This window comes from Pseudaquabacterium rugosum, from assembly GCF_038066575.1.
GTDB lineage: Bacteria > Pseudomonadota > Gammaproteobacteria > Burkholderiales > Burkholderiaceae_C > Pseudaquabacterium > Pseudaquabacterium rugosum.
Genome location: NZ_JBBUTF010000019.1, coordinates 56,654 through 102,945 on the forward strand (window position 1 = coordinate 56,654; position 46,292 = coordinate 102,945).

Below are 46,292 nucleotides of genomic sequence, written 5' to 3' on the forward strand. Positions count from 1 at the left end.
CGCCTGACGGCTGTCGATGCCCATCAGCTCGCAGACCTCGAGCAGCACGCGCCGCTTCTCGGCCCCGTCGACGATGTCGCCCCAGGGCCGGTCCTGCACCGTGCCGGTCAGCCGGCCGTTGTAGACGCCCAGCGTGTTGGCGCGGGCGAAGTCCAGGCCCAGGCGCTGGCGCACCCGCTCGGAGAAGTAGGTGAAGCCGCCGGAGACCAGCAGCGTCTTCAGCCCCGCCGCCTGGCAGGCCTGCACGAAGGCCTCGACGCCCGGATTCAGGCGCAACCGCTCGGTGTAGACCGCCTCCAGCGCCGATTCCGGTACGCCGGCCAGCAGGGCCACGCGCCGGCGCAGGCTGTCCTTGAAATCGGTGATCTCGCCGCGCATCGCGGCCTCGGTGATCGCCGCCACCTCGTCACGCCGCCCGGCCGCCGCCGCGATCTCGTCGATGCACTCGATGTTGATCAGCGTGGAGTCCATGTCGAAGGCCACCAGACGGTAGTCCGACAGGCGCAGCGGGGCACCCAGACCGCGGACGAACAGGCCCGGCGCATGCTCGCGGGCGGCGACGGACGGGGCCGTCGGCAGGGAGGAGGCGGAAATCGACATCCGGGGATGTTACCTGCGGGCTCCGGGCCGGCGGGCCGGACGAGGACCCGGGGGGCAGGGCGGCGCGTGCGGCAGGTTCGCGGCGCTCAGAGCCAGCCGACGCAGCCCGGTTTCCCGCAGCGGCACTTCAGCGTGCCCTCGTGGTGGGTCTCGCCGTAGTCGACGGTGATCTCCTCACCGGTGTCGATCGCCCGCAGCGCATAGAACTCGATGCGGCCGTCGCGGATCTGCAGCCGCGCGTTCGGCTGGCAGCTGTGGTTGGTGTAGCGCATCGGGTCGGTCGAGGCGGTGGCGTCGATGGCCGTGCGGTCGGAGATCTCGACCATCATGATGCGCTGGCGGCCGGCGATGCGGCGGCGCGCCTCGGCCAGGCTGATGGCCTCGCCGCGGATCTCGCCGATCTTGCGCTGGCCGGGGATCGGCTCGCCGGCGAAGGCGCCGAAGCCGTCGATCGCGCTCTTGTGCACGTCGACCGCGTACTTCTGGTAGGCGGGCCGGGCCGGGGCGGCATCCTGTACGGCGGCCTCGGCGGCCAGGTCGGCCGGGTCCTGGCCGCGGCGCGGGCGGCTGCTGAGTCTCATCTGCGGGCTCCTGGGGCTGGCGGGAGGCGGGTGGCGTCTCGGGCGTCTGTCTCGGGCGTCTCGGGCGCCGTGTGTCGATGGCGCGCCGTCGCCAGGGCGCGCAGTCTGCCTCAAAGTGCCTCGAACTGCCGGTAACCACCTCAGGGGTGCGCAGGCAAGAGGCGCACAGGCAAAAAGGTACGCGGGCAAAGGTACGCAGACCCGCCGCGGGCCGGGATCCGGGAGCCGCCGGGGCCCCTGGACCGTCAGGGCCGCGGCGTGAGCGGCCGGAGCGTCGCGGCCGCGGCGGGTGCAGGGCTCGCGGACGGCCGCCCGGCCGCATCGGCCGCGGGCTCACCGCGCCAGCGTCGCAGCGCCTGCAGCGCGGCGTGGACATGGCGGTGCGGATTCAGGCTGTCGAGCCGGAACACGATCGTGCCCTGGGCCGCGCCGGGCGCACGTGGCGCGATGACGAAGCTGCTGCGGCTGGCATAGCCGGGGCGCAGGTCCATCTCGACGTCATAGGCGCGGGTGGCCTTCAGCGCGGTGTCCGACAGCACCGGAAAGCGGCCCTGGCACTCGGCGGCGGAAAAGCGCTGCAGCGTGGCCGCGTCGTCGGTCGAGATGCCGACGACGGACGCGCCCAGGGCCTTGAACTCGGGCATGGCCTCGGCGAACTGGCGCGCCTCGGTCGAGCAGCCGACGGAGAAGGCGGCCGGAAAGAAGAACAGCACCACCGGCCCTTGGCGCAGGGCCTCGGCCAGGGTCCAGGGCCGCAACTGGCCGTCGTGGGCGGCCTCGAGCGCGATGTCGGGCGCGGGCCCGCCGACCGGCCGCGCCGCGTGGGCGGGCCCGGCGCCCCCCGGTCCGGCAAGACCACTGCCCATCACCACCGCGACCGCCGCGCACAGCATCAGCCGGCGGCGGGCGGGCCCCCGCGGCCGGTCCGGCGCATCGTCGACGGCCGGCGGACGGTCGCGCGGCACGCGGCGGGACAGTGGGCAGGGCAGCGAACGGAACCGGAGCGGCATCAGGGTCATGGCACGGGTATCGGGACGGAAACGACGCTGGGGAAGCGGGACGGCGCGGCAGCACGGCCGCTGCAGCGCGGCCGCGGCGCACGCCGCGATATGCACCGCGATATGCACCGCGATATGCACCGCGATATGCACCGCGATATGCACCGCAATGTGCACCCGCGGTATGCGATCTCGCGCCACGGCGCCGGTTCCCCTGGCGGGCCGGTCGCACCCGACCTCATGCAGACAGCATGCAGCCCGCAGTCAAGCCGCAGTCAGGCCGCAGGTCACCGCCCGGATCAGGCCGCGCGGGCCAGCGCGGTCGCGGCCGCCGCCGCGGCGGCCTGGCGCCGCTCCAGCCGGTGACAGCACAAGCCGACCAGCACCCCCAGCGCGGCCGCCGAGGCCGTCACCAGACGCGCGGCGCTCCAGTGGCCGGCGGACGCGACCACCGCCGCGATCAGCGGCGTGCCGATGAACTGGCCGAACTGCGAGCCCTGCAGGATCAGCCCCTGCACCGCCGCCACCTGGGCCGGCGTGCGGGCCAGCACCGCCGACGACGAGAACACCGCGGCCGGCACCAGCCCGCCGATCATCGACATGGCCAGACAGGCCGCGTAGCGCAGCCCGTCGGGCAGGCCGTCGGCGGCCGCCAGCAGGCCGAGCAGGCCGGTGAGCGTGTGGGTGACGGCGATCAGCGGGCCGCGGGGCACGCCGCGCGACATCAGCACACCGCCCAGCAGGCCCCCGGGGATGTTGACCAGCAGCATCAGGCTGGTCAGCGCGGCGACGCTGGCACTGTCCAGGCCGCGCTGCTCGCGCATGAAGGCCGGCATCCAGACGATGAGCGCGAAATGCTGCAGCGCCCAGGCGCCGAAGGCCGCCGGCAGCAGCCAGGGCAGGGGCTGGCGCAGCACCTGCAGCGTCTGGCGCAGGCTGTCGGCACTCGGCCCGGCGGCCGGCCGCAGCGCGGCGTAATGGCGGCGCTGCAGCAACAGGCCGAGGGCCGCGGCCAGCAGCCCCACGGCCGACAGCAGCCACAGCGCCCGCCAGCCGGCGCGCGCGATCAGGGCCGCACCGCCGATCAGGCCGACCGACACGCCCAGCGGCATGTAGGTGCTCCACAGCGACAGCGCCAGCCGGCGCTGGGCCGGTGCGGTGGCGGCGGTGATCAGCGACGGCGTGGCCACCGCCACCATCAGGAAGGCCGCGCCCTCGACCAGCCGGCTGGCCAGCAGGCCGCCGATGCCGTGCACGGGCAGGGCGGCCAAGGCCCCCACGGCGCCCAGCACCAGGCCGGCCAGCACCATGCGCAGCGCCCCGATGCGCCCGGCCAGCAGGCCCACCGGCAGCGCGAACAGCACGGCCAGCGTCGTCAGCACCGACGAGACCCAGCCGAACTGCACCAGGCTCAGCCCGAGCTCGGCACGCAAGGCCCCGAGCGCCAGCGGCACCTTGCCCACCAGCACCGAGATCGCGATGCCGCAGGCCAGGGCGGCGAGCACCGCCGGCCAGTGGGTCGTCGGCAAGGACGGCGGCAGGGAGGACGGCGCGATCGAGGCGGTCGGCGGCGGGCTGGCCGCGGGCGGGGCGGCGGAAGGCACCGCGCGGGCTCAGCCCAGCAGGCCGCGCTCGACCGGCAGGCTCGGCAGATCGACCACCGGCGCCGGCTTCCAGCCCTTCTTGCGGTGCTCGACGACGACGTTGGTGTAGATGCCGCCGCGCACGTACCACTTGGCCGTGATGCGGATGTAGCGCGGCTGGGTGACCTTGACGATGTCCGACAGGATGGTGTTGGTCACCTTCTCGTGGAAGGCGCCCTCGTCGCGGTAGCTCCAGAAGTACATCTTCAGGCTCTTCAGCTCGACGCACAGCCGGTCACAGATCATGTCGATCGTGAAGTGGGCGAAATCGGGCTGGCCGGTCAGCGGACAGTGGCAGGTGAACTCGGGCACCTGGAACTGGATCAGGTAGTCCCGCTCGGGCGCCGGGTTGTCGAAGGTGTGCAGCTGCTTGCTGGGGGCCGACGGCGGGTTCGGCGGCATCGGCCGCTCGACGGCCTTCGGTGCGGCGGCCTGGCGCGGTTGGCGCGGTTTGCGGACCGGCGAGGCGGGCGCCGCGGCAACGGCGGGCGCAGGGGAGGCGGCGGCAGCGCGGGCGCTCTTGCGCGGCGCCTGGGAGGTCTTGGTGGCCATGACGGGGCTCGGAAGGCGCCGGCCGATGCGCGGCGCCGACCCCGTGCACACGGTGCACGACCGGCCGCGGCCTGCGGTCGACCGACGGAAATTGTAAAAACGCGATGGTATCATCCGGCCCGCTGACGCCGTCCGCCGGCAGACAATAAATTCTTCCAAATCAAGCACTTGCCTGCGTTTCTGCACACATGTTGCAGCGCAGCGCCAGCAGTGCCGGCCGCCCTCACCGCGCATGCGACTGAACCAGATCAAGCTCTCGGGCTTCAAGTCCTTCGCCGAACCCACGACCTTCCAGCTGCCGGGCCAGCGCGTGGGCGTCGTCGGCCCCAACGGCTGCGGCAAGTCCAACATCATGGACGCGGTGCGCTGGGTGCTGGGCGAGAGCAAGGCCAGCGAGCTGCGCGGCGAGTCCATGCAGGACGTGATCTTCAACGGCAGCGGCCAGCGCAAGCCGGCCAGCCGCGCCAGCGTCGAGCTCGTCTTCAGCAACGAGGACGCGCGCGCCGGCGGCCAGTGGAACCAGTACGCCGAGATCGCCGTGCGGCGCGTGCTCACGCGCGACGGCACCTCCAGCTACTTCATCAACAACCAGGCGGTGCGTCGGCGCGACGTGCACGACGTGTTCCTGGGCACCGGCCTCGGCCCGCGCGCCTACGCCATCATCGGCCAGGGCACGATCAGCCGCATCATCGAGTCCAAGCCCGAGGAGCTGCGGCTGTTCCTGGAAGAGGCGGCCGGCGTCTCCAAGTACAAGGAACGCCGCCGCGAGACCGAGCTGCGCCTGCGCGACACGCGCGAGAACCTGACCCGCGTCGACGACATCCTGCGCGAGCTCGGCAGCAACCTGGAGCGGCTGGAGAAGCAGGCCGAGGTCGCCACCCGCTACCACGCGCTCAACGAGGCCGGCACCACCAAGCTGCACCAGCTGTGGTTCCTCAAGCACCGGGACGCGGCCACCGAGGAGCAGCGCGTCGCGCTGGCCGTCGCCGAGGCGACGACGGCGCTGGAAGGCCGCATCGCCGAGCTGCGCGCCGTCGAGGCCGATCTGGAGCGCGTGCGCCAGGAGCACTACGAGGCCAGCGACACCCTGCACGCCGCCCAGGGCGATCTGGCCCAGGCCGCGCTCGAGGTCAGCCGGCTGGAGGAGCGCATCCGCTACGTGGTCGACGGCCGCCAGCGCGTGCAGGCCCGCCTGGCCGAGCTGCAGGCCCAGACCGCCCAGTGGGCGCAGCGCGGCGATGACGCCCGCGCCGAGCTGGAGACCATCGCCGAGCAGATCGCCGCCGCCGAGGAGCAGTCCGAGCTGCTGGCCGCCCAGGCCGAGGAGCAGGCCATGCGCCTGCCCGACGTCGAGGACGCGGTGCGCGCGGCCCAGGGCAAGACCAACGACCAGCGGCAGAAGGTGGCCCAGGTGCAGCAGCAGATCCAGCTGCTGGCCGCCGACAGCCGCCACGTCGACGAGCAGGCCCGCGGCCTGCGCACCCGGCGCGAGAAGCTGCACGGCGAGCGCCGCGGCCTGGCCACGCCCGACACCGCCCGCCTGGACGCGCTGCGCGACGAACACGCCGCCGCCGACGAGGCCCGCGAGCTCGCCGACGCCCGCCTGCACGAGCTGCAGGAACAGGCACCGGCGCTCGAGGAGCAACGCCGCACCCAGCAGCAGCAGACCAATGACGAGTCCAGGCGCCAGGCCGACATCGCCGCCCGCCTGACCGCCCTGCGCGCGCTGCAGGACAAGGTGCAGACCGAGGGCAAGCTCAAGCCCTGGCTGGTCAAGCACGGCCTGGACGGCCTGGGCGGGCTGTGGAAGCGCCTGCACATCGAGCCGGGCTGGGAGACGGCGCTGGAAGCGGCGCTGCGCGAGCGCCTGCATGCGCTGGAGATCAGCCGCATCGACACCGTGCGCGCCTTCGCCGCGGATGCCCCGCCGGCGCGCCTGGCCTTCTACGGCGTGCCCGCCGATGCCGCGCCGCACGAGCCCGGCCCCGGTCCCGGCCTGCCGCGGTTGGCCGATGCGCTGCGTCTGTCGGCCCAGGATCACGGCCTGCGCGCGCTGCTGGCCGACTGGCTGGAAGGCGTCTACACCGCCGACCACCTGGACGAGGCGCTGGCCCGCCGCGCGCAACTGGCCCACGGCGAGCTGGTGATCACGCGCGACGGCCATGCCGTCACCCGGCACGCGGTCAGCTTCTACGCGCCCGACAGCGAGCAGGCCGGCCTGCTGGCCCGGGCCCAGGAAATCGAGCAGCTCGATGCCCGACTGCACGATCAGAACGAGCGCGCCGACGCCGCCCGCACGGCGCTCGTGCGCATCGAGGCCGCCTGTACCGAGGCCACGACCCGCCTGGCCGCCGCCCGCCGCGAGGCCGGCGAGACCCAGGCCCGGGCCCACCAGCTGCAGGTCGAGCTGATGCGCCTGCAGCAGCAGGCCGATGCCGCCAGCAGCCGCCGCGCCCAGCTCGACGAGGAACTGGCCGAGCTCGACGCCCAGCACGAGGCCCTCGAGGAACGCCGTGCCACCGGCGAGGCCCGCTTCGAGGAGCTCGACCTCCAGCTGGCCGACACCCAGGAACGCCACGCCGAGCTGGAGGAGGGCGTGATCGGCGCCGAACGCCGGCTGTCCGAGGCCCGCGAGCAGTTGCGCACGCTGGAGCGCAAGGCGCAGGAGTCGCAGTTCCAGGCCCGCGCGCTGGCCGCCCGCCGCGGCGAGCTGCAGCGCGCGATCGAGACCGCCGAGCAGCAGGCCGCCGCCAATGCCGGCTCGGCCGAACAGCTGCGCGGCGAGCTGGCCGACTTCGACGACGCCGCTGCCCAGGCCGGGCTGCAGGACGCGCTGGCCATCAAGCTCGACCGCGAGCAGGCGCTGGCCGCCGTGCGCAGCCGCTACGACGGCCTGTCGGCCCAGCTGCGCCAGTGCGACGAGCAGCGCATGGGCCTGGAGCGCAGCCTGCAGCCGCTGCGCGACGAGATCACCCGCCTGCAGCTGGAGGCCCAGGCCGCCCAGCTCGGTGGCCAGCAGTACCTGGAGCAGCTGGTCGGCGCCGCGGTCGACCTGGAGGCCGTGGGCGCGCGCATCGCCGTCGACGGCGTCAAGCTCTACGGCCTGCAGGGCGAGATCGACCGCATCCACAAGGAGATCGCCGCCCTCGGCGCGGTCAACCTGGCCGCGCTCGAGGAGCTCGCCACCGCCCGCGAGCGCAAGACCTTCCTCGACGCCCAGAACGCCGACCTCACCGACGCCATCCAGACCCTGGAGGACGCGATCCACAAGATCGACCTCGAGACCCGCGAGCTGCTGGGCCAGACCTTCAACCAGGTCAACGAACAGTTCGGCCGCATGTTCCCCAGCCTGTTCGGCGGCGGCAACGCCAAGCTGGTGATGACCGGCGACGAGATCCTGGACGCCGGCGTGCAGGTGATGGCCCAGCCGCCGGGCAAGAAGAACTCGACCATCCACCTGCTCTCGGGGGGCGAGAAGGCGCTGACCGCCATCGCGCTGGTGTTCGCCATCTTCATGCTGAACCCGGCACCGTTCTGCCTGCTCGACGAGGTGGATGCGCCGCTGGACGATGCCAACACCGAGCGCTATGCGCGCCTGGTCGACGACATGAGCCGCAAGGGCACCCAGTTCCTCTTCATCAGCCACAACAAGATCGCGATGGAGATGGCCGAACAGCTGATCGGCGTGACGATGCAGGAGCAGGGCGTCTCCCGCATCGTGGCGGTCGACATGGAAGCCGCCGTCGGCATGATGGAAGCCGGCTGAGGCCGTCCCCACCGGACACCCGGCGCACCGGTCTGGCGACCGGACGCCACCACGCAGTGACAACCACACCATGCAATGGACCTTGACTGAAGGACTGGGCGCACTCGGCGGCGCGATCCTGCTCGCGCTCGTCGGCCACGGCTGGTGGCAGGCCCGCAAGGCCGGCCCGCGCCAGGCGCGCCCCACCGACGCGGGCGGCCGGCACGAGCCGCGGCTCGGCGGCGACAGCCACCCGGCCAGCCTGCCGGCCGAGGACGATCCGCTGATCGACGCCGTCTCCGGGCTGCCCGAATCCGCCACCGATGAGCCGGGCAGCGCCGGTGCCCCGCTGCCGGCCGAGAGCCGCCGGCCGCTGGGCCCGCGCAAGACGGCCCGGCTCGATCCGCTGATCGACGCCATCGCCCCGATGAGCCTGGAGTCACCGGTCAGCGGCGATCTGGCCCTGGCCCATCTGCCGGCCAGCCGCCGCGCCGGCAGCAAGCCCTTCCTGATCGAAGGCCTGAATGCCCGCACCCAGCAGTGGGAGCTGCCCGTGCCCGGTCAGCGCTACGGCGCCTTCCAGGGCGGCGTGCAGATGGCCAACCGGGCTGGCGCGCTCAACGAGATCGAGTACTCGGAATTCGTGCAGAAGCTGCAGGGCTTCGCCGACGCCATCGGCGCGATGGCCGATCTGCCCGACATGCTGGAGGTGGTGCGGCGCGCACGTGAGCTCGACGCCTTCGCCGGGGCCCACGATGCCCAGCTGTCGATCGGCCTGCGGGCCAATGCCGCGGCCTGGACCCTCGGCTTCCTGCAGCAGACCACCGGCCGCCACGGCTTTCTGCCCGGTGCGATGCCGGGTCGTCTGGTGCTGCCGGCGGCCGAGGAGGGCGCTCCGCCGGTGCTGGTGCTGAGCTTCGACGCCCAGGCGGCGCTGGCCGAGGATCCGAGCCAGGCCTCCGTGCGCGAGGTGCAACTGACGCTCGACGTGCCGCAGACGCCCGAAGTGGCCGAGCCCTATCCGGCCTGGCAGGACATCGCGCGCCGGCTGGCGGCCGATCTGGACGCGGCACTGATCGACGGCAGCGGCCGGCCGATCCTGCTGCAGAGCTTCGTCAGCATCGGCGAGGATCTGGCCCGCCTGTACACGGTGCTGGCCGAACGGGAGCTGCCGGCGGGCAGCCCGGCCGCACGCCGCCTGTTCTCCTGAGACGTCGCAGAGACCGGGCCGGCGCTCAGGCCGGCCCGACGCAGCGGTCGATGCCTGCCAGCAGCGCGTCGACCTCGATCGGCTTCGTCCAGCACTCCAGACAGCCGGCCTGCAGCGCCCGCGCATGCAGGCCGGGATCGGTGTCGGCCGACAGCAGCACCACACGCAGAGGCACCGGGCTGGCCGCCCGCAGGCGGGTCAGCAGGCTCAGGCCATCCAGATCCGGCAGCTGATGGTCCAGCAGCCACAGATCGGCCAGCTGTCCGGCGGACTGGGCCTGCAAGGCCTCGGTGGCGGTCATGTGCACCGTCAGCCGCCAGCCCGGGCGGCGCACCATCCAGGCCCGCATCAACAGGGCGTGCACGGCATCGTCCTCGACATAGGCCAGCTGCAGCGCGGGCTGCGGCGACACGGGCCGGACGGACGGCGCACGAGCGGCCGCGGACGGGGGAAGGGACATCGGATGGAGGGGTTACGGTGGCGGCGCGACGGCTGCAGGTGACGGGATCGGCCCGCCATCATTGCATGACAGTCGGACACAAAGGGACATCATTGTCCGCAGGGGAGCCCTGCGCGGCCCGGTCCTGGAAAGACGCGATCATCCCACGACTGTGACGCGTTAGAACGCGTGCAGCGAGGATGACAGCGGCGACGCGCCGCGGGGACACCGTGTCAGCGAAACGCTGACACGCGGCTTGTCCGGCGGCCGACTTCAGATCCGCCGGGCCCGCTCCTACAGTGGCTTCCACACCGACACGCCCAGGAGCCCGCCATGACCCCGATGCCGCAGACCTTTGTCCACCCGTTCGCGATGATGCTGGACCCGCAGGCCGTGATGGCCCGCGTCGAGTCGTCCGAGCGACTGGATCGCCTGCAGCGCCGCGTCTGCCGGCCGCTGGACCGGCCGCTGCTGGCACGCCGCGACGGCAGCCCGCTGGCCCGTCAGACCGTGATCGACGACAGCAGCGACGACGATCTGGACGTCGCGGCGGACCAGGACGGGCAGGGCGCCTGAGTCCTGCACCCCGACCGTCGGCCTGTCGCCAGCGAGACGGGCCGATCTGGCCGGGTCCACCGCCTCCACGATGCCCATCGCCCCCGCCCTCCGTCTGGCCGCCGGCCTGGCCTGTGCCGGCCTGCTGACGCTCGGCTGCACGCCGGCGCCCCGGGTGCGCACACTGGCCATCGACGAGCCCGGCGCCCAGGCCTGGGAACTCGATGGCCCGGACCTGCCGGGCTTGCGGCGGTTGGCCGAAACGCTCTGTCCCCACGGCCCCCAGACCCTGCGCGCCGGCGAGAACAGCCCCCACGGCAGCATGCTGGCCCGTGGCGGCCTGTGGGGGGAACGCCACGCGCAACTGATGCTGCGCTGTCCGCCACCGCCGTCCGGTCCGGTGGCGATGGCGGCCCAGGGCCTGCCGCCGGCCGCGATGGCGGCGGCGAATCCCGCCAGCGCGGCGGCATCGGCGCCCAGGATGCCGACCACGGCAACCACCATGGCGGCCACGAGCGCCACAACGGCCACAGCGGCCGCAGCCGCTGCGACCGCCGCCTCGGCGGCGACGCTGCCGAAGCCGAGCGCGACGACACCGGTGGCCGCACCCGCCAAACCGGCGCCCAAGGCCGTGGCGACGGCCGGTCGCAAGACCCCGGCCCGGGCCAGCCCCCCGGTCGCCAGCCGCGGCGAGACGCCGCCGCGCCCGCTGGCAGCCGCGGCCAGTCTGCCGGAGGCCCGCGCCGCATCGGCCACATCCGCAGCATCCGCCACGGCGGCCGGCACCCCGGCGATGCCGAGCGCCGCATCGGCCTCGTCAGCGGCGACAGCCGACGGGGCGCGATCAGCACGCGGCACGGCCACGTCGCCCCGCGTCGAGCCGGTGACACCGGGGATCCCGCCAGCGCCTCCGGTGGTGCGTCGCGCCTGGTTCTCCAAGGATGATCTGCCTGAGGTGCCGTTCGGCTGGTGATCGGCTGATCAGGCGATCAGGCGATCAGGCGCCCCGGGAGCGGGCGGCACCGTCCACCGCGGGCCGTCATGCGGGGTGCCCGTTGCGGGCATTTCGCGCTCCTGAAACCGTGACGATGTTCGTTATGTAAAACATCAGGGTGGGCTATACTTGCAGCCCCGGTCAGAAGACGCATGCACCCATGCGGCGGTGCCGCCGCCCCGGACGGCGCCGTGCTGTCCATCCTGACCTCGTGCACTTCCATACCCATGGCCAAAGCCGATACCAAGACCACGATCGATGCCGACGGGCTGCGTTACCGCAGCAAGACCCCGGGTTCGCCGTTCACCGCGGCGGGCGCTTTCGGGGCTGCCACGATGTCCTGTTTCCTGTGCGGCAAGCACCGCCCCCGCAGCCAGCTGAAGTCGCGCCGTCTGCTCGGCAAGGCCCAGTTCGTCTGCGCGCCCAGCTGCAAGGAAGCCGAGGCCGCGGCCACCGCGCCGAAGGCCTGATCCACCCGTCGCCCGCCGGATGCATGCCGGTCAGCCGTCGCCATCGCACGGCTGACCGCATCGCCTGACAACCGGCACCCGGCACACGGCCATGACGAAAAGCCCGCTCTCGGCGGGCTTTGTCATTTCCGACTCCGGCATCCGGCACACGGCTCGGACGCCGGGCCGGAGAGTCGCACTCAGCGCGGCTCGAACAGCATCAGGCCAGCCGCCGTGTTGCTGATCGGGATGTGGTAGTTGCGGTGCAGCTCGGCCACCCGCTCACCCAGCATGCCGCGCGCCGTCAGCCACATCAGCAGCTCGATGCCCTGGGTGCCGGCCTGCTCGACCAGCTGGTGGGTGTCGAACTGCGTGGCCCAGGTCGGGTTCTCGGCCAGGCTGTCCATGAACTGCAGGTCGAAGGGCTTGTTGATGAAGCCCGCCCGTTCGCCGTCGAGCTGGTGGCTGAGGCCGCCGGTGCCCAGCACCAGCACCCGTTCGTCGCTGTCCCAGCTCTCGATGCCGCGGCGCAGCGACTGGCCCAGCTTCCAGCAGCGCCTGGCGCTCAGGATCGGCGCCTGGACGGTGTTCAGGCACACCGGCACCACCTTGACCGGCCATTTCTGGTCCGGCCACAGCAGGGCCATCGGCAGCGTGAACGCGTGGTCGACCACCATCTCCTGGCAGGTCACCGGATCGAACTCGTCGTCGACCAGCTGCTGGACCAGGTGCCAGGACAGCGGCGTCTGGCCGCGGAAGGCCGGCACCTGTGGGATGCCCCAGCCCTCGTCGGCATTGCGGTACTCGCTCGCGCAGCCGATGGCGAAGGTCGGCATCTGGTCGAGGAAGAAGTTCAGGCCGTGGTCGTTGTAGACGACGACGACGGTGTCCGGGCGGGTCTCGGCGATCCACTGGCGCACCGGCACGAAGCCGTCGAAGAACGGCTTCCAGTACGGGTCCTGCTGCAGGGACTTGGCGATCGCCCCGCCGATCGCGGGCACGTGGGAGGTGGTGATGCCACCGATGATGCGGGCCATGGTGTGGGTCTCCGGTTCGGGTGTCGGTGGGCGGATCAGGTCTGGTCGCGCGCGGCCAGCAGCTTGGCCTTGAAGGCCTCCTTGCTCATGCCGGTCTGCTGGGCGCCGATGTCCTGCATGTCCAGGCCGAAGATGCCGGCGAACTTGGCCAGGTAGTAGGCGTTGCCGCCGGCGTCGATCAGCTGCAGCACGTTGCGGGCGCGGATGGCCTCGCGCTGCTGCGGGTTCAGTCCGTACTTCGCACAGTACGCGTCCTCGTCGTCGACGAAGGCCTGGCGGTTGGCCGCGTCGTTGAACGACCAGCACATCTTGTTCAGGGCGTAGCCCTTCATGGCCTCCTCGGGGCCGAAGATGACGGTGCCGGGAATCTCGGGGTGCGGGGTCTTGGCGCTCATCGCGGTCTCCTGCTTGTCCTGGGTCAAGGCGGCGCTCGATCGCTTCATCGGCGCCGGCCTCGGGGTGTGGACCGCAGTGTCGGGCGCGGCATCATGCTGAAAAAGCGCCCCACCCCGATGCGACACATGAACGGAATCGATGGATCGAGCCTCGACGGCGCGCTGCTGCAGCTGCTGGTGGCGGTGATCGAGGAAGGCGCGGTCACGCGGGCGGCCGATCGTCTGGGGCTGACGCAGTCGGCGGTCAGCCATGGGCTGGACCGGCTGCGGGCGATCACCGGTGATCCGCTGTTCGTGCGCTCGGGCCGCGGCATCGTGCCGACCTCGCGCGCGCTGGCGCTGCTGCCCCGCGCCCGCGCCCTGCTCGACGGCCTGCGCCAGTTCGCCACCGCCGACGGCTTCGAGCCGTCCCAGTTCAGCGGCACGCTGACGGTGGCCGCCAACGATCTGCAGCGCGATCTGCTGCTGCCGCCGCTGCTCGACCGGCTGCGCGCGGTGGCGCCGGGCCTGAGCCTGCGCGTGATCCCGTCCGGCGTGCCGACGGCCGAGATGCTGCGCGACGGCCATTGCCAGGCCGTGGTCTCGCCGCGGCCGCCGCCGGCCGGCGATCTGCTGCACGTGCGGCTGTTCGAGGAGCGCTGGGCGGTGTTCCACGATCCGGCGCAGCGCGCGGCGCCCGCCGATCTGGCCGACTGGCTGGCGGCCGACCATGTGACGGTGGTCTACGAGCCGCGCCGGGTGCTGGATCTGGACCAGCAGCTGGAGGACCGCGGACTGCGGCGGCGCTTCGTCGCCACGGTGCCGGGCTTCGCCGGCCTGCCCGCCTTCATCCGCGGCAGCCGCCGGCTGTGCACGGCGCCCGCGCTGCTGGCACGCGGCCTGCTGGCCGGGCTGGCCGCCAGCGAGCCGCCGCTGCCCTGCCCGCCGCTGCCGATGTACCTGATCTGGCACGCGCGGCACCAGGACGATCCGCTGCACCGCTGGCTGCGCCAGGGGCTGCAGGACTGCGCGCGCGCCCTGCCCTGATCCGGCGGCTCCGGCTCCGGCTCCGGCTCCGGCTCAGGCCCAGGTCTCGGTATCGACCTCGGCCGCGTTGGCCGCGTTGTAGCGCGCCCCCCGGATGGCCGCCGGCTGGAACAGCTGGTCCAGCCGCGCCAGCAGATCCGGGCCGAGGGTGACGGCCGCCGCCCCGAGGTTCTCGCCCAGGTGATCGACCGAGGTCGTGCCCGGGATCGGGATCACGTGATCGCCCTGGGCCAGCAGCCAGGCCAGCGAGAGCTGGGCTGGCGTGCAACCGGCCTCGCGGGCCAGATCCACGAAGCCGCCCGCACGGTCGAGCAGCTGCAGGTTGTCCGCGTAGTGCGCGGGCTCGAAGCGCGGCATCGCGCGGCGGATGTCCTTGTCGGGCAGCGTGCCGACGTCGCGCAAGGTGCCGGGCAGGAAGCCGCGGGCCACCGGGCTGAAGGCGACGAAGGCCACGCCCAGCTCGCGGCAGGCCTGCAGCACCGCGATCTCGGCATTGCGGCTCCACAGCGAGTATTCGGTCTGCAGCGCGGCCACCGGATGCACGGCGTGGGCCCGGCGCAGGATCGGCGCCGAGACCTCGGACAGGCCGATCGCGCGGATCTTGCCCGCCTCCTTCAGCCGCACCAGCGCGCCCATCGACTCCTCGATCGGCACCGCCTTGTCCCAGCGGTGCAGGTAGTAGAGGTCGATCACGTCGGTGCCCAGGCGCTGCAGGCTGGCCTCGCAGTCGCGGATCAGGCTCTCGGGCCGGCCGTCGATCACGCGCTGCAGCGTGCCGCCGGCGCCGGTGGGCTGACCCGTCATGCCGCCCTTGCTGCACAGCGTGATGCGCGCGCGGTGCGCCTTGAGCACCGGCCCGACCAGGCGCTCGTTGGCACCGAAGCCGTAGAGCGCGGCCGTGTCGAACAGCGTGACGCCCTGGTCGAGCGCGGCCTGCAGCACGGCGCGGCCCTGCTCGGGCAGGGGCGGCACGCCGTAGGCGTGGCTGAGGTTCATGCAGCCCAGGCCGATGGCGCTGACGGGAAACGGACCGATGTGTCGCTGGAGCATGGGAGGAGGACGTGAGGGACCTGGATGGATCGGGAGGGCCCCGGAAAGGCCTTCCGGATGGACGACGGCGCCCGCCATCTTCCACGATGACGGGCGCCGAGGGGTGGGCCGCGATCAGGCTCAGCCCGCCAGCTGCTGCTCCAGATCGTGCAGCACCTGGTAGCACGGCAGCACGCTGGCCACGCTGGCGTTGGGCTGGCGGCCCTCGCGGATGGCGGCGAAGAACTCGCGGTCCTGCAGCTCGATGCCGTTCATCGACACGTCCACCTGGGACACGTCGATCTTCTCCTCCTTGCCGTTGACCAGATCGTCGTAGCGGGCGATGTAGGTGCCGGTGTCGCCGATGTAGCGGAAGAAGGTGCCCAGCGGGCCGTCGTTGTTGAAGCTCAAGCTCAGCGTGCAGATCGCGCCGTTGGCGGCCTTGAGCTGGATGCTCATGTCCATCGCGATGCCGAGTGCCGGATGGATCGGGCCCTGCACGGCGTTGGCCTTCACGATCGGGCTGCCGGCCTGGTAGGCGAACAGGTCGACGGTGTGCGCGGCGTGGTGCCACAGCAGGTGGTCGGTCCAGCTGCGCGGCTGGCCCAGCGCGTTCATGTTGGTGCGGCGGAAGAAGTAGGTCTGCACATCCATCTGCTGGATGTTGAACTCGCCGGCGGCGATCTTCTTGTGCACGAACTGGTGGCTGGGATTGAAGCGGCGGGTGTGGCCGCACATGGCCACCTTGCCCGTCTTCTCGGCCAGTTCGACCACCTCCCGGCCTTCGGCCAGCACGTCGCACAGCGGGATCTCGACCTGCACGTGCTTGCCGGCCTTCAGGCAGGCCAGGGTCTGGCTGGCGTGCATCTGCGTGGGCGTGCACAGGATGACGGCATCGACCTGCGGCAGCGCCAGGCTGTCGGCCAGATCGGTGGTGACGTGCTTGACGCCGTACTTGTCGGCGACCTCGCGCGTCTTCTCCAGGTCACGGCTGATCAGCGAGACGACCTCGACGTCGCCGATGTTCTTGATGCCGTCCAGGTGCTTGATGCCGAAGGCACCGGCGCCGGCCAGCGCGACCTTGATCTTGCTGCTCATGTCAGTTGTTCTCCAGGATGAGGTGACCCACGGCCGTGTTCGATGCCGGCACATGGTAGAAGCGGTGCTTGACGGTGGGCGTGGGCCCGCCCTTGACGTCGGCCATCGCGCCACGCGCGATCAGCCACATCACCAGCTCGATGCCCTCGCTGCCCGCCTCGCGGACGTAGTCGATGTGCGGGGTCGTGGCGCAGCCGGCCGGATCGGTGATCAGCTTGTCGAGCCAGGCGTTGTCCCAGTCGCGGTTGATCAGGCCGGCACGCGGGCCCTGCAGCTGGTGGGTCATGCCGCCGGTGCCCCAGATCTGCACGTTCAGGTCCTCGTCGAAGCTCTCGACGGCCTTGCGGATGGCCTTGCCCAGCTCGAAGCAGCGGCGGCCCGAAGGCACCGGGTACTGCACGACGTTGACGGCGAACGGGATCACCTTGAACGGCCAGGCCTCGGGCTGACCGCACATCAGCGACAGCGGCACGGTCAGGCCGTGGTCGACGTCCATCTTGTTGACGATGGTGAGGTCGAAGTCGTCCTGGATCACCGACTGGCTGATGTGGGCCGCCAGCTCCGGATGGCCGATGACCTTGGGCACCGGGCGCGGGCCCCAGCCCTCGTCGGCCGGCTGGAACTCGGCCGCGCAGCCGATGGCGAAGGTCGGGATCAGCTCCAGGCTGAAGGCCGTGGCATGGTCGTTGTAGACCAGGAAGACGACGTCGGGCTTGTTGTCCTTCATCCACTGCTTGCTCGGCTCGTAGCCGGCGAACAGCGGTTGCCAGTACGGCTCGGTGGACTTGCCCAGATCGACGGCCGCGCCGATGGCCGGCACGTGCGAGGTGTAGACGGATGCGGTGATGCGCGCCATGCGGAGCCTCAGTTCTTCTGCGCTGCCGAGGCCCGCGCGGCCTGGCCGCCGGCGCCCTGCGGCTGGTTGTGCGGCTGGGCGTCGCCGTTCTCGCCCAGGTAGCGGTTGCCCTCGACGCTGCGGCCACCGGCCAGCATCATGGCCATGTACTCGTCCTGGGTCATGCCGGTCATGGTGGCGGCCATGTACTGGAAGCTCTTGCCGTCGGTCGCGCCGATCTTGGCCAGGAAGTAGATGTTGCCGCCCAGGCTGATGCAGCGGTTCAGGTCACGGGCCAGCACGGCCAGCTTCTGGTCCTCGGTCATCGGCCATTCGTCGAGGTAGGCCCGCTCGTCGGCCTTGAAGCGCTCGCGGTTGGGCGCCTTCATCAGGCTCATGCAGAACTGGTTGAGGTGGTAACCCTTGCGGCTCTGCTCCGCATCGAAGATGGTGGTGCCCGGGATGTCGGTGTAGGGCTTGTCGAGTGCCATCGTGAAGGCTCCTGGCGTTAGTTCGCTTCTTCAGGCCAGTAGAGGCGCATCGGGTTGTCGACCAGCAGCTGGCGCTGCAGCTCGGCCGTCGGTGCGATCTGCGGGATGAAGTCGACCAGCAGGCCGTCGTCGGGCATGTGGTCCTTGAGGTTGGGGTGCGGCCAGTCGGTGCCCCACAGCACGCGGTCGGGGAACTCCTCGACCACCTTGCGGGCGAAGGGCACCACGTCCTGGTAGTAGCCGGCGGCGCCCTGCCCGCCTGCCGCGTCCAGCGCACCCGGCAGCGCCTTCGGGCCGGTGGCCGACAGGCGCTCGGGGCAGCTGACCTTGCTCCAGACGTTCTTGTGCTCGCGCATGAACTTCAGGAACAGCGCGAACTCGGGCCCGTCGACCGGCTTGCCCACGTCCGGCCGGCCCATGTGGTCGACGACGACGGTGGTCGGCAGCGCGGTGAAGAAGTCCCACAGCTCGGGCAGGTCCACCGCCTCGAAGTAGATGACGACGTGCCAGCCCAGCTTGGCGATGCGCCCGGCGATCTCCAGCAGCTCGTCCTTGGGCGTGAAGTCGACCAGGCGCTTGACGAAGTTGAAGCGCACGCCGCGCACGCCGGCGGCGTGCAGGGCCTGCAGCTCCTCGTCGGTGACCGAGCGCTTGACGGTGGCCACGCCGCGCGCCTTGCCGCCGCTGGCCAGGCAGGCGTCGACCATGGCGCGGTTGTCGGCGCCGTGGCAGGTGGCCTGCACGATCACGTTGCGGGCGAAGCCCAGGTGGTCGCGCAGCGCGTACAGCTCGTGCTTGGACGCGTCACACGGCGTGTACTTGCGCTCGGGCGCATAGGGGAACTCGGCGCCCGGGCCGAAGACATGGCAGTGGGCGTCGACGGCGCCGGCCGGCAGCTGGAAACGCGGCGTGCTGGGGCCGGCGTACCAGTCCAGCCAGCCGGCGGTCTTGCTGAAGTCACCCGAGGTGGGCTTGCTCATCGCGAGGGTCCTTGTCACTCGAAGAATGGGAGAGGGCCGCCGTGCGTCCGGTGCACGGCGACCGATGCGGTGGCCGACCTCGGGCTGCCGCCATCGTCACGGCCCCGCCGAGGCGCTCGGGCGGGGGCCGGCGCGGCGATCAGTCCAGCGAGGCCTTGGCCCGCTTGATCACGTCGGCATAGACGGCCGACTGCTGGGCGATGGTCTGCGCGAACTGCGCGCGCGTGACCGGGAAGGTCTCGTAGCCGAAGGTGGCGTAGCGCTCCTTCAGGTCGGGCTCGGCCAGCACCGCCTCGATGTCCTTCTGGATCTTGTCGGCGATGGCCGGCGGCAGGCCCTTGGGCGCGGCGATGGTGGTCCAGCCGGTGACCTCGTAGCCGGCCGGGCCGCCCGATTCGGCGACCGTGGGCAGGTCCGGGAAGGCCGGATGGCGCTTCGGGCCGGTGACGGCGATGAACTTGATCTTGCCGCTCTTCTGCAGCGGGCCGGCCGTGGCCAGCGAGCCCAGCGACCAGTTCAGCTCACCGTTGGCCACGCCGGTGTAGAGCATCGACGTCTCCTTGTAGATGACGTGCTGCATCTCGGTGCCGGTCATCGCCTCCAGCAGGGCCGAGCCCAGGTGCACCGGGTTGCCCACGCTCCAGGAGCCGTAGTTCAGCTGGCCCGGCCGCGCCTTGGCATCGGCCACGATGTCGCCGACGGTCTTGTACTTGCTGCCCGCGCCCACGCCGACGAAGAAGTAGGTGCGGAACAGCGGCGCGATCGGATCGAAGTCCTTGACCGGGTCGTAGGGCAGCTTCTTGAACAGGTGCGGATAGGCCACCAGGTGGACGTTGTCCAGCTGGATCAGGTCATGGCCGTCGGCGGCCGCACGCTTGAAGCTGTCGATGGCGATGAAGCCGTTGGCGCCCGGCTTGTTCTCGACGATGACGGGCTTGCCCCACTTCTTCTGCAGCTTCTCGGCCACGATGCGCAGCACGGCCTCGGGGCCGGCGCCGGCCGGGAACGGCGTGACGATGCGCACGGCCTTGGTCGGGAACTCCTGGGCCAGGGCCGTGGTGGGGCCGACGGCGGCCAGGGCCGCGAAGGCGGCGGCGGCGAGCGCGAAGGTGCGGCGGGGCGAGGTCATCATCTGTCTCCGGTCAGGGGGTGGCCGTGCGCGGACGGGATGCCCGCGACGCGGCAAGGTATCGGCACGGGCCGTCCCGGCTGCAGCCGGGAAGACCCGCACGGGTCAGGTCGCCGGCCCGCTCTCTGCGGCGGGCTTGCCGGCGGCCGGGGTTCAGTCGATGTAGCGCAGGCCGGCCTTGGCCAGCGGTTCGCGCATCTTGTACATGTCCAGGCCCAGCACGCCGGCGGCCAGTTGCTCGCGCTTGGCGCCTTCATTGGCCTCGCGGGCCTGGGCGGCGGCCAGGGTCTCGGCCGCGCGGGCCTTGGGCACGCAGACCACGCCGTCGTCGTCGGCGACGATGACGTCGCCCGGGGTCACCGACATGCCGGCGCACACCACCGGGATGTTGACCGAGCCGATGGTGGCCTTGATCGTGCCCTTGCTGCTGATGCACTTGCTCCAGACCGGGAAGCCCATGCGGGTCAGCTCCTTGACATCGCGCACGCCGGCGTCGATGACCAGGGCACGCGCGCCGCGGGCCATGAAGCTGGTGGCCAGCAGGTCGCCGAAGTAGCCGTCGGTGCACTCGGCGGTGATGGCGGCCACCACGATGTCGCCCGGCTGCACCTGCTCGGCGGCCACGTGCATCATCCAGTTGTCGCCCGGGTGCAGCAGCACGGTCACGGCCGTGCCGCTGACCTGCGCGCCGGCGTAGATCGGCCGCATGTAGGGCTTGAGCAGGCCGACGCGGCCCATCGATTCATGCACCGTGGCGCTGCCGAGCGCGGCCAGCGCGTCGGTGGTGGCGCGGTCGGCGCGGGTGATGTTGCGGTAGACGACACCGAGTTCGTACATGGTGGGTTCCTCAGCTGGGGATCGGGGGCGTCACTTGCCCTGGGCGGACAGACGCTGGTCGAGGCGGGCGAACACGCGGCGCGCGTTGCCCTCGTAGATCTGCTGCTTCTCGGCGGCGCTGAGCTGGGTGCTGGCCTCGATGTAGCGCTTGGTGTCGTCGTAGTAGAAGCCGGTCTCCGGGTCGATGCCGCGCACCGCGCCGATCATTTCCGAGGCGAACAGGATGTTCTTGACCGGAATCACCTTGGTCAGCAGGTCGATGCCCGGCTGGTGGTAGACGCAGGTGTCGAAGAAGATGTTGTTCAGCAGGTGCTCGGACAGCAGCGGCTTCTTCAGCTCCTGCGCCAGGCCGCGGAAACGGCCCCAGTGGTAGGGCACCGCGCCGCCGCCGTGCGGGATCAGGAACTTCAGCGTCGGGAAGTCCTTGAACAGGTCCGAGGTCAGGCACTGCATGAAGGCGGTGGTGTCCGCGTTCAGGTAGTGGGCGCCGGTGGTGTGGAAGCAGGCGTTGCAGCTGGTCGACACATGGACCATGGCCGGGATGTCGTACTCGACCATCTTCTCGTAGATGGGGTACCAGCTGCGGTCGGACAGCGGCGGGCTGGTCCAGTGGCCGCCCGACGGGTCCGGGTTCAGGTTGATGCCGACGTTGCCGTACTGCTCGACGCACTTGACCAGCTCGGGGATGCAGGTGGCCGGGTCCACGCCCGGGCTCTGCGGCAGCATGGCGGCCGGCACGAAATGGTCGGGGAAGAGCTGGCTGACGCGATAGCACAGCTCGTTGCAGATCGCCGCCCAGGTCGACGAGACGTTGAAGTCGCCGATGTGGTGGGCCATGAAGCTGGCGCGCGGGCTGAAGATGGTCAGGTCCGAGCCGCGCTCGCGCATCTTGGCCAGCTGGTTCAGCTCGATGGTCTCGCGCAGCTCGTCGTCGCTGATCTTCAGGTCGCTGACCTTCGGCATCACCGACGGGTCCTTGATGCCGGCGATCTGCTGGTTGCGCCAGGTCTCGAGCGCCTTCGGGGCGGTGGTGTAGTGGCCGTGGACGTCGATGATCATGGCGGCGGTCTCTTTGAGGTGTCGGATCTGGGGGCGCCCACGCCGGACCGGGGTGAGCTGGATCAAGCCGGGTGGATTCTGCGATCGGCCGATCTGCGCACACAGGCATGGCCTGCACTAGCAGCTATGCCCGCACGGCATGAGCGCACGCCATGAGATCCGCGCCACAGCGCATAAGCTCAGGCTGGCTTCAGGTCCGCGGCGCACAAGCACGGACGGGGGCCCGCCACACCGGGCGGCCCTGCCCTGCCGTCCGCCACTGCCCTGCCCCGCGTCCATGCGCCTGCTCCTGCTCGAAGACGACCCCACCCTGGGCTCCGGCCTGCACGACTACCTGCGGGCCGAAGGCCACCAGATCGACTGGTGCCGCAGCCTGGCCGAGGTGCGGCTGCGCGAGGCCGAGCCCTACGACGTCTGGCTGGTCGACTGGAACCTGCCCGATGGCTCCGGCCTGCAGTGGCTGCGCGGGCGCCGCGACCGCGGCCTGGACACCACCGCCGTGGTGCTGACCGCCCGCGACCAGCTGGCCGACCGCATCGACGGCCTGGACAGCGGCGCCGACGACTACCTGGTCAAGCCCTTCGCGGTCGAGGAACTGGTGGCCCGGCTGCGGGCCATCGACCGCCGCCGCACCGGTGGCCTGGGCCGGCGCAGCTACGGCCGGGTCGAGATCGATTTCAACGCCCGCGCGGTGTGGGCCGACGGCCAGCCGGTGGAGCTGACCGCCCGCGAGTGGACGCTGCTGCAGACGCTGGCCCGCCGCGCCGGCCGCATCGTCTCGGCGCCCGAGCTGGAGCAGCTGGTGCTCGGCGGCGACCATGAGCTGGCCAGCAATGCGCTGCAGGTCCATGTCTCCCACCTGCGCGCCAAGCTCGGTCGCGACCTGATCGAGACGGTGCGCGGCCTGGGCTACCGGCTGCGCAGCGGCACCGCATGAAGCCCGGCCCACGCCCGCGGGGCACGACCTCGATCCGCCGTCGCGTCGGCCTGAGCGTGCTGGCCGCGACCCTGGCCGGCGGCGTGCTGACCACCGGGGTGGTCTGGCTGGTGGTGCGCATCGAGACCCACGAGCTGCTCGACCAGGGCCTGCGCGAGAGCGCCGCCCTGCTCGCGCCCGCCATGCTCAGCGCGACGACGGACACCGCGCCGCCGTGGACGGTGCGGCCGCACCGCGACGGCCGGCACCTGGCCTGGCAACTGATCGACGTGGCCGACGGCGGGATCCGCCGCCAGTCGCGCCACGCGCCGGCCGGGCCCATGCTGCCGCCGGCCCGGCTGCAGACCCTGGCGCCGCCGCAGACCGCGGCGGCCGGGGACGCCCCGCTGGTCGAACCCGGCCAGCCCTCCGACAGCAGCGACGGCCGCTGGCGCGTCGTCGCCCTGCCGCTGCCGCTGGCACGCCCGGCCTGGCTGCTGGTCGCCCACAGCGAAGCCGAGCGGCGCGAGGTGGTGCGCGAGGCCGTGCGTCCGGTGCTGCTGACGCTGCTGGCCGGTGCCGGCCTGCTGGCCCTGCTGTGCGCCCTGCTGGTGCGGCGCGAGCTGCGGCCGCTGCAGCGCCTGTCCCAGGACGTGCACGACTACGACCCGCTGCGGCCGGACACCGCCCCGCAGCCCACCGGCCGGACCGAGCTGCAGCCGATCGCCGAGGCCGTCAGCGCACTCGGCCAGCGGCTGGCGCGCCGCATCCATGGCGAGCGGGCCTTCGGCGCCCATGCCGCCCATGCGCTGCGCACGCCGCTGGCCGGGCTCGACACCCAGCTGGCGCTGGCCCTGCGCGAGCTGCCGGCCGATCAGCAGGCCCGCGTGCGCGCGGCGCGCCAGGCCACGCAGCGCCTGATCCGCGTCAGCCAGGCCTTGCTGACGATGTTGCGCGCCGGCAGCGAACCCCGCCGCCAACGGCAGCCGCTGGACGATCTGGTGGCCTTGCTGGACCCGCAGCCCGCCGTCGTGCTGCCGCCGGGCCCGCTGCTGGAGGGCGATCCGGACCTGCTGGCGGCCGTGCTGCTGAATGCCCACGACAACGCCCGCCGCCATGGCGCACGACAGCTGACGATCACCATCACCCACCGGGCCGAGCCCGGCTCGGACACCCCCTGGCAGGAGCTGACCCTGCGCGACGACGGCCGCGGCTGCGACGCCGCCACCCGCGCCCGGCTGCGGGCCGGCCTGGCCGGGATCGAGTTCACCGACGACCCGGCGGAGGCCGCGGGCGGTGCAGGCCAGGCGGCAGGCCAGCCAGCGGGCCGGTCGTCGGGAAACCCGCAGGGCCGCCCGCACGACAGCCTGTCCGGCCGCCACCTGCCGCCGCCGCTCGACGGCCTGGGTCTGCCGCTGGCCGATCTGGTCGCGCGCGGCCACGGCGGCCGGCTGAGCCTGCCCGACGACAGCCCCGCCGACAGCTCCGAAGACCGTCCCGGTTTCACCCTGGTGCTGGCCTGGCCGCTGCCCGCGCCGGCACCACCGGCAACGGCAGACGACGCGCCTGAGTCGACCCGCTGAACCGACCGCCTGAACCAAGGGCCTGAACCAAGGGCCTGAACCAACGGCCTGGGCCGACCACCTGAACCCGCGGCCGATGCCCACCGGCAGGCGGCCCAACCCGGCCCGCTGCCCGCTCAGCCCGGGATCGACTGCGCCGCCGTGCCCTGCGGCAGCGCGCGGGCCAGCTCGGCCAGCAGGCGGGCCGTCTGCTGCTGCAGCGCGCCGCCGCGGCGCGTGGCCGACTGGGCCAGGCACAGCACCGTCGGCAGCCGGGGCTGCACCACCGGGCGCACCTGCAGCTGGTCGGCCCGGCCGCTGGCGGCCACCGCGCTGGCGTGCAGCACCGCATGGCCGTGGCCGGCGGCCACCAGATCGACGATGGCCGCCACGCTGGAGACCTCCCAGGCCACCTGCAAGGTGATGCCCGCCAGCATGGCCTGCGTCTCCAGCAGGCGGCGGATCACATGGCCGCGCTCGGGCGCGATCAGCGCGTAGCGCGGCAGATCGGCCAGCGCCACGCCCATGCCCGGCCCCGGCTGCGGCCCGGACGACGCGCCCGCCCCCGCCGGCATCGGCGAGACCAGGCACAGCGCCTCCTCGCTCAGCGGCGTGATCTGCAGGGCCGGCTGGGCCTCGGGGCTGTAGAGCAGGCCGAGGTCGACCCGGCCCGAGGTCAGCCATTCGATGATGTGGCTGGACAGGCCCTCGACCACGGCCAGACGGGCCCGCGGACAGCGCCGGGCGAAGGTCTCGATCAAGGGCAGCGTCAGCTGGCGGCCCAGCGAGGGCGGCAGGCCGACGGTGATGCGGCCCACCGGCTCGTCGCGCGAGGCGCCGAGATCGGCCTCGGCCTCGCGCACCGCCTGCAGGATGGCCTGGCCATGCGCGTACAGGCGCTGGCCGGCCTCGGTCAGCGTCACCCCGCGGCCGTTGCGCCGCAGCAGCGTCTCCCGCAGGTCGACCTCGAGGGCCCGCACCTGGCGGCTGAGCGCCGGCTGGGCGATGTCGAGCACCAGCGCGGCCTTGCTGAAGCTGCCGAGCTCGGCGACGTGGACGAAGTACTCGAGCTGGCGCAGGTTCATGGGAGCGCGAGCGTACCGCAGAGCCCCGGGCTGTCAGCCAGCCGCAATCGCCCGGGCTTAGCCTGACGGGATCCGGACGCGGACAGCCGCGGTCAGCGCGACGCCCGGAGCCCCGATCCACCCGAGATCCCCCGAGGAGCCCACCATGAGCCTGCCCCGCGACGTCTACCTCGTCAGCGCCTGCCGTACCGCCATCGGCACCTTCAACGGCACGCTGAAGGACACCCCCGCCTCCGAGCTGGCCACGCTGGTCGTGCGCGAGGCCGTGGCCCGCGCCGGCGTGGCCGCCGACAGCGTCGGCCATCTGGCCCTCGGCACCGTCGTCACCACCGAGCCGCGCGACTACTACCTGAGCCGCATCGCCGCCGTCAACGCCGGCCTGCCCAAGGAGACGCCGGCCTTCAACGTCAACCGGCTGTGCGGCTCGGGCCTGCAGGCCATCGTCTCGGCCGCGCAGGCGATCACCCTCGGCGACTGCGAGGTCGCCATCGGCGCCGGTGCCGAGACCATGTCGCGCGGCGGCTACCTGATGCCGGCCGCCCGCTTCGGCGCGCGCATGGGCGACACCCAGCTGCTGGACCTGATGACCGGCGCGCTGCACGACCCCTTCCACAAGATCCACATGGGCATCACGGCCGAGAACGTGGCCGAGCAGTTCGGCATCAGCCGTGAGCAGATGGACGCGCTGGCCGTGCAGAGCCACCAGCGCGCCAGCGCGGCGATCGCCGCCGGCCGCTTCAAGGCGCAGATCGTTCCGGTGCTGATCAAGAGCCGCAAGGGCGAGGTCGCCTTCGACACCGACGAGCACGTGAAGGCCGACACCACGCTGGAGATGCTGGCCAAAATGAAGCCGGCCTTCAAGAATGACGGCGCGGTGACGGCCGGCAATGCCTCGGGCATCAACGACGGCGCGTCCGCCGTGGTGCTGGCCTCGGCCGATGCGGTCAAGGCCCAGGGCCTGAAGCCGCTGGCGCGCCTGGTCGGCTATGCGCACGCCGGCGTCGAGCCGACGATCATGGGCATCGGCCCGGTACCGGCCACGCGCAAGGTGCTCGAGCGCTGCGGCCTGTCGGTGGCCGATCTTGACGTGATCGAGAGCAACGAGGCCTTCGCGGCCCAGGCCTGCGCGGTGGTCCAGGAACTCGGCCTCGATCCGGCCAAGGTCAACCCCAACGGCTCGGGCATCTCGCTGGGCCACCCGATCGGCGCCACCGGCTGCGTGATCACGACCAAGGCCGTCCACGAGCTGCACCGCACCGGCGGCCGCTACGCGCTGGTGACGATGTGCATCGGTGGCGGCCAGGGCATCGCCGCCATCTTCGAGCGCTGCTGAGCGGCGCCCGGGCCGCGGCCGCGCGCACGGCCTGCACGCGCCGCCGCGGCCCTGCCGCAGCGCAGCATGGCGTCCACCTGGACGCCATCTTCGGCTGCTAAGCTGGGGCCAGTCCCTTTCTCGACTCTCCCCGGAGCATCCCCCATGAGCAGCATCCAGACCGTCGGCGTGATCGGCGCCGGCACGATGGGCAACGGCATCGCGCAGGCCTGCGCGGTGGCCGGCGTCCCCGTCATCATGGTCGACATCAGCGAGGCCGCCGTGCAGCGCGGCCTGGCCACCCTCGCCTCCAGCCTGGAGCGCCTGGTCAAGAAGGACAAGCTGACGGCCGAAGCGCGCGACGCCGCGCTGGCCCGCGTCAGCACCAGCACCGACTACGCGGCGCTCAACGCCGCCCAGCTGGTGATCGAGGCCGCCACCGAGCAGCTCGCGCTCAAGCTCAAGATCCTCGGCCAGCTCGATGCCCAGCTGCCGGCCGAGGCCATCATCGCCAGCAACACCAGCTCGATCTCGATCACCCAGCTGGCCGCCGCCACGCAGCGCGCCGACCGCGTGATCGGCATGCACTTCTTCAACCCGGTGCCGATGATGGCGCTGGTCGAGGTGATCCGCGGCCTGCAGACCTCGGACGCCACCTTCGGCGCGGTGCAGGCGCTGGCCACCGCGCTGGGCAAGACGCCGATCGAGGTGCGCAACGCGCCGGGCTTCGTCGTCAACCGCCTGCTGGTGCCGATGATCAACGAGGCCTTCTTCGTGCTGCAGGAAGGCGTCTCCAAGCCCGAGGACATCGACGCGGCGATGAAGCTGGGCTGCAACCACCCGATCGGCCCGCTGGCACTGGCCGACCTGGTCGGGCTCGACACCTGCCTGGCGATCATGGAGGTCTACATGGCCCAGTTCCAGGACTCCAAGTACCGCCCGGCCCCGCTGCTGCGCGAGTACGTGGCCGCCGGCTGGCTGGGCCGCAAGAGCGGGCGCGGCGTCTACAGCTACTGAGGTCCCGCGGGACGGGCGCTCCATGTCCCGGCGCCGGGGCGGGTGCCGGGCACCGCGGGCCCGGCCTCAGCCCTGCCGGGCCTGCAGCGCGCACTGGGCCTGCTGCAGCGCATCCAGCGCGGCGTCGTAGTCGTAGACGCGCAGCGCCTGCTGCACGCGGCGCAGGTCCTCCGGCGCCCAGGCCGCGCGCAGCACCGGCTCATGCTCGGACAGGCGCTGGGCGGACTGGAAATCGGCGATCAGGAACAGGTCCTGCAACTCCTCGACGGCCGCCCGCAGCGCGTCGCGGTTGTAGTAGCCGAGCGCCGCGCCCTCGGTGACCGCGGGCCGGACGTCGACCGCGGGACCGCCGTCCAGCCGCGCCCGCAGCGTGCCCAGCAGCGCCGCCAGCGCCTGCAGCACGGTGCCGGCCTGGGCCCTCAGCGCGGGATCCGCCGCCTGGCCCTCGACGCAGGCCGACAGGCCTTGCTCCAGGGCCTGGGCCTGGGCCATCACGGCCACCGCGCCGACCGCGCCGCAGGCCCCCTTGAGCGCGTGCAGCTGGCGGCGGGCCGCGTCGATGCGGCCTTCGGCCAGGGCGGGCGCGAGATCGGGCAGGCCGGCGCCGTAGTTCTCGCACAGCTGGCCCAGCACCCGGGCATAGACCTCCTCGCGCCCCGGCAGGTAGAACAGCGCGCGCGACATCGTCAGGCCCTCGATGCCGGCGAAGCGCCCGCCCCCTGCCGCTGCCCCCACTGCGGCCACCGCCCCCACATTCCCCACGGCCCCTTCAGCGCGGGCCGACCCCGCCGACGGCCCGGAGCCCGCGGCCTGCGGCAGCGCCGGATCGGCCGGACCGGCCGTGCCGGCGGCCGGGCGGGACGGATGCAGCACGATCACGCGGGCGCCCGACGACGGGCCCGCATCGGACCGGGCTGCGGCGTCCGAGACAGCCTCGGCCGGTGACCCCGGCGCCGGACGCCCGGCGTGCGGTGCGGACGACGACGCGGAGGCAGACGCGGACACGGACACGGACCCGAAGGCCGGCGCCGGAAAACCCACACCCGCCCACGCGCCGGCATCCCCGCCCACCGCCTCGGCCAGCGGCCCAGCGCCCGGCAGGCTCCCGTCCGGCGCCGCGCCGCCGGATGCGGCCGACACCGGCGCCGCATCGTGGCGGAGCCGCTCGACGGGCGTCGGCCAGCCCGCCGGATCGGCGTCGTGCGCGCCCTCGGCGGCGGTCGGGGATTCGGCCAGCGGACGCGGCGCCGGCAGCGCCGCCAGCACGCCCTCGCGAGCGGGCAGCCAGCGCTTGAGCATCGCGTACAGCCGCTCCGGATCGACCGGCTTGGCCAGATGGTCGTCCATGCCGGCGGCCAGACAGGCCTGCCGGTCGTCGCCGAAGGCGTTGGCCGTCATCGCCAGGATGGGCGTGCGCACATGGGCCGGCAGCTGGCGGATCTCGCGCGTGGCGCTGAGCCCGTCCATCACCGGCATCTGCATGTCCATCAGGATCAGGTCGTAGGGCACGCGCCGGGCCAGATCCAGCGCCTGCGCGCCGTGGTGGGCGACATCGACCTCCAGCCCGACCAGGCGCAGCAGCTCCAGCGCCACCTCCTGGTTGACGATGTTGTCCTCGGCCAGCAGCACGCGCGCGCCGCCACGGCTGTTGCGCAGCAGCAGCTCGTGGGCGTGGAAGCCACTGTCCGGATCGACGCCGGGAGGGCCGCGCCCGAGCAGGTCCATCACCGCATCGTGCAGGCCCGACAGCGTGACCGGCTTGTAGAGCAGGCCGTCGAAGCCCACGGCCATGGCCGTCTCGCGCAGCTGCGGATCGGCACTGGCCGTCACCGCCAGACAGGGCGGCAGCGCGCTGCCCAGGGCGCTGCGCAGATCGCTGAGCGTGTCCGGGCCGTCCAGCCCCGGCATGTGCCAGTCGATCAGCAGCAGGTCGTAGGGATGGCGGGTGCTGTGCGCCCGGTCGGCCAGGGCCAGGGCATCGTCGCCCGAGGCGGCGGTGTCCACCCGCATGCCGAAGCGGCGCAGCATCTCGGCCAGCGCGACGCGGGCCTCGGGCAGATCGTCGGCCACCAGCGCCCGCAGACCGTTCAGGCGGTGGCCGGCGCTGCTGGCCGCCGGCAGCTGGGCCCGCGCCAGACGGGCGGTGAACCAGAAGCAGCTGCCCTGCCCCGGCATGCTGTCGACCCCGACCTCACCGCCCAGCAGCTGGGCGATGCGCCGCGTGATCGCCAGGCCCAGCCCGGTGCCGCCGAAGCGCCGGGTGGTCGAGGTGTCGGCCTGCTCGAAGGCGTTGAACAGCGTGGCCAGCTTGTCCGGGGGCACGCCGATGCCGGTGTCGCGCACCGAGAAGCGCAGCAGCAGCGCGTCGCTGGCCGCCTCGACCAGCTCGCAGCGCAGCACGATCGAGCCCTGGTCGGTGAACTTCACCGCATTGCTCATCAGATTGAGCAGGGCCTGCGACAGCCGCGTGGGATCCCCGTGCAGCAGCGGCGGCACGCCCTCGCTGCTGACGACGATCTCCAGGCCCTTGCCGCGGGCCCGGTCGGCGACCATCGCGCAGGCGCGGGAGAGCACGCCGTCGACGGGGAAGTCCGTCTGCTCCAGGTGCAGCTTGCCGGACTCGATCTTGCTCAGGTCGAGCACGTCGTTGATGACGTCGAGCAGGTGGTGGGCGGCCTCCGAGACCTTGCCCAGACGCTCCGCATCGACGCCGTCGCGCGCGTCGCGGCGCATCAGGTGGGTCAGGCCGATGATGGCGTTCATCGGCGTGCGGATCTCGTGGCTCATGTTGGCCAGGAAGGCGCTCTTGGCCCGGTTGGCCTGCTCGGAGCGGTCACGCGCGGCCACCAGCTGCTCGTTGAGCGCCTGCAGCCGCAGCTCGGCCTGCTTGATCTGCGAGATGTCGGAGACCAGCACGAACACGCCCGCCACACCGTCGTCCTGGCGGTCGGGGATGTAGTGGATCCAGCCGTAGCGGGCCGGCCCGTGGCGCCGGCTCAGCGGGTACTCGAAGGAATGCTGCTCGCCGGCCAGCGCGGCCTCGAAGGCCTGGTGCAGCGCGACATCGCCGACGGCGCTGAACAGCTCGGCCCGGCGGGCGCCCAGCACCGGAGCACCCGGCCGACCCCAGTAGTCGATGTAGGCCTTGTTGGCGAAGCGGCAGACCTGGTCGCTGTCCCAGTAGGCCAGCATGTCGGGCAGGTTGTCGGTGATCGAGCGCAGGAAATGCTCGCTGGCCACCTGGGCGCGCATCGCCTGCTGCAGCTCCAGCGTGCGCTCGACGACGACCTCCTCCAGGTGATGGCGGTGCTGTTCGAGCTCGGCCTCGATGCGCCGGCGCTCGCTGATGTCGGCGAAGCTGAGCACCGCGCCGCCGGCCGGGCTTTCGACGGGCGCCCCCTGGCTGACGATGGGCGCGCAGTGCAGCAGCAGCCAGCGCATCTGGCCGGTCGGCGTCAGGATGGCCAGCTCGACGCTGTCCTGCACACCGGCGCCGGCCAGCACCCGGCCCAGCGGCGACTGCGCGGCGGGCAGCAGCTGGCCCTGGGGGTCCCGGAACTGCAGCCGCACCGGATCGGCCTGCAGCACCGACAGCGGCAGGCCCAGCAGCCGCTCGGCGGCCGGATTGCCGCGCAGCGGCCGGCCCGCGGCGTCGAAGACGATCACGCCCTCGCCGAGGGTGTCGACCATCACCCGGTACTGGCGCTCGCTGACGTGGAGCTGCTCGCGCATGCGACGGCGCTCGCCGATGTCCTCGAAGATGGAGACGAAGTAGGGCTCGTCGCGGCCGGCATCACGTCCGGCATCACGCACCAGCGAGACGGTGCGCGCCAGCCACTGCACGCCGCCGTCGGGCCGCAGGCAGCGCAGCTCCTGCGTGGCCGAGGCCAGCTCGCCGTCGAGCACGCGCTGCAGCTGGCGGGCGTGCTCGGCCCGGTGGTCCGGATGGATGAAGGACTCCAGCGACAGCGCCAGCAGCGCCTCGCGCGGATAGCCGCTGATCTCGCACAGCCGGGCGTTGACGCTGATCCAGCGCCCGTCGGGCCGGTGCTCGGCCATGCCGACGGCCGAGTTGTCGTAGGTGGCGCGGAAGCGCGCCTCGCTCTCGCGCAGCGCATGCTCGATGCGCTTGCGCCGCGTGATGTCGATCTGCAGCAGCACCGCCCCGCCCTGGCCGGTGCGCAGCGGCGAGACCACCAGATGGCGCCAGCGCGGCTCGGCCACGGCCCGCGCGGCGTACTCGAGCTCGAAGCTGTCGCGCTCGGCGCAGAGCACGTCCGCCACACCCAGCAGGGCCTCGGCCAGCGGCACGGCGGCCGGCGCGTCCGCACGGCCGCCCAGGCCACGGCACAGCGCGAGGAAGTCGTCGCCGACGGCGCCGCGCACCAGGCCCTCGCCGGCCTGGGCCTGCCAGGCGGCGTTGACGCTGCGCAGCCGGCCCTGGCGGTCGAGCACGCACATCGGATCGAGCAGCGAATCGCCCACCGCCGCCACCAGCGCATTGGATGCGCGCAGCGCCTGCTCGGCCTGCAGCCGCTCGGTGACGTCCCGGCAGACGCAGAACCACACCGCGCGGCCCTGCAGCTCGACCCGGCTGGCCGAGACCTCGAGCGCCACCGTCGCGCCATCGCGCCGTTCGACCTGCACCGACAGCAGGCTGCCGCCCGGTGGCGAGGCGCCCAGGTGCTCGCGCAGCGCGGCCACGCCCAGCCGCTGCTCGCGCTCGGCGTCCGACAGCGCGGCCACCTGCTCGATGCTGTAGCCGAGCATGCCGGCATAGGCCGGGTTCAGCTCGTCGATGCCGCCATCGACCGGCAGCAGCAGCACGCCGTCGCGCGACTGCTCGATCATCAGCTTGCGGCGCAGGGCGTCGTCGCGCAGCTGCTGCTGGATGCGGCGGTGCTCGGTGATGTCGCGCTTGGTGCCGACCACGCGCACCGGCGTGCCGGCGGCGTCGAGCTCGACCCGGCCCTGGTCGGCGATCCAGCGCACGCGGCCGTCCGGCCCCAGGTAGCGCAGCTCGACGACGAACTCGCCGCTGGAGACCAGCGCGTTGCGGATGACCTCGATCTGCAGCGCCTGGTCCTCCGGATGCACCAGATCGAGCGCGCGCGCCAGCGGCAGGGCCAGCGCCTGCGGGCCGGCGCCCAGCGGCGGCAGCGGCAGGCCGAGCAGCTCGAAGACCTCGGGCGAGAAATACAGCTGCGGCTCGTCGACCGTCCATTCCCAGACGCCCATGCGGCTGCCGGCCAGGGCCATCGCCAGCCGGCGCTGGCTGGCGCGCAGCGCCTGCTCGGCCTGGCGGCGCTCGGTGATGTCCTGCGCGGTGCCCACCAGCGCCTGCGGCCGCTCCTGCTGGTCGGTCTGCAGCGCGCCGCGCAGCGCCAGCCAGCGCGGCTGGCCGGCATCGTCATCCCAGCGCAGCTCGAAGGACAGCCGCGCCCCGGTGCGCACCGACTGCTCGACGGCCTGCTGCAGCCGCGGCAGGTCCTCCGGCCAGACCCGCTGGCGCAGCAGGGCCAGATCGACGTCGACCGACGGCCCGCCGGCCTCGCCCAGCACCGCGCACAGGCCGGGCGACAGGCGCAGCCGGCGCTGCCACGGATCCCACTCCCAGACGCCCATGCCGGCGGCCTCCAGCGCGACGGCCAGGCGCTGCTGGCTGCGCCGCAGCCGCTGCTCGACCGCCTGCTGGGCGCTGACGTCGCGCAGCCGCGCCAGCACGGTCGGCCGGCCCTCGTACCAGCCGGGCTCCAGCTGCAGCGCGAGGCTGCGCACGCCGGTGGCATCGTCCGCGGCGGGCGGCGCCAGATCGGCCTCCAGCCCGCGGACCTGCACCCCGGCGGCTCCGGCGGCTCCCGCGGCCCCCGCCGCGCCCGGCGGCAACGCGCCCGGCGGCACCGCCGCGGCCTCCCTGCCACGCGCCACAACCCCGACGGTCCCGACGGCAGCGGGCTCGGGACCGATGCGCAGCGTCAGCGCCTGGCTGCGCCCGCTGGCCAGCACCTGGGGCAGCAGCTGCGGATCGAGGTCCGGCCAGCCCTGCGTCAGCAGCCGACCGGTCAGATCGGCCTCGGGCTGGGCCAGCAGGCGGGCGGCCGCGGCATTGGCCTGCAGCACGCGGCCCGTGTCGTCGAGCAGCAGCAGGCCGTCCTGGGCCTGGGCCAGCAGCTCGTCCCAGCGGCGGCCGGACCACGCGGCCGTCGCCCCCGGCTGGTGCAGGGTGCCGACCGCCCACTGCGGCTCGCCCTGCTCGTCGCTCAGCAGGCAGGCACTGTCGGCCAGCCAGCGCGGGGCCGAGCCGTCGGCCGGCTGCACGCGGAAGCTGTCGGCGGGCAGTTGACCGTCGCGCAGCAGGCGCGCGAGGGCCGCCTCGCGCGGCGCGCGGTCCTGCGGATGGACACAGGCCAGCCAGTCGGCCAGCGCGAGGGCGACCGGCTCGCGGCCCGAACCCGGACGACCGACCAGTGCGGCCGCCGCCGCCGACAGCAGCACCTGCTGGCGCCGCAGGTCATGCAGCCAGACCGCCAGCTGGCCGTCGCCCCAGGTCGTCAGCAGGCGCAGCAGCGCCGCCGGCTCGCTGGCGGCACTGCGCAGCGCCTGGTGCTCGTCGGTGATGTCGCGGGCGACGCAGAAGACGCCGACGATGGCGCCGGCGGCGTCGGTCAGCGGCCCGCGCCGCGCCGACAGCACGCGCCGGCCGCCGGACAGGCGATGCGATTCGATGAAGGTCCGGGGCTGGCCGCTGGCCAGCACCTGCTGCACGTGGTCACGCACCTGGGCCTGGCTGGAGGCCGGCCAGACCTGGGCCTCCCGTGCCCCGGGCCGGGCCGCCTCGCCCAGCAGACGGCGGGCGGCGCGGTTCACGTAGCGCAGCTGCTGGTGCAGATCGCAGGCCAGGATCAGGTCACCGGCGAGCGCGGCGATGGCCTGCAGCTGGGCCGGATCACCGTCCATCGCGGCGGACGCCTGCGCGTCCGGGCCCAGGTCGTCGGCCGACCCACCGGCCTGCGGCGCGCGGCCACGGCGCGCCGCATGGCCGATGCCCGCCCCCAGGCCGGCGACGATGCCGACGGCCAGCCCCGCCCACGGCCCGGTGGCGCCACCGGCCACAGCGCCGGCCCAGGCCGGCAGCGCGGGCGTCCACGAGGACCCCAGTGCGGATCCCAGCGCGGACCCGACCACGGGCCACAAGGCCGAGACGGTCCAGGCCAGCGCGCCACCGACGGCCAGCGTGACCCCGGCCTGCTCCAGCGCCAGGCGCAGGGCACCGGGCCGCGGCGCGCCGGCCGGCACGCGATCCCACCCGGAGGCGCCGCTCATCGGCCCGCTCCGCCGGGCTCGCGGGGCTCGCCGGGATCACCCGCGGCCTGCACCGGCCCACGGTCATCGGGCGCGTCGAGCACGTCAGGCACGTCGGCAGCGTCGGACGGCTCCAGCAGGTCCAGCGTCTGCAGACAGGCGCAGATCTGCGGCGCCACGCGCTGCAGGGCATCGATGATCGACGGATCGAACTGCCGGCCCGTCTCCGCGACGACGATGTCCAGCGCCTGCTGCGCCGGCACCGGATCGCGGAACACCCGCGGCCGGGTCAAGGCATCGAGCGTCGCCGCCACCGCGGTCAGCCGGGCGCCCAGCGGGATGGCCTGCGCGGTCAGCCCGTCGGGATAGCCCAGGCCATCCCAGCGTTCGTGGTGGTGCAAGGCGATGGCGCTGGCCTGGCGCAGCATGCGGGCCACCGGGCCGTCCTGCGCCACGCGCTGCAGCGCCTGGTCGATCACCGAGGCGCCCTGGCGCGCATGGTCACGCATCTGGGCCCACTGTGGCGCATCGAGCGCATCGGGGCGTTGCAGCAGGCCGTCGGACAGGGCGAGCTTGCCGAGCTCGTGCAGCGGCACGCCGGCCAGCAGCGCCTCGGACTGCTGCGGCGCCAGCCGGTGGCTCTCCGGGCCGCTGCGCCGCAGCTCGGCCAGCAGCACCGCGACGAGCGCGCGCACGCGGGCCCCGCGCTGGCGGGCGCCGGGCTCGCGCTGCTCGGCCAGCGTGGCCAGCGCCAGCGCCAGCTCGGCGCTCCAGTGGCCGGCATCGGTGAGCTCGGCGAGGCCGGCGGCCGCGTGGCGGCCCTGGCCGGCAGAACCTGCGGACCCGGTGGACCCGGCGAAACCAGAGGGATCGGCGACGGCCACCGCAGCGGCCGATCCCGCCGCCGGCGCGCTCAGATGCTGCAGCGCCTGGCGGGCCTGCCGCAGCGCGATCTGCGCCCGCACCCGGGCCAGCAGCACGGCCGGCCGCACCGGCTTGCTGACGTAGTCCGAGGCGCCGAGCATCAGCCCGCGCTCGACATCGAACACCCCGTCGCGCTCGCACAGGAAGATCACCGGCACATCCACCGTCTGCGGGCGGGCGCGCAGCTCGGCCAGCACCTCGTAGCCGTCCATGTCGGGCATCAGCACATCCAGCAGGATCAGATCGGGCAGCGGCGCCAGACAGGCCAGCTTCAGCGCCTTGATGCCGCTGGCCGCCGCACGCACGCGGTGGCCGGGCGCCAGCAGCTCGCCAAGGGCCGTCAGATGCTCAGGATGGTCGTCGACGATCAGGATCAGCGGCAGGCTCACGTCAGCTCAGGTCCCGGACGGGGCTGGGGCGGACGCCGGGTCAGCCGGGTCCGGATGGAAGAAACGCGGGAAGTGGACGGCCACCGCAGGTCGGCCGTCATCGCGCCGCCATCATGCCAGCGCGCAGGCCGCTGAAAGCTGACGTCAGGCATGCCGGACGCAGACCGCGACGGCAGGGCCGCCCACCGTCCCGGACCGCGGACGGATTCAAGGAAACACCCCCGGCAGCCGAAGACCACGGCTCAGGCGGACTGGATGGCGCGCACGGCCTGCGCGCGCCAGCAGCGCCGCAGCCATGTCCGCCCTCACGCCCGCGCCGACGGGCGGGCCGGACGACGCACCGGGAGCTCCCTGATGACCATACCTCACTGGCTGCGCAATCTGCGCGTGGGCCAACGCTTCGGCCTGCTGGTCGCGATCGGCGCGGCGCTGAGCCTGCCGCTGGCCGGTCTGCTGGGACACAACCTGAGCCAGCAGGCCGACGCCGCCCGGGCCGAGCGCGACGGCATCACCCCGCTGGGCGCCGGGCTGACGCTGATGCGCCAGACCCAGCTGCACCGCGGCCTGACCGGGGCCTGGCTCAACGGCAACGCCCAGGCGGGCGAGCAGCGGCAGGCGGCGCAGTCCGAGGTCGACCGGGCGCTGCAGCAGCTGCGCAGCACCGTCTCCGCCTACGACGACGCCGCGCTCAACCAGACCGTGCAGACCCTCGAACGCGACTGGGCCGCGCTGCGCACCGCCGTGGCGGCCCGCGAACTGCCGCCGCCGCAGTCCTTCGCCCGCCACACCGCGCTGGTGGCGCGCCAGCGCCAGCTGCTGGCCCACATCGGCGATGTGTCGACGCTGCTGCTCGACCCGGCCCCCGACGGCTACTACCTGGTGATCACGGTGCTGGAGACCTTGCCGCAGCTCAGCGAGAGCCTGGGGCAGGCGCGGGCCATCGGCGCCGCGGCGCTGGCCCGCGGCCAGATCGGCGCCGGTGAGCAGGTGCGGCTGGCCGATCTGCAGGCCACGATGCACCAGCAGCGCGAGCAGCTCGAACGCCAGATGATGCGCATCGGCCAGCACGACGCCGCCCTGCAGGGCGCGCTGCAGCCGCGCCTGCAGCCGGCGCTCGACGCGCTGAAGGCGGCCGACACCACGCTGCAGCCCTTGCTGCAGGTGGCCGAGGGCGCACGGCCCACGGGCGAGAGCAGCGCCTACTTCAGCACGATGACCGGTCACATCGAGCCGCTGTTCGCGCTGGCCGATCTCAGCTACACGACCCTCGGCGCGCGGCTGCAGGCCCGCGTCGACGACATGCACACGCAACTGGCCGGCACCGCCGCCTTCATGGTGGCCTGCCTGGCGCTGGCGGCCTGGCTGTCGTGGGCGATGGCCCGGGCGATGCGCGACAACCTGCAGCAGGTCGAGCGCCTGAGCACCGATCTGGCCGCCGGGCGCCTGGACGGCCGCACGCGGCAGACCTCCGACGACGAACTGGGGCAGATGGTGCGCACGCTGGCCGCGGCCTCGCGCCAGCTGGGCCAGGTGCTGGGCAGCGTCCGCGCCACCGGCGACGAGGTGGGCACCGCCGCGGCCCAGATCGCCAGCGGCGTCGACGATCTCGGCGGCCGCAGCGCCCAGGCCGCCAGCAGCCTGCAGCAGATCGCCTCCTCGGTGCAGCAGCTGCGCGAGGCGGTCAGGACCAATGCCGACCACGCGGCCGAGGCCGCCCGTCAGGCCGCCGCCAGCCACGGCGTGGCCGGCAGCGGCGATGCGCTGATCGCCCAGGTGGTGCAGGCGATGGACGAGCTGGGCGCGCAGTCGCGGCGCATCGCCGACATCACCGGCCTGATCGACGGCATCGCCTTCCAGACCAACATCCTGGCGCTGAACGCCGCCGTCGAGGCCGCCCGCGCCGGCGAAGCCGGCCGCGGCTTCGCGGTGGTGGCCGCCGAGGTGCGCACGCTGGCCCAGCGCAGCGCGCAGGCCGCCCGCGAGATCAAGTCGCTGACGGCGGCCAGCGTGGAGAAGGTCGAGACCGGCGCGCGCGTCGTCAGCTCGGCCCGCGACACCATGGCCGAGATGCTGCGCCAGGCGCAGCAGGTCAGCGCGCTGGTCGAGGGCATCGGCCAGGCCACGCGCCAGCAGTCGGCCGAGATCGAGCAGACCAGCCAGGCGCTGACGCTGCTCGACCACGCGACGCAGCAGAACGTGGCGCTGGTCGAGGAATCGACGGCCGCCGCCGACAGCCTGAACCGCCAGGCCGACGGCCTGCGCCAGACGGTCAGCCGCTTCGAGGTGCTCGGCGACTGAGCGGCGGCGGCTGAGCAGCGACCGAGGCCGCGGGCCTCAGCGCGCCGGCGGATCCAGCAGATCGCCGGCGATCCAGCGCCGCACCGCGGCCAGCTGCACCTCGTTGAGCGCCATCTGCTCGCGCTCACAGAGGAACAGGATCTGGTTGAGCAGCCGGCGCGCCAGCGTGCGCACGTCGTCCTGGCCCTGGCCGAAGACGTGGCCGTTGAGCTGCATGCCGCGCAACAGGAACACCACCTCGCGCATCGACACCTCGCAGCCCGGCCGCGTGGCACAGGCCGCGACGATGCGGCGCGCGGTCTCGGTCGGCTCGTAGGGCTGCAGCTGCAGATCCGCGCACAGCTCGTCGAGGATGGCGCGCAGCGTCTGCGGCGGCAGCAGCGGCGCCTGCGTCGACGCACAGACCTCGCGCGCCAGCGCCAGCAGGGCGACATCGTGGGACACCGGCTCCTCGCCGGCAGCGGCCATCCGCTCGCCCGGGGCGTGGCCCTCGTCGGCCTCGGCGCCGTGCGATGCACCGCTGAAGCCCGAGCCCGTGCCAGTTCCCGTGCCCGCACCCGACGGCTCGGCCAGCGCGGCATCGGCCGCCGGCCCTTCGCCCTCCCCGGCCTCGGCGCGGGCGGCGGCGTCCAGCACCGCCTGACGGGCGGCGTCCAGCCGGCGGGCGGCCTGCGCCGCGGCCTGCCAGCGCAGGGCGCCCTCGCCGTCGGGCACGCTGCCCGGCACCTCGGGCGCGTGGCGCTGCGGATCGGCCAGACGACCGCCGGAGCCCGGCAGCCACAGCAGATCACTCAGCGCCAGCGTGCGGTAGAAGGCCTTGAAGCCGGGCTGGCCGTTCCACTGTTCGAGCAGCGGATAGAACTCGCGCTTGAGCTGCGAGGCCAGCCAACCGGCGGCCAGCGGCACCGGCGAGGCCGCCACCAGATGACGGATGCGCTGGGAGATGGCCTGCAGCTCCTCGCGGCTGCAGCTGCGCAGCACGTTGACCGGCGTGCCGCTGCCCGGCAGCGCGGCCGCCCCGGCCAGCACCGAGGATGCCGAAGCCGCCGCCAGCGGCAGCCCGCCCGGCGTGGCCGGCGCAACACCCGAGGCCGCCCACAGGCCGTGGCCCGGCGTGGGCAGCGGGCCCAGGCTGAACGGCCCCTCGGTGGGCACGCCCGGGGGCGGCGCCGAGGTGAAGGCGCGCGGCACCGGCAGCGTGGCCTCGACCGACATCTGGTGCACGGCCGAGGGCACGGCCGCCAGCGTCGAGGGCAGCGGCGTCGGGGCGATGCCACCGCCCAGGCCACCACCCAGACCACCGGCCATGGCATCCGCCTCGTCGACCGACAGGCCCAGCGCCTGGTCGATGAACTGGCGCTCGTCGATCAGCAGATCGGCCGAGGCCTTGTAGGTGGCCGACGGATAGCCGACGGCCAGCACCGCGGTGCGGCGGTCATGGCGGCGCAGCTTGAGCAGCACCGGGGTGAAGTCGGCATCGGCCGAGACGACGATGAACTCGTCGAAATGGGTCTCGTGCTGCAGCAGGTCGACGATGTCCAGCACCATGTGGATGTCGGTGCTGGTCTTGCCCTGGCTGGTGACGGGCGGGCAATCGACCACCTCGAATCCGGCGCGCAGAAAGGCGTGCCGGTACTTCTGGTACCAGTTCGGGTTCAGGTAGCAACGGCGCACCAGCAGCCGGCGGCGGCCGGCCGGCTGGGTGTCGTCATGGGGGGGCAGCGCGTCGGCCAGCCAATGGACCCAATCGACCGGCGCGCGGGCAAAGCGCTCCGCGGCGGCGGGGGAAAGTTGACGCAGCTGGCTGTAGACGTTGTCGAAGTCGACGAAGAGGGCACTTCTCATCAGGGCGCGAAGTATGACCCGGCCAGCCGGCACGGCGCTGACGGGGCCCCCGCAAGTCACGGGAAAAGCGGTCGATATGCCGGGCATCTCCCCAGCTTGTCGCCCTGGCCATGCCCGCACCCTCTCCTGCCGAACGCGCCACCGCGACGCCCGGGCTCCGCCTGCGGCCCCGGTCTGACACCCCCTTCCACCGGCCGGGCCTGCGCCTGCGGGCCGCGGCACTGGCCGTCGGCACCGGGCTGCTGGTGTCCTGTGGCGGCGGCGGTGGCGGGGGCAGCACGAGCGTGGCCAGCGACGGCGGCAGCGCCGAGCCGGTGGGCTCGGGCAGCGTGGTCAGCGGCGTGGGCGGGAGCAGCGGCACCGGTACCGGTAGCAGCACGGGCAGCAGCAGCACGTCAGGCAGCACCTCGGGCACCACGGCCAGCGGCGGCGCATCGACCGGCACCACCACCGGCACCACGACGAGCCCCACCGACGTCAGCGCCACCAGCCTGGCCGTGCTGGTGGCCGAGGGCGACCCCACCAGCGAGGCCATCGCCCGCGCCTACCAGGCCGCACGCGGCCTGTCCGACAGCCAGATCATCCGCGTCGCCCTCTCGACCGCCACCGAGACCCTGGGCGAGGCCGAGTTCGGCCTGCTGAAGTCGCGCATCGACGCCCAGCTCGGCGCCTCGACCCAGGCCCTGCTGGTGACCTGGAGCCAGCCCAGCCGCGTGACCGGCGCCTGCACGATGAGCCTGACCAGCGCGCTGACCTTCGGCTACGACAACCGCTGGTGCGGCCAGTGCAACCGCACCCAGGTCTCGCGCTACTACGGCGCGGCCACCCGCCGGCCCTGGACCGACCTGGGCCTGCGCCCGTCGATGATGCTGGGCGCCCGCACGCTGGCCCAGGCCCAGGCCCTGATCGCCCGCGGCCTGGCCGCCGAAGGCGCGCAGACCCGTGCCGCCGCCCAGCCCCAGGCCACCCTGCCCCAGGGCTGGCTGCTGCGCACCAGCGACAGCCTGCGCAGCGTGCGCTGGACCGACATGCAGGCCCTGTCCACCGGCGCCGCCGGCGGCGCCACCGCCGCCAGCCGCGTGCGCTGGCGCTACCAGGACAACAGCGCCGGTGCCGCCAGCGACCGCCTGAACGGCGCCGCCGACGTCATGTTCTACCTGACCGGCCTGGCCCGCGTGCCCGACATCACCGGCAACACCTACCTGCCCGGCGCCGTGGCCGACCACCTGACCAGCTTCGGCGGCGTGCTGCCCTCGGCCTACGGCCAGATGCCGGCCACCGACTGGCTGGACGCCGGCCTGACCGGCAGCTACGGCACCGTCGAGGAGCCCTGCAACTGGACCGAGAAGTTCCCGCGCGCCTCGGTGCTGGCCCAGCGCTACACCGCCGGCGACACGCTGATCGAGGCCTACTGGAAATCCGTCCAGTGGCCGGGCCAGGGCCTGTTCGTCGGCGATCCGCTGGCACGGCCCTGGGCGCCGGGCTGACGCCGCCCGGCACGCCCTCACCCCATCCGCCACCAACGCTGCCCGTCGGCCGCCACCGCCGAGGTGATCTCGCCGCGGTGCTGCAGATGGTTCAGATGCGCCACCGCCTCGCCGGTGGCCATGCCCAGCAGCTCGCCACCCTGGATCGGCCGCGCGAACAGCGCGGTGAACACGTCGACCGCCCGCAGCGGCCCGGCCGCCAGCCGCTCGCGCAGGCGCTGCAGGCCCAGGCCGTGGCCGCGGGCCAGACGGTCCAGCCGCGCGTGCACGCCGGTGAAGGGCTCGCCGTGCGAGGGCAGCACCAGGGTGTGCGCCGGCAGCCGCGCGCGCAGCCGCTCGATCGAGCCGATCCAGTCGCCCAGCGGGTCGGCCAGCGGCTCGGTCGGGTGCACGCTGACGTTCGACGAGATGCGCGGCAGGATCTGGTCACCGGCGATCAGCAGGCCGTCGGCCGGGCTCCACAGGCACACGTGCTCGGGCGAATGGCCGGTGCCGATCAGCACCTCCCAACGCCGCGCGCCGAGGGCCAGCACCTGCCCCTCGACCAGCCGCGCGTAGCTGTCGGGCAGCGCGTGGATCAGCCGGCCGAAGCCGCCGAAACGGGCCTTGTAGGCCTGCAGCGCCGTGTCGTCCCAGCCGGCCTCGCGGTAGAAGCGCAGCGCGGCGGCCGGCGCAGGGCGGCCGGTGTCGGCGGCCAGCACGCGGCAGGTCAGGTACTCGGTGCGGCTCATGGCCAGCGTGCAGCCGGCGTGCTCGCACAGCCAGCCGGCCATGCCGACGTGATCGGGGTGCATGTGGGTGACGATCACCCGCGTCAGCCGCGCGCCCTGGGGCGTGGCCGCCAGCGGCCCGTCGGGCGCCAGCAGCGCCGACCAGGCCTGCTGCACCGGCGGCGTGCAGGTGCCGGTGTCGACCACCGCCCAGCCGGGGCCGTGTTCATCCTCGTCGGCCAGCAGCCACAGGTTGATGTGGTCCAGGCTGAAGGGCAGCGGCATGCGCAGCCACAGCAGGCCCGGCGCGATCTCGCGCACCGCGCCGAAGGCCGGCGGCTCGCCGCAGGGGTAGGCCAGCGGCAGCGGGGTCTCGGCGGCGGGGGTGGCCGACACGGTGGTCGACACGGTGGCGGGCGGGGTCACGAAGGAGGCGTCCATGCGCCGGAATTGTGCCGACGCGCGCCTCCATCGAACGACCGTTCGTATCGGGATGCACCCTAGCCGGCTCAGGCCACCACGCTGTCCAGCAGCCGCTCGCCCTCGGCCGGCGTGCCGTCCTCGCCCCAGCCGTGGTCGCACAGGGCCACGGTGGCGGCCATCTCGGGCGTCAGCGGGCGGGCCAGCAGATAGCCCTGGCCCTGCTCGCAGCCGAGCGCACGCAGCCGCGCCAGCTGCACCGGCGTCTCGATGCCCTCGGCGATCACCGTCTTGCCGAGCGCGTGGCCCAGCGTGATCACCGCCTTGACCACCTCCGCATCGCGCCCGCCGTCCTGCAGGCGCTGGACGAAGCTGCGGTCGATCTTCAGGCTGGTGATGGGCAGCGTGCTCAGGTAGCTCAGGCTGGAGTAGCCGGTGCCGAAGTCGTCCACGCTCAGGCCCACGCCCAGCTCGCGCAGGCGGGCCATCACCTCCAGCGCCGCGTCCAGGCGCTGCATCAGCGTGCTCTCGGTGATCTCCAGCGTCAGCTGGCAGGCGTCCAGGCCGTTGGTCAGCAAGGCCGTGGCCACCTGGGCGACGAAGCCCTCGCGGCACATGTCGGTGCCCGAGACGTTGACGTGCACGCTCGGCTTGCGCACCACCCCCGGCAGCACCTGGAAGTGCCGCAGCCGGGCGCAGGCGCTGCGCAGCACCCAGTCGGTCAGCGCGCCCATCTGGGCCGAATCCTCGGCGATGGGCACGAAGGTGGACGGCGGCACCGGCCCCAGCTCCGGGTGCGTCCAGCGCACCAGGGCCTCGAAGCTGGCCAGCTCGCCGGTGCGCAGCTGGTAGATCGGCTGGAAGGCCAGGCTCAGCTGCTGCTGCTCCAGCGCCTTGCGCAGCTCGCGCTCCAGGTTGACCTGCTCGGCCAGCTGCGCCCGCAGGCTGGCATCGAAGACGGCCGTGCGCGCCCGCCCGCCGTTCTTGGCGCGGTACATCGCGATGTCGGCATCGCGCAGCACATCGCCCGGGCTGTGATAGCCCACCGCGCTGAAGGTGATGCCGATCGAGGCCGAGGTGCGCAGCTCGTTGCCATCGACGTCGAAGGGCCGCGCGAACGACTGCTGCAGCCGCTCGGCCATCTCCAGCGCCTCGGCCTCGTCGGCCATGCCGTCGACCAGGATGGCGAACTCGTCGCCGCCCAGCCGGCCGACCACGTCCACCGGCCGCACCTGATCGCGGATGCGCTGGGCCACCAGCGTCAGGAAGCGGTCGCCGGCGGCATGGCCCAGCGTGTCGTTGATGAGCTTGAAGCGGTCGAAATCCAGGTACATCACCGCGAAGTGGAAGCGGCTGTCGCCATGGCAGCGCGCGATCGCCTGCTCCAGGCAGTGGCCGAAGCGGATGCGGTTGGCCAGCGAGGTCAGGCTGTCGTGGTAGGCGATGTGGTGCAGCCGCGCCTCGGCCCGGCGGCGCGCGGTGATGTCCTGCGCCTGCAGGATCAGGCAGGGGCGCTCGGGCTGCTCCGCCTCGTCCTCGCCACCGAAGTGGCCGCTGTGCATGCTGATGACCACCTCATCCCCGCTGGGGCGCACGCCGCGCAGCTCGACCGCCTCGTCCTCACCCAGACGGGCCTGCACCGACTGCCACTGCCGCTCCAGGATGCCGACATCCTCGGCATGGACGAAACGGCGGAAATCATGCCCCTGCAGCGCATCCACCCGCACACCCAGCAACTGGCCGAGCGCCGCATTGGCCTGCAGCACCCGCCCATCGGCATCGACCAGCGCCATGCCGATGGCCGCGTGCGAGAAGGCGGCGTGGAAGCGCTGCTCGCTCAGCCGCAACTCACGCAGGTGGCGGGCGGCCAGCTCGGCCTCCCGCTCGGCGGCGTGCACGCGCTGGGCCTGCGCCTGGCGCTGCTGCTCTCGCTGGCGCAGGTGCAGGTGCAGCGCCAGCCCGCCGGCCGCCGCCAGGGCCCCCAGCGCCGCCGCCGACGACAGCGCCGACGAGGGCCAGGCCTGCAGCGCGCCTGCCGCCAGCAGCAGCGCGCCGAAGGTGGCGGCGCGGCGGCGCAGGCGGATGCGGCTGTCGACGGGCTGGTCAGCCGGGGGAGTGGCCGCACGACCCAGGCGCCGCAGGCGGCGGGTGAGCGCGCGGGCCAGCAGCCGGGCACCGATGCGCAGCCGATGCAGCCGGCGCAGCCCTGCCCCACCGTGACGCGGCGACGAAGGCCGGAGCGGGACCGGAGAGACGGCAGGCGGAAGCGACATCGGGGTGGCGGCGGGCGACGAACGGCTGAGGGCGCACGCGGGGCCGGGAGGGCCTCGGTGGGTCACTCAGCCAACATCGGCAGGGGGGCGGCGCACTTGAGCAGCTCCCGACACACCCGATCGGCGCCGAAGGCGGCGGCATCGGCCAACCGCGCAGCGGCGCCGGAAGCCAGGATCAGCCGGCAGGAACGGCTTCAGGTGCGCCGCTGGAAGCAGGCCCTCGGCCCGCCCCCCGCCGCCTTGCGATGAGCCCGAGCCCCAGGGAACCCAAGATCATCAGCGCAGCACCGGAGGGCTCCGGCACGACCGACGTGGAAATCACCTCCGCCGGCAGCTGGAAGTCCGTCCGGTAGACCGTCCCGACACCAGTATCGGGATCGACGGACTCCCAGAGGTAGTCGAAGTACATGCTGAACGTCTCCTGGCCCGTGAAGGCATCGGAGCGGAACTTGAGGTTGAAGTCCCCAGACAGATTGCCTGTATTTGGCGTGCGGCCCGGCGTCTCCCAGTTGTACGGCGGCTGCTCCCCGAGCAGACCACCGCCAGGGGTGTAGATGAAGCCCGGAAGGTCCCCAACCGTGATCGGAGGTTCAGCGCCTGCCGGCGTGACATGGATGCTGGCGATGCCGTCGCCACCGGCATGGATCTCCCAGCTCCACTGGTGCAACCCCGCGTTCCAAACCGGACTCGTCACCGTGACGGGCGGCGGCGGAACCAGCGGCGGGTCGACAGCCCAAGCCGACAGGGACAACAGCGACGACAGCACGCCGACCGACAGAGCACGTTGATGCGAGCGCATGTGCGAACCTCCTGAAATCCGAGCGGTGACTGATCCACCGCCGCTGCCCCGCGCAGCGACGGCTCGTCACGCCCGTGGATATCAAGACACAGGACGCGCTTGGCGTGACTGAGGTGCGTCAATGCAGTGATACACCGGCGACCCGCTGCTGACGGCGCTGTGCGCGATCTCCGCCGGGGCGGAGGACTGGGTCGATGTCAGCGAGTGGGGCGAGTTCAAGCTGGAGTGGTTGCGTCGCTTCCTGCCGTTCGAGCAGGGCATCGCCTCGCAC

Annotated in this window: 36 protein-coding genes (1 of these 36 cut by a window edge); 13 read left to right on the forward strand and 23 right to left on the reverse strand. The window is 73.0% G+C overall.

From position 1 onward, the window contains the following. The 5 genes from serB to queF form a co-directional block, all read right to left on the reverse strand. Positions 1-600, reverse strand: the 5' portion of a protein-coding gene (gene serB / locus AACH11_RS19140) for a phosphoserine phosphatase SerB (protein WP_341375867.1). Its footprint begins 153 nt before the window's first position; only the first 600 of its 753 coding nucleotides appear in the window; it begins with the start codon at positions 598-600; its stop codon lies beyond the left edge, outside the window. A gap of 86 nt (positions 601-686) precedes the next feature. Further along, positions 687-1,181, reverse strand: coding sequence for an SET domain-containing protein (locus tag AACH11_RS19145; protein WP_341375868.1), 495 nt, complete (start codon positions 1,179-1,181; stop codon positions 687-689). 245 nt (positions 1,182-1,426) lie between these two features. Continuing rightward, positions 1,427-2,146, reverse strand: a complete 720-nt coding sequence (locus AACH11_RS19150; protein WP_341375869.1) for a peroxiredoxin — start codon at positions 2,144-2,146, stop codon at positions 1,427-1,429. 332 nt (positions 2,147-2,478) lie between these two features. Beyond that, positions 2,479-3,783 carry an MFS transporter gene (locus tag AACH11_RS19155; RefSeq protein WP_341375870.1) on the reverse strand — a complete coding sequence of 435 codons (1,305 nt, stop codon included), beginning with the start codon at positions 3,781-3,783 and terminating at the stop codon, positions 2,479-2,481. Positions 3,784-3,792: 9 nt separating this feature from the next. Beyond that, entirely contained in the window at positions 3,793-4,224 is a 432-nt protein-coding gene (gene queF, locus AACH11_RS19160) for a preQ(1) synthase (protein WP_341375900.1), read from the reverse strand. Positions 4,225-4,606: 382 nt separating this feature from the next. On the opposite strand from queF, the gene smc reads away from it, so the two are divergent. After that, positions 4,607-8,140: a chromosome segregation protein SMC gene (gene smc, locus AACH11_RS19165; protein WP_341375871.1), complete on the forward strand. Its 3,534-nt coding sequence runs from the start codon at positions 4,607-4,609 to the stop codon at positions 8,138-8,140. Between the two features lie 70 nt (positions 8,141-8,210). After that, positions 8,211-9,329 carry a cell division protein FtsZ gene (locus AACH11_RS19170; protein WP_341375872.1) on the forward strand — a complete coding sequence of 373 codons (1,119 nt, stop codon included), beginning with the start codon at positions 8,211-8,213 and terminating at the stop codon, positions 9,327-9,329. A gap of 25 nt (positions 9,330-9,354) precedes the next feature. Here the strand turns inward: AACH11_RS19170 and AACH11_RS19175 are convergent, their stop codons facing one another. Next, positions 9,355-9,741, reverse strand: a complete 387-nt coding sequence (locus AACH11_RS19175; protein WP_341375873.1) for a response regulator — start codon at positions 9,739-9,741, stop codon at positions 9,355-9,357. A gap of 360 nt (positions 9,742-10,101) precedes the next feature. Between AACH11_RS19175 and AACH11_RS19180 the strand changes: the two genes are divergently transcribed. The 3 genes from AACH11_RS19180 to AACH11_RS19190 all read left to right on the forward strand — a co-directional run bounded on the left by AACH11_RS19180 (position 10,102) and on the right by AACH11_RS19190 (position 11,787). Further along, positions 10,102-10,344, forward strand: a complete 243-nt coding sequence (locus AACH11_RS19180) for a hypothetical protein (RefSeq protein ID WP_341375874.1) — start codon at positions 10,102-10,104, stop codon at positions 10,342-10,344. A 70-nt stretch (positions 10,345-10,414) separates the two neighbouring features. Then, entirely contained in the window at positions 10,415-11,296 is an 882-nt protein-coding gene (locus AACH11_RS19185; protein WP_341375875.1) for a hypothetical protein, read from the forward strand. 248 nt (positions 11,297-11,544) lie between these two features. Further along, positions 11,545-11,787, forward strand: a complete 243-nt coding sequence (locus tag AACH11_RS19190) for a hypothetical protein (RefSeq protein WP_341375876.1) — start codon at positions 11,545-11,547, stop codon at positions 11,785-11,787. Between the two features lie 179 nt (positions 11,788-11,966). Here AACH11_RS19190 and AACH11_RS19195 read toward each other — a convergent pair whose 3' ends face one another. Together AACH11_RS19195 and AACH11_RS19200 are read right to left on the reverse strand one after the other, a co-directional pair. Continuing rightward, positions 11,967-12,803, reverse strand: coding sequence for a class III extradiol dioxygenase family protein (locus tag AACH11_RS19195; RefSeq protein WP_341375877.1), 837 nt, complete (start codon positions 12,801-12,803; stop codon positions 11,967-11,969). 35 nt (positions 12,804-12,838) lie between these two features. Then, the gene (locus AACH11_RS19200; RefSeq protein ID WP_341375901.1) at positions 12,839-13,198 is read right to left on the reverse strand and encodes a protocatechuate 4,5-dioxygenase subunit alpha; all 360 of its coding nucleotides are present in this window, start codon (positions 13,196-13,198) and stop codon (positions 12,839-12,841) included. A 126-nt stretch (positions 13,199-13,324) separates the two neighbouring features. On the opposite strand from AACH11_RS19200, the gene AACH11_RS19205 reads away from it, so the two are divergent. Beyond that, positions 13,325-14,224: a LysR family transcriptional regulator gene (locus AACH11_RS19205; protein WP_341375878.1), complete on the forward strand. Its 900-nt coding sequence runs from the start codon at positions 13,325-13,327 to the stop codon at positions 14,222-14,224. A gap of 33 nt (positions 14,225-14,257) precedes the next feature. On the opposite strand, the gene AACH11_RS19210 is transcribed toward AACH11_RS19205, so the two are convergent. From AACH11_RS19210 to AACH11_RS19245, 8 genes are all read right to left on the reverse strand, one after another. Beyond that, complete coding sequence (locus tag AACH11_RS19210) at positions 14,258-15,274, reverse strand: aldo/keto reductase (protein ID WP_341375879.1); 1,017 nt, start codon at positions 15,272-15,274, stop codon at positions 14,258-14,260. Between the two features lie 120 nt (positions 15,275-15,394). Beyond that, a complete protein-coding gene (locus tag AACH11_RS19215) occupies positions 15,395-16,351 on the reverse strand; it encodes a Gfo/Idh/MocA family oxidoreductase (protein ID WP_341375880.1) in 957 nt (318 codons plus the stop codon). A gap of 1 nt (position 16,352) precedes the next feature. Continuing rightward, positions 16,353-17,207 carry a class III extradiol dioxygenase subunit beta gene (locus AACH11_RS19220; RefSeq protein WP_341375881.1) on the reverse strand — a complete coding sequence of 285 codons (855 nt, stop codon included), beginning with the start codon at positions 17,205-17,207 and terminating at the stop codon, positions 16,353-16,355. Positions 17,208-17,215: 8 nt separating this feature from the next. After that, positions 17,216-17,677 (reverse strand): protocatechuate 4,5-dioxygenase subunit alpha, encoded by a 462-nt coding sequence (ligA, locus tag AACH11_RS19225; protein WP_341375882.1) that lies wholly within the window; start codon positions 17,675-17,677, stop codon positions 17,216-17,218. Between the two features lie 17 nt (positions 17,678-17,694). After that, a complete protein-coding gene (locus AACH11_RS19230; RefSeq protein WP_341375883.1) occupies positions 17,695-18,657 on the reverse strand; it encodes an amidohydrolase family protein in 963 nt (320 codons plus the stop codon). Positions 18,658-18,796: 139 nt separating this feature from the next. Beyond that, the gene (locus tag AACH11_RS19235; RefSeq protein WP_341375884.1) at positions 18,797-19,786 is read right to left on the reverse strand and encodes a Bug family tripartite tricarboxylate transporter substrate binding protein; all 990 of its coding nucleotides are present in this window, start codon (positions 19,784-19,786) and stop codon (positions 18,797-18,799) included. 153 nt (positions 19,787-19,939) lie between these two features. After that, positions 19,940-20,623, reverse strand: a complete 684-nt coding sequence (gene ligK / locus AACH11_RS19240) for a 4-carboxy-4-hydroxy-2-oxoadipate aldolase/oxaloacetate decarboxylase (protein ID WP_341375885.1) — start codon at positions 20,621-20,623, stop codon at positions 19,940-19,942. Positions 20,624-20,653: 30 nt separating this feature from the next. After that, positions 20,654-21,682, reverse strand: coding sequence for an amidohydrolase family protein (locus AACH11_RS19245; RefSeq protein ID WP_341375886.1), 1,029 nt, complete (start codon positions 21,680-21,682; stop codon positions 20,654-20,656). Positions 21,683-21,959: 277 nt separating this feature from the next. On the opposite strand from AACH11_RS19245, the gene AACH11_RS19250 reads away from it, so the two are divergent. Then, on the forward strand, positions 21,960-22,619 hold the full coding sequence (locus AACH11_RS19250; protein WP_341375887.1) for a response regulator transcription factor: 660 nt from the start codon (positions 21,960-21,962) through the stop codon (positions 22,617-22,619). After that, a complete protein-coding gene (locus AACH11_RS19255; protein ID WP_341375888.1) occupies positions 22,616-24,181 on the forward strand; it encodes a sensor histidine kinase in 1,566 nt (521 codons plus the stop codon). Before AACH11_RS19250 ends, AACH11_RS19255 begins: the two co-directional genes overlap by 4 nt. Positions 24,182-24,297: 116 nt before the next feature. Here the strand turns inward: AACH11_RS19255 and AACH11_RS19260 are convergent, their stop codons facing one another. Next, entirely contained in the window at positions 24,298-25,245 is a 948-nt protein-coding gene (locus AACH11_RS19260; protein WP_341375889.1) for a LysR family transcriptional regulator, read from the reverse strand. 145 nt (positions 25,246-25,390) lie between these two features. Here AACH11_RS19260 and AACH11_RS19265 point away from each other — a divergent pair, with 145 nt between their 5' ends. Together AACH11_RS19265 and AACH11_RS19270 are read left to right on the forward strand one after the other, a co-directional pair. After that, positions 25,391-26,578, forward strand: coding sequence for an acetyl-CoA C-acyltransferase family protein (locus AACH11_RS19265; protein ID WP_341375890.1), 1,188 nt, complete (start codon positions 25,391-25,393; stop codon positions 26,576-26,578). Between the two features lie 144 nt (positions 26,579-26,722). Further along, the gene (locus AACH11_RS19270) at positions 26,723-27,574 is read left to right on the forward strand and encodes a 3-hydroxybutyryl-CoA dehydrogenase (protein WP_341375891.1); all 852 of its coding nucleotides are present in this window, start codon (positions 26,723-26,725) and stop codon (positions 27,572-27,574) included. Between the two features lie 66 nt (positions 27,575-27,640). Here AACH11_RS19270 and AACH11_RS19275 read toward each other — a convergent pair whose 3' ends face one another. Together AACH11_RS19275 and AACH11_RS19280 are read right to left on the reverse strand one after the other, a co-directional pair. Further along, entirely contained in the window at positions 27,641-34,897 is a 7,257-nt protein-coding gene (locus AACH11_RS19275; RefSeq protein WP_341375892.1) for a PAS domain S-box protein, read from the reverse strand. Then, positions 34,894-36,189: a response regulator gene (locus AACH11_RS19280; RefSeq protein ID WP_341375893.1), complete on the reverse strand. Its 1,296-nt coding sequence runs from the start codon at positions 36,187-36,189 to the stop codon at positions 34,894-34,896. Before AACH11_RS19280 ends, AACH11_RS19275 begins: the two co-directional genes overlap by 4 nt. Positions 36,190-36,543: 354 nt before the next feature. Between AACH11_RS19280 and AACH11_RS19285 the strand changes: the two genes are divergently transcribed. Next, entirely contained in the window at positions 36,544-38,487 is a 1,944-nt protein-coding gene (locus tag AACH11_RS19285) for a methyl-accepting chemotaxis protein (protein WP_341375894.1), read from the forward strand. Between the two features lie 36 nt (positions 38,488-38,523). On the opposite strand, the gene AACH11_RS19290 is transcribed toward AACH11_RS19285, so the two are convergent. Continuing rightward, positions 38,524-40,332, reverse strand: coding sequence for an NYN domain-containing protein (locus tag AACH11_RS19290; protein WP_341375895.1), 1,809 nt, complete (start codon positions 40,330-40,332; stop codon positions 38,524-38,526). 110 nt (positions 40,333-40,442) lie between these two features. Between AACH11_RS19290 and AACH11_RS19295 the strand changes: the two genes are divergently transcribed. Next, complete coding sequence (locus AACH11_RS19295; protein ID WP_341375896.1) at positions 40,443-41,819, forward strand: TIGR03790 family protein; 1,377 nt, start codon at positions 40,443-40,445, stop codon at positions 41,817-41,819. Positions 41,820-41,836: 17 nt separating this feature from the next. Here AACH11_RS19295 and AACH11_RS19300 read toward each other — a convergent pair whose 3' ends face one another. The 3 genes from AACH11_RS19300 to AACH11_RS19310 all read right to left on the reverse strand — a co-directional run bounded on the left by AACH11_RS19300 (position 41,837) and on the right by AACH11_RS19310 (position 46,021). Further along, positions 41,837-42,970 carry an MBL fold metallo-hydrolase gene (locus tag AACH11_RS19300; RefSeq protein ID WP_341375897.1) on the reverse strand — a complete coding sequence of 378 codons (1,134 nt, stop codon included), beginning with the start codon at positions 42,968-42,970 and terminating at the stop codon, positions 41,837-41,839. Positions 42,971-43,038: 68 nt separating this feature from the next. Beyond that, on the reverse strand, positions 43,039-45,222 hold the full coding sequence (locus tag AACH11_RS19305) for a putative bifunctional diguanylate cyclase/phosphodiesterase (protein ID WP_341375898.1): 2,184 nt from the start codon (positions 45,220-45,222) through the stop codon (positions 43,039-43,041). A gap of 175 nt (positions 45,223-45,397) precedes the next feature. Then, positions 45,398-46,021, reverse strand: a complete 624-nt coding sequence (locus AACH11_RS19310; protein ID WP_341375899.1) for a PEP-CTERM sorting domain-containing protein — start codon at positions 46,019-46,021, stop codon at positions 45,398-45,400. A gap of 157 nt (positions 46,022-46,178) precedes the next feature. On the opposite strand from AACH11_RS19310, the gene AACH11_RS19315 reads away from it, so the two are divergent. Further along, positions 46,179-46,292, forward strand: a 114-nt coding sequence (locus tag AACH11_RS19315; protein ID WP_341375902.1) for a transposase family protein, incomplete at its 3' end; no start/stop codon positions are given.

Bases quoted from the DNA above. Each gene is read 5' to 3' on its own strand.
- queF (WP_341375900.1), bottom strand. From the start codon at position 4,224: ATGCCGCCGAACCCGCCGTCGGCCCCCAGCAAGCAGCTGCACACCTTC.
- AACH11_RS19230 (WP_341375883.1), bottom strand. From the start codon at position 18,657: ATGAGCAAGCCCACCTCGGGTGACTTCAGCAAGACCGCCGGCTGGCTG.
- AACH11_RS19290 (WP_341375895.1), bottom strand. From the start codon at position 40,332: ATGAGAAGTGCCCTCTTCGTCGACTTCGACAACGTCTACAGCCAGCTG.
- AACH11_RS19145 (WP_341375868.1), bottom strand. From the start codon at position 1,181: ATGAGACTCAGCAGCCGCCCGCGCCGCGGCCAGGACCCGGCCGACCTG.
- AACH11_RS19190 (WP_341375876.1), top strand. From the start codon at position 11,545: ATGGCCAAAGCCGATACCAAGACCACGATCGATGCCGACGGGCTGCGT.
- AACH11_RS19275 (WP_341375892.1), bottom strand. From the start codon at position 34,897: ATGAGCGGCGCCTCCGGGTGGGATCGCGTGCCGGCCGGCGCGCCGCGG.
- AACH11_RS19285 (WP_341375894.1), top strand. From the start codon at position 36,544: ATGACCATACCTCACTGGCTGCGCAATCTGCGCGTGGGCCAACGCTTC.
- AACH11_RS19200 (WP_341375901.1), bottom strand. From the start codon at position 13,198: ATGAGCGCCAAGACCCCGCACCCCGAGATTCCCGGCACCGTCATCTTC.
- AACH11_RS19205 (WP_341375878.1), top strand. From the start codon at position 13,325: ATGAACGGAATCGATGGATCGAGCCTCGACGGCGCGCTGCTGCAGCTG.
- AACH11_RS19215 (WP_341375880.1), bottom strand. From the start codon at position 16,351: ATGAGCAGCAAGATCAAGGTCGCGCTGGCCGGCGCCGGTGCCTTCGGC.
- AACH11_RS19220 (WP_341375881.1), bottom strand. From the start codon at position 17,207: ATGGCGCGCATCACCGCATCCGTCTACACCTCGCACGTGCCGGCCATC.
- AACH11_RS19185 (WP_341375875.1), top strand. From the start codon at position 10,415: ATGCCCATCGCCCCCGCCCTCCGTCTGGCCGCCGGCCTGGCCTGTGCC.
- AACH11_RS19195 (WP_341375877.1), bottom strand. From the start codon at position 12,803: ATGGCCCGCATCATCGGTGGCATCACCACCTCCCACGTGCCCGCGATC.
- AACH11_RS19170 (WP_341375872.1), top strand. From the start codon at position 8,211: ATGCAATGGACCTTGACTGAAGGACTGGGCGCACTCGGCGGCGCGATC.
- AACH11_RS19245 (WP_341375886.1), bottom strand. From the start codon at position 21,682: ATGATCATCGACGTCCACGGCCACTACACCACCGCCCCGAAGGCGCTC.
- AACH11_RS19270 (WP_341375891.1), top strand. From the start codon at position 26,723: ATGAGCAGCATCCAGACCGTCGGCGTGATCGGCGCCGGCACGATGGGC.
- AACH11_RS19250 (WP_341375887.1), top strand. From the start codon at position 21,960: ATGCGCCTGCTCCTGCTCGAAGACGACCCCACCCTGGGCTCCGGCCTG.
- AACH11_RS19300 (WP_341375897.1), bottom strand. From the start codon at position 42,970: ATGGACGCCTCCTTCGTGACCCCGCCCGCCACCGTGTCGACCACCGTG.
- AACH11_RS19265 (WP_341375890.1), top strand. From the start codon at position 25,391: ATGAGCCTGCCCCGCGACGTCTACCTCGTCAGCGCCTGCCGTACCGCC.
- AACH11_RS19260 (WP_341375889.1), bottom strand. From the start codon at position 25,245: ATGAACCTGCGCCAGCTCGAGTACTTCGTCCACGTCGCCGAGCTCGGC.
- ligK (WP_341375885.1), bottom strand. From the start codon at position 20,623: ATGTACGAACTCGGTGTCGTCTACCGCAACATCACCCGCGCCGACCGC.
- AACH11_RS19255 (WP_341375888.1), top strand. From the start codon at position 22,616: ATGAAGCCCGGCCCACGCCCGCGGGGCACGACCTCGATCCGCCGTCGC.
- ligA (WP_341375882.1), bottom strand. From the start codon at position 17,677: ATGGCACTCGACAAGCCCTACACCGACATCCCGGGCACCACCATCTTC.
- smc (WP_341375871.1), top strand. From the start codon at position 4,607: ATGCGACTGAACCAGATCAAGCTCTCGGGCTTCAAGTCCTTCGCCGAA.
- AACH11_RS19180 (WP_341375874.1), top strand. From the start codon at position 10,102: ATGACCCCGATGCCGCAGACCTTTGTCCACCCGTTCGCGATGATGCTG.
- AACH11_RS19295 (WP_341375896.1), top strand. From the start codon at position 40,443: ATGCCCGCACCCTCTCCTGCCGAACGCGCCACCGCGACGCCCGGGCTC.
- AACH11_RS19210 (WP_341375879.1), bottom strand. From the start codon at position 15,274: ATGCTCCAGCGACACATCGGTCCGTTTCCCGTCAGCGCCATCGGCCTG.
- AACH11_RS19235 (WP_341375884.1), bottom strand. From the start codon at position 19,786: ATGACCTCGCCCCGCCGCACCTTCGCGCTCGCCGCCGCCGCCTTCGCG.
- AACH11_RS19305 (WP_341375898.1), bottom strand. From the start codon at position 45,222: ATGTCGCTTCCGCCTGCCGTCTCTCCGGTCCCGCTCCGGCCTTCGTCG.
- AACH11_RS19310 (WP_341375899.1), bottom strand. From the start codon at position 46,021: ATGCGCTCGCATCAACGTGCTCTGTCGGTCGGCGTGCTGTCGTCGCTG.